General features: G+C 51.3%; 49 protein-coding genes (1 of these 49 running past the window's edge). 22 read left to right on the top strand and 27 right to left on the bottom strand.

The window, feature by feature from the left end; all coding sequences use genetic code 11:
* Positions 1 to 60, bottom strand: partial view of an acylphosphatase gene (gene yccX, locus D6C13_RS00245; RefSeq protein ID WP_120130853.1) — the 5' end (the start) only. Its footprint begins 219 nt before the window's first position; only the first 60 of its 279 coding nucleotides appear in the window; its start codon is at positions 58 to 60; its stop codon lies beyond the left edge, outside the window.
* 98 nt (positions 61 to 158) lie between these two features.
* Here yccX and rlmI point away from each other — a divergent pair, with 98 nt between their 5' ends.
* Complete coding sequence (rlmI, locus tag D6C13_RS00240) at positions 159 to 1,352, top strand: 23S rRNA (cytosine(1962)-C(5))-methyltransferase RlmI (RefSeq protein ID WP_120130852.1); 1,194 nt, start codon at positions 159 to 161, stop codon at positions 1,350 to 1,352.
* 126 nt (positions 1,353 to 1,478) lie between these two features.
* Entirely contained in the window at positions 1,479 to 1,796 is a 318-nt protein-coding gene (hspQ, locus tag D6C13_RS00235) for a heat shock protein HspQ (protein ID WP_120130851.1), read from the top strand.
* Between the two features lie 98 nt (positions 1,797 to 1,894).
* Here the strand turns inward: hspQ and D6C13_RS00230 are convergent, their stop codons facing one another.
* Positions 1,895 to 2,308, bottom strand: a complete 414-nt coding sequence (locus tag D6C13_RS00230; protein ID WP_120130850.1) for a CoA-binding protein — start codon at positions 2,306 to 2,308, stop codon at positions 1,895 to 1,897.
* Between the two features lie 188 nt (positions 2,309 to 2,496).
* On the opposite strand from D6C13_RS00230, the gene D6C13_RS00225 reads away from it, so the two are divergent.
* Positions 2,497 to 3,147, top strand: coding sequence for a DUF2057 family protein (locus D6C13_RS00225; protein ID WP_120130849.1), 651 nt, complete (start codon positions 2,497 to 2,499; stop codon positions 3,145 to 3,147).
* Between the two features lie 116 nt (positions 3,148 to 3,263).
* A complete protein-coding gene (gene mgsA / locus D6C13_RS00220) occupies positions 3,264 to 3,725 on the top strand; it encodes a methylglyoxal synthase (RefSeq protein ID WP_120130848.1) in 462 nt (153 codons plus the stop codon).
* Between the two features lie 70 nt (positions 3,726 to 3,795).
* Here mgsA and helD read toward each other — a convergent pair whose 3' ends face one another.
* Positions 3,796 to 5,850, bottom strand: a complete 2,055-nt coding sequence (gene helD, locus D6C13_RS00215) for a DNA helicase IV (protein ID WP_120130847.1) — start codon at positions 5,848 to 5,850, stop codon at positions 3,796 to 3,798.
* A 194-nt stretch (positions 5,851 to 6,044) separates the two neighbouring features.
* Here helD and D6C13_RS00210 point away from each other — a divergent pair, with 194 nt between their 5' ends.
* Both D6C13_RS00210 and yccS read left to right on the top strand, forming a co-directional pair.
* A complete protein-coding gene (locus D6C13_RS00210) occupies positions 6,045 to 6,506 on the top strand; it encodes a YccF domain-containing protein (RefSeq protein WP_112287387.1) in 462 nt (153 codons plus the stop codon).
* 37 nt (positions 6,507 to 6,543) lie between these two features.
* A complete protein-coding gene (yccS, locus tag D6C13_RS00205) occupies positions 6,544 to 8,685 on the top strand; it encodes a YccS family putative transporter (RefSeq protein ID WP_120130846.1) in 2,142 nt (713 codons plus the stop codon).
* A gap of 27 nt (positions 8,686 to 8,712) precedes the next feature.
* Here the strand turns inward: yccS and D6C13_RS00200 are convergent, their stop codons facing one another.
* Positions 8,713 to 9,345, bottom strand: a complete 633-nt coding sequence (locus D6C13_RS00200; protein WP_120130845.1) for a TfoX/Sxy family DNA transformation protein — start codon at positions 9,343 to 9,345, stop codon at positions 8,713 to 8,715.
* Between the two features lie 216 nt (positions 9,346 to 9,561).
* On the opposite strand from D6C13_RS00200, the gene sulA reads away from it, so the two are divergent.
* Positions 9,562 to 10,068 carry an SOS-induced cell division inhibitor SulA gene (gene sulA, locus D6C13_RS00195; RefSeq protein WP_120130844.1) on the top strand — a complete coding sequence of 169 codons (507 nt, stop codon included), beginning with the start codon at positions 9,562 to 9,564 and terminating at the stop codon, positions 10,066 to 10,068.
* Between the two features lie 357 nt (positions 10,069 to 10,425).
* Positions 10,426 to 11,502: a porin OmpA gene (gene ompA, locus D6C13_RS00190; RefSeq protein WP_120130843.1), complete on the top strand. Its 1,077-nt coding sequence runs from the start codon at positions 10,426 to 10,428 to the stop codon at positions 11,500 to 11,502.
* 110 nt (positions 11,503 to 11,612) lie between these two features.
* On the opposite strand, the gene matP is transcribed toward ompA, so the two are convergent.
* Entirely contained in the window at positions 11,613 to 12,071 is a 459-nt protein-coding gene (matP, locus tag D6C13_RS00185; RefSeq protein WP_120130842.1) for a macrodomain Ter protein MatP, read from the bottom strand.
* A gap of 210 nt (positions 12,072 to 12,281) precedes the next feature.
* Here matP and D6C13_RS00180 point away from each other — a divergent pair, with 210 nt between their 5' ends.
* Both D6C13_RS00180 and fabA read left to right on the top strand, forming a co-directional pair.
* Positions 12,282 to 14,048, top strand: coding sequence for an AAA family ATPase (locus D6C13_RS00180; protein WP_120130841.1), 1,767 nt, complete (start codon positions 12,282 to 12,284; stop codon positions 14,046 to 14,048).
* A 68-nt stretch (positions 14,049 to 14,116) separates the two neighbouring features.
* On the top strand, positions 14,117 to 14,635 hold the full coding sequence (gene fabA / locus D6C13_RS00175; RefSeq protein ID WP_120130840.1) for a bifunctional 3-hydroxydecanoyl-ACP dehydratase/trans-2-decenoyl-ACP isomerase: 519 nt from the start codon (positions 14,117 to 14,119) through the stop codon (positions 14,633 to 14,635).
* Positions 14,636 to 14,784: 149 nt separating this feature from the next.
* On the opposite strand, the gene rmf is transcribed toward fabA, so the two are convergent.
* The 6 genes from rmf to rlmKL form a co-directional block, all read right to left on the bottom strand.
* The gene (gene rmf, locus D6C13_RS00170; RefSeq protein WP_013574871.1) at positions 14,785 to 14,952 is read right to left on the bottom strand and encodes a ribosome modulation factor; all 168 of its coding nucleotides are present in this window, start codon (positions 14,950 to 14,952) and stop codon (positions 14,785 to 14,787) included.
* Between the two features lie 275 nt (positions 14,953 to 15,227).
* Positions 15,228 to 15,797: a membrane integrity-associated transporter subunit PqiC gene (gene pqiC, locus D6C13_RS00165; RefSeq protein ID WP_120130839.1), complete on the bottom strand. Its 570-nt coding sequence runs from the start codon at positions 15,795 to 15,797 to the stop codon at positions 15,228 to 15,230.
* A complete protein-coding gene (pqiB, locus tag D6C13_RS00160) occupies positions 15,794 to 17,449 on the bottom strand; it encodes an intermembrane transport protein PqiB (protein WP_120130838.1) in 1,656 nt (551 codons plus the stop codon). The genes pqiC and pqiB overlap by 4 nt, the downstream gene beginning before the upstream one ends.
* On the bottom strand, positions 17,436 to 18,737 hold the full coding sequence (gene pqiA, locus D6C13_RS00155) for a membrane integrity-associated transporter subunit PqiA (RefSeq protein WP_208642842.1): 1,302 nt from the start codon (positions 18,735 to 18,737) through the stop codon (positions 17,436 to 17,438). Before pqiA ends, pqiB begins: the two co-directional genes overlap by 14 nt.
* A gap of 47 nt (positions 18,738 to 18,784) precedes the next feature.
* On the bottom strand, positions 18,785 to 20,689 hold the full coding sequence (locus tag D6C13_RS00150; protein ID WP_120130836.1) for an ABC transporter ATP-binding protein: 1,905 nt from the start codon (positions 20,687 to 20,689) through the stop codon (positions 18,785 to 18,787).
* 5 nt (positions 20,690 to 20,694) lie between these two features.
* Positions 20,695 to 22,815: a bifunctional 23S rRNA (guanine(2069)-N(7))-methyltransferase RlmK/23S rRNA (guanine(2445)-N(2))-methyltransferase RlmL gene (gene rlmKL, locus D6C13_RS00145; RefSeq protein ID WP_120130835.1), complete on the bottom strand. Its 2,121-nt coding sequence runs from the start codon at positions 22,813 to 22,815 to the stop codon at positions 20,695 to 20,697.
* Positions 22,816 to 22,967: 152 nt separating this feature from the next.
* On the opposite strand from rlmKL, the gene D6C13_RS00140 reads away from it, so the two are divergent.
* Complete coding sequence (locus D6C13_RS00140) at positions 22,968 to 24,038, top strand: YcbX family protein (protein ID WP_425272681.1); 1,071 nt, start codon at positions 22,968 to 22,970, stop codon at positions 24,036 to 24,038.
* Between the two features lie 22 nt (positions 24,039 to 24,060).
* Here the strand turns inward: D6C13_RS00140 and D6C13_RS00135 are convergent, their stop codons facing one another.
* A complete protein-coding gene (locus tag D6C13_RS00135; protein WP_120130833.1) occupies positions 24,061 to 24,606 on the bottom strand; it encodes a cell division protein ZapC in 546 nt (181 codons plus the stop codon).
* 184 nt (positions 24,607 to 24,790) lie between these two features.
* Complete coding sequence (pyrD, locus tag D6C13_RS00130) at positions 24,791 to 25,801, bottom strand: quinone-dependent dihydroorotate dehydrogenase (RefSeq protein ID WP_120130832.1); 1,011 nt, start codon at positions 25,799 to 25,801, stop codon at positions 24,791 to 24,793.
* A 314-nt stretch (positions 25,802 to 26,115) separates the two neighbouring features.
* Between pyrD and ssuE the strand changes: the two genes are divergently transcribed.
* From ssuE to ssuB, 5 genes are read left to right on the top strand one after another with little or no spacing between them, the layout of a single operon-like run.
* Positions 26,116 to 26,697 (top strand): NADPH-dependent FMN reductase, encoded by a 582-nt coding sequence (gene ssuE, locus D6C13_RS00125; RefSeq protein WP_120130831.1) that lies wholly within the window; start codon positions 26,116 to 26,118, stop codon positions 26,695 to 26,697.
* Between the two features lie 18 nt (positions 26,698 to 26,715).
* Positions 26,716 to 27,690: a sulfonate ABC transporter substrate-binding protein gene (locus D6C13_RS00120; RefSeq protein WP_120130830.1), complete on the top strand. Its 975-nt coding sequence runs from the start codon at positions 26,716 to 26,718 to the stop codon at positions 27,688 to 27,690.
* Between the two features lie 58 nt (positions 27,691 to 27,748).
* Positions 27,749 to 28,903, top strand: coding sequence for an FMNH2-dependent alkanesulfonate monooxygenase (gene ssuD, locus D6C13_RS00115; RefSeq protein ID WP_120130829.1), 1,155 nt, complete (start codon positions 27,749 to 27,751; stop codon positions 28,901 to 28,903).
* 10 nt (positions 28,904 to 28,913) lie between these two features.
* Positions 28,914 to 29,705, top strand: coding sequence for an aliphatic sulfonate ABC transporter permease SsuC (gene ssuC, locus D6C13_RS00110; RefSeq protein WP_120130828.1), 792 nt, complete (start codon positions 28,914 to 28,916; stop codon positions 29,703 to 29,705).
* Positions 29,702 to 30,484 carry an aliphatic sulfonates ABC transporter ATP-binding protein gene (gene ssuB / locus D6C13_RS00105; protein WP_120130827.1) on the top strand — a complete coding sequence of 261 codons (783 nt, stop codon included), beginning with the start codon at positions 29,702 to 29,704 and terminating at the stop codon, positions 30,482 to 30,484. Before ssuC ends, ssuB begins: the two co-directional genes overlap by 4 nt.
* 85 nt (positions 30,485 to 30,569) lie before the next feature.
* Here the strand turns inward: ssuB and pepN are convergent, their stop codons facing one another.
* Positions 30,570 to 33,185 carry an aminopeptidase N gene (pepN, locus tag D6C13_RS00100; protein WP_120130826.1) on the bottom strand — a complete coding sequence of 872 codons (2,616 nt, stop codon included), beginning with the start codon at positions 33,183 to 33,185 and terminating at the stop codon, positions 30,570 to 30,572.
* A 434-nt stretch (positions 33,186 to 33,619) separates the two neighbouring features.
* On the opposite strand from pepN, the gene D6C13_RS00095 reads away from it, so the two are divergent.
* The 5 genes from D6C13_RS00095 (at position 33,620) to D6C13_RS00075 (ending at position 41,066) form a co-directional block, all read left to right on the top strand.
* A complete protein-coding gene (locus D6C13_RS00095; RefSeq protein ID WP_120131027.1) occupies positions 33,620 to 35,008 on the top strand; it encodes an MFS transporter in 1,389 nt (462 codons plus the stop codon).
* 336 nt (positions 35,009 to 35,344) lie between these two features.
* A complete protein-coding gene (gene pncB / locus D6C13_RS00090; RefSeq protein WP_120130825.1) occupies positions 35,345 to 36,550 on the top strand; it encodes a nicotinate phosphoribosyltransferase in 1,206 nt (401 codons plus the stop codon).
* 270 nt (positions 36,551 to 36,820) lie between these two features.
* Positions 36,821 to 38,221, top strand: a complete 1,401-nt coding sequence (gene asnS, locus D6C13_RS00085; protein ID WP_120130824.1) for an asparagine--tRNA ligase — start codon at positions 36,821 to 36,823, stop codon at positions 38,219 to 38,221.
* A gap of 300 nt (positions 38,222 to 38,521) precedes the next feature.
* Entirely contained in the window at positions 38,522 to 39,634 is a 1,113-nt protein-coding gene (gene ompC / locus D6C13_RS00080) for a porin OmpC (protein WP_279630034.1), read from the top strand.
* 241 nt (positions 39,635 to 39,875) lie between these two features.
* Positions 39,876 to 41,066 carry an amino acid aminotransferase gene (locus D6C13_RS00075; protein ID WP_120130823.1) on the top strand — a complete coding sequence of 397 codons (1,191 nt, stop codon included), beginning with the start codon at positions 39,876 to 39,878 and terminating at the stop codon, positions 41,064 to 41,066.
* Positions 41,067 to 41,145: 79 nt separating this feature from the next.
* Here D6C13_RS00075 and D6C13_RS00070 read toward each other — a convergent pair whose 3' ends face one another.
* The 7 genes from D6C13_RS00070 to cmoM form a co-directional block, all read right to left on the bottom strand.
* The gene (locus D6C13_RS00070) at positions 41,146 to 41,793 is read right to left on the bottom strand and encodes an MBL fold metallo-hydrolase (protein ID WP_120130822.1); all 648 of its coding nucleotides are present in this window, start codon (positions 41,791 to 41,793) and stop codon (positions 41,146 to 41,148) included.
* Positions 41,794 to 41,842: 49 nt separating this feature from the next.
* Positions 41,843 to 42,394, bottom strand: a complete 552-nt coding sequence (gene mepK / locus D6C13_RS00065; protein ID WP_056769288.1) for a peptidoglycan L,D-endopeptidase MepK — start codon at positions 42,392 to 42,394, stop codon at positions 41,843 to 41,845.
* A gap of 179 nt (positions 42,395 to 42,573) precedes the next feature.
* Positions 42,574 to 44,424 carry a L,D-transpeptidase gene (gene ldtD / locus D6C13_RS00060; protein WP_120130821.1) on the bottom strand — a complete coding sequence of 617 codons (1,851 nt, stop codon included), beginning with the start codon at positions 44,422 to 44,424 and terminating at the stop codon, positions 42,574 to 42,576.
* Positions 44,425 to 44,825: 401 nt separating this feature from the next.
* Complete coding sequence (gene mukB, locus D6C13_RS00055) at positions 44,826 to 49,274, bottom strand: chromosome partition protein MukB (protein WP_120130820.1); 4,449 nt, start codon at positions 49,272 to 49,274, stop codon at positions 44,826 to 44,828.
* Entirely contained in the window at positions 49,271 to 50,002 is a 732-nt protein-coding gene (gene mukE, locus D6C13_RS00050) for a chromosome partition protein MukE (RefSeq protein WP_120130819.1), read from the bottom strand. The genes mukB and mukE overlap by 4 nt, the downstream gene beginning before the upstream one ends.
* Entirely contained in the window at positions 49,983 to 51,305 is a 1,323-nt protein-coding gene (gene mukF / locus D6C13_RS00045; RefSeq protein WP_112287358.1) for a chromosome partition protein MukF, read from the bottom strand. Before mukF ends, mukE begins: the two co-directional genes overlap by 20 nt.
* Positions 51,302 to 52,087 carry a tRNA uridine 5-oxyacetic acid(34) methyltransferase CmoM gene (gene cmoM, locus D6C13_RS00040; protein WP_120130818.1) on the bottom strand — a complete coding sequence of 262 codons (786 nt, stop codon included), beginning with the start codon at positions 52,085 to 52,087 and terminating at the stop codon, positions 51,302 to 51,304. Before cmoM ends, mukF begins: the two co-directional genes overlap by 4 nt.
* 147 nt (positions 52,088 to 52,234) lie before the next feature.
* Between cmoM and elyC the strand changes: the two genes are divergently transcribed.
* Complete coding sequence (gene elyC, locus D6C13_RS00035) at positions 52,235 to 53,017, top strand: envelope biogenesis factor ElyC (RefSeq protein ID WP_120130817.1); 783 nt, start codon at positions 52,235 to 52,237, stop codon at positions 53,015 to 53,017.
* Between the two features lie 8 nt (positions 53,018 to 53,025).
* Here elyC and D6C13_RS00030 read toward each other — a convergent pair whose 3' ends face one another.
* The 6 genes from D6C13_RS00030 to cspE form a co-directional block, all read right to left on the bottom strand.
* On the bottom strand, positions 53,026 to 53,919 hold the full coding sequence (locus tag D6C13_RS00030; protein ID WP_120130816.1) for a YcbJ family phosphotransferase: 894 nt from the start codon (positions 53,917 to 53,919) through the stop codon (positions 53,026 to 53,028).
* Positions 53,920 to 54,111: 192 nt separating this feature from the next.
* The gene (gene kdsB / locus D6C13_RS00025) at positions 54,112 to 54,864 is read right to left on the bottom strand and encodes a 3-deoxy-manno-octulosonate cytidylyltransferase (protein ID WP_120130815.1); all 753 of its coding nucleotides are present in this window, start codon (positions 54,862 to 54,864) and stop codon (positions 54,112 to 54,114) included.
* On the bottom strand, positions 54,861 to 55,043 hold the full coding sequence (locus D6C13_RS00020) for a Trm112 family protein (protein WP_056771818.1): 183 nt from the start codon (positions 55,041 to 55,043) through the stop codon (positions 54,861 to 54,863). The genes kdsB and D6C13_RS00020 overlap by 4 nt, the downstream gene beginning before the upstream one ends.
* A gap of 408 nt (positions 55,044 to 55,451) precedes the next feature.
* Positions 55,452 to 56,675 (bottom strand): winged helix-turn-helix domain-containing protein, encoded by a 1,224-nt coding sequence (locus D6C13_RS00015; RefSeq protein ID WP_120130814.1) that lies wholly within the window; start codon positions 56,673 to 56,675, stop codon positions 55,452 to 55,454.
* A gap of 95 nt (positions 56,676 to 56,770) precedes the next feature.
* Positions 56,771 to 56,983, bottom strand: a complete 213-nt coding sequence (locus D6C13_RS00010; RefSeq protein WP_120130813.1) for a cold-shock protein — start codon at positions 56,981 to 56,983, stop codon at positions 56,771 to 56,773.
* Positions 56,984 to 57,239: 256 nt separating this feature from the next.
* Complete coding sequence (gene cspE, locus D6C13_RS00005) at positions 57,240 to 57,449, bottom strand: transcription antiterminator/RNA stability regulator CspE (protein WP_013574839.1); 210 nt, start codon at positions 57,447 to 57,449, stop codon at positions 57,240 to 57,242.
* Between the last annotated feature and the right edge of the window lie 222 nt (positions 57,450 to 57,671).

Below are 57,671 nucleotides of genomic sequence, written 5' to 3'. Positions count from 1 at the left end.
ACGAAAACCCACGCCCTGCACCATGCCGTACACATAGGCGGCTATACTGACTGTTGACATAATTTTCTCTCCGTTAGCGGTATGGTTCGTTGCAATTTCACCTGCATGACCGGACAATGTCGCTCTTTTTTGTCTCCGAACCGACAGAACCTAATTTTATGACTGCACGTTTAATTCTGGCCAAAGGCCGTGAAAAATCACTTCTCCGCCGCCACCCGTGGGTATTTTCCGGCGCGGTACACCGTGTCGAAGGTAAAGCCAATTCCGGCGAGACTATAGATATTGTAGACAGTCAGGGAAAATGGCTGGCACGCGGTGCTTATTCACCGTCTTCTCAGATCCGTGCGCGCGTCTGGACGTTTAAGCAAGATGAAGACATAGATATCGAATTCTTTATCCGCCGTCTGCAACAGGCGCAAAGCTGGCGTGACTATATCGCCAGCCGCGACGGGCTGGATGGTTACCGCCTGATTGCCGGCGAATCCGACTGTCTGCCGGGTATCACCATCGACCGCTTCCAGAATTTCCTGGTGCTGCAATTGCTTTCTGCCGGTGCCGAATATCAGCGTGCGCCGCTGATAGCTGCGCTGCAACATTGCTATCCGGAATGCGCCATCTGGGACCGTTCCGACGTGGCTGTGCGTAAAAAAGAAGGTCTGGAACTGACTCAGGGGCATGTGGTCGGCGATGAGCCGCCAGCCCTGCTGCCTATTCAGGAACACGGCATGAGCCTGCTGGTGGATATCAAAGAAGGCCATAAAACCGGTTTCTATCTCGACCAGCGTGACAGCCGCCTTGCCGCGCGCAATTACGCCGCTGGCCGTAATGTACTGAACTGCTTCTCTTATACCGGCGCTTTCGCGGTGTCTGCGCTGTTGGGCGGTTGTACCAAAGTCACCAACGTGGATACCTCACAGGCCGCGCTCGATGTAGCCCGTCAGAACGTTGAGCTGAACAAGCTGGATCTGTCTAAAGCCGAATTCGTGCGTGAAGACGTGTTCCAGCTGCTGCGCAAATACCGCACTGAAGGCCAGCAGTTCGACATGATTGTGATGGATCCGCCGAAATTCGTTGAGAATAAAAATCAGCTGGCGAGCGCCTGTCGTGGCTACAAAGATATCAATATGCTGGCGCTGCAACTGCTGCGTCCGGGCGGTATCCTGCTGAGCTTCTCTTGCTCCGGTTTACTGCCGACTGACTTGTTCCAGAAAATTCTGGCCGATGCTGCGCTTGATGCCGGTCGCGAAATTCAGTTCGTTGAGCAGTTCCGTCAGGCCGCCGACCATCCGGTGACCGGCGCGTATCCGGAAGGCCTGTATCTGAAAGGTTTCGCCTGCCGGGTCATGAACTGAGAAAGTAAGCACGGCGTGCTGTACTGACGACACGCCGTCGAATTTTTAGCAGAAAGAGCGGTCATAACTTGAAATAGCACGTTTTATCTCCATATAGAGATCAATGAATTATTTTGGGAGGTGACAATGATTGCCAGTAAATTCGGTATCGGCCAGCAGGTTCGCCACAGACTGTTAGGTTACTTAGGTGTGGTGATTGATGTCGATGCAGAGTATTCGCTCGAAAAGCCCGGTGTCGATGATGTCGCCGCTGACGATACCCTGCGCACGGCTCCCTGGTATCACGTGGTGATGGAAGATGAAGAAGGCCAGCCGGTGCATACCTATCTGGCAGAGATTCAGATTGATCACGAAGCCGCGCGTTCTCATCCGGAACAAACGTCTCTGGATGACCTGGCCGAGTCCATCCGCAGCCAGCTTCAGGCGCCGCGTCTGCGTAACTGAGTCAAATCCTGCGGGACGCTCTTAAAAATTAAAAACCGGCTTCGATGGCCGGTTTTTTTATTGCCTGATTTTGACGTAGATAGCGGTACAAATTCCGGTTACTTTTCCATCCCCAGACGCGGGATTTCAATTTTCGGACAACGATCCATCACCACTTTTAATCCGGCCTCTTTTGCCAGCACGGCCGCCTGTTCGTTGATAATGTCTAACTGGAGCCACAGCACTTTGGCTTTGATGGCAATCGCTTCCTGCGCCACGCCATATACGGCATCGACGTTACGAAATACATCAACCATATCCACCGGATGCGGAATTTCAGCCAGTGAACCGTAAGCCTTTTGGCCGAGTAATTCCTTCCCTGCCAGCTTCGGACTGACCGGGATCACCTCATAGCCCTGAGAAAGTAAATACGCCATCACGCCGAAGCTCGGACGGCCCGGATTGTCACTGGCGCCCACCAAAGCGATGGTTTTCACTTCCTCAAGAATCTTGCGAATATCATTATCTTGCACGGGAATATCTCCTTTTACCTGTATTCGTTAAGTGTAACGCAGACTGGCTATTCCGACAGCCTGTGGATCAAAAAGGCGACATACCTCACTCTGCTCGTGTCAATTAAAACATTTTGTAAAACTTTGACACATTATCACCATTGCTGAATAATAGACGATGAGCAATTTGGTATCCGGGGAGAAGAAGAATGAAAGTCTGTCATGCGCTGGTCGCATTAGCGAGTCTCAGCCTGATGGCGTCAGCTTCGGCGACCTCACTCAAATTGTCCCCTGATGTTGACGTTCTGGTGATCGACGGCAAACAAATGTCCGGCGCAATTCTTAAAGGCGCGGACAGTCTCGAACTCGACGGCGGCCAGCATCAGATCCTGTTTCAGGTCAGCAAGAATCTTCATAACGGCGTGACGCCGATGTATCACTCCCCTGCCCTTATCGTGACGTTCAATGCCAAAAGCAATCGCTCTGTTTCGTTCATTTTGCCCAAACTGAGCAACGAAACCGAGGCGGCGCAATTTAACCAGCAGATGAACTATCAGCTGGTCGATGACCAGGGTCGGCAGATACCGACGCAGCGTGATGTTCTGAATATGTTTAATCCCGTGCACACCGCTGACGCTGAAAAAATGATGATGACGTACAATTTGTCCGGCGCACGTGCGGCAGTTCCTTCATTTGCGAAAGGAGCGACGGATAAAAAATCGGTACTTGCCCGGGGTACTCCATCGCAAATTTCAATCACTTATCTCCATCCGCTCTGGACTCGCCTGGCAGCAAACACCAGCTTTGAACAATTTCTGCTCTGGTTTAAGCTGCCCGGTGAACAGGAACAGACCTCGTAATTTAACCTGCATCACGCATTCTTTCTCTTCATGCCGAATTATTGTCCCCGCTCTATGCAGTAAAACAGAGTTTCAGTATTCTGTGATCCACTCTTACTTCGCGTTTAGGGAATTTGATGGAATACACGACCCGTACGATCGCAAAACAAAAACATATTGCTTTGGTCGCGCATGACCACTGTAAAAACACCCTGATGAAATGGGTCGACAAAAATATTGCCGAACTATCCAAACACATTCTCTACGCCACCGGCACCACCGGTAATCTGGTGCAGCGCAATACCGGCATCAATGTAAAAAGTATGCTGAGCGGCCCGATGGGTGGTGATCAGCAGGTTGGCGCGATGATTGCCGAAGGCAAAATCGATTTACTGATTTTCCTGTGGGATCCGCTGAATGCGGTTCCGCATGACCCTGATGTTAAAGCCCTGCTGCGTCTGGCAACCGTGTGGAATATTCCGGTTGCGACTAACGTGGCGACAGCGGATTTCCTGATCAACTCCCCGATGTTCCAGTCTGATGTCGAAATCGTTATTCCCGACTATCAACGCTATTTGTGGTCGCGCCTGAAAGATTGATTTAAAGACTCACACTGTTAAATGTGAATTAGCAGAAAAGTAAAACCCGGCCATTGCCGGGTTCATCATTTCAGGGTTTACGCTGCGCCGGAACGCCAATATCTTCCAGTTGCTCCACAAATACCGACGGACGCTCTTTATCCTGCATCAGCCAGACCTGATGCTTCGCCCGCGTCATGGCGACATACAATAAACGCCGCTCCTCGGCATCCATAAAGTCCTCCGGTTCCGGAAGCAAAACTTCTTCCAGAAGGGACTCCCGCGCTGCTGCAGGGAAACCATCATTCCCTTCATGCAACCCGACGATAATCACGTATTCCGCCTGCTGCCCTTTGCTGGCGTGAATGGTCATGAATTCGAGATTGAGTTTTGGCCAGCGCGTGGCGGCTTTTTCCAGAATTTGCGGTCGCAGGTGATGATAGCGCGCCAGCACCAAAATTTGCTCGTCGGCAGTGACATATCCGCTTAGCTTATCCAGCAGTTTTTCCAGCTGATCCTCAGGCAGGATAACGACGTTCTTCTTATTGCCTTTGGTCAGACTGTTCAGTGGTTTTTTCAGCTGATAAGGGTTTTGCTGGACAAACTTATTGGCAATCTCACCGATTCGGTCGTTGAACCGGTAAGTCGTATCCAGCTCGCATTGCGCACCTTCGCCAAAGTTGGTGGCAAAAGCGGTGGTCAGCGAAAGTTCCGCCCCGCTGAAACGGTAAATCGCCTGCCAGTCATCCCCTACAGCAAATAAGCTGGTGTGCTTATTAAGCTTACGTAACGCCGAGAGCAGTAGCGCGCGCTGAGGCGAAATATCCTGAAATTCATCGACCAGAATGTGTTTCCACGGACTGACGAAACGGCCTTTTTCCAGAATATTGACCGCCTGATGAATGAGCCCTGAGAAATCCACTGCGCCTTCATCTTTGAGCGCGGTTTTCCAGGCTTTCATTAGCGGTGCCATCAGACGAATGCGTTTCGTGAACAGGTCCCTGACTTCTTCCGGCGCACTTTCAATCATTTCTGCCTGACTGCCACCGTGCATACGCATCAGGCTGAGCCAGCGTTCGAGGCGGCTGCCCAGTCGTTCAGCCAGCGATTTGTTTTTCCAGTAATCACCGTCAGGCACTGTCCATTCCAGCTCGTCGGTCATCCACTGCCGCCAGCCGCTGGCCTGGACTTTTTTCTCCGCACACTGCTGCTGCCAGGTTTTAATCAGCAGACTGCGGCGCGCTTTAGCATCCGTTTCGAGTTTGCTTATCTTCGGCGCTTTTTTGCTGCCTTCCTGAATGATTTGTAATGCCAGTGCATGGAAGGTTTTGGCTTTGATTCCGTCGGTGTGCAGCCGTTCTTTGATGCGGGTATTCATTTCATCCGCAGCCTGACGCCCGAAGGCCAGCAAAAGAATTTGTTCAGGAAGCGCTTCCTGACGCCGCAATAACCAGCCTGCACGGGCCACCAGCACGGACGTTTTACCGCTGCCGGCACCGGCCAGAACCAGAACGGAATCCTCACCGTTGACCACCGCGCGACACTGACTCTCGTTAAGCGGCGACACCTCGACGGTATCGAAAAAGTCACGATTGTCCGCAATTACCCGGTCGGTCCAGGCCAGATTACGCTGCGTCACGCTGCGTTTGCCCTGCTCGAGCCAGCGCAGGCAGGTTTGGTAATCGTCACGGCAATTGTCAAAATCATTGAGGCGTTCTACAGGCACCGGCACCGCAGAAAAGGCTTCCTGAATATCTTTTTGTACATCCGCTAAATCAGCCCGTTTGAACCATTTATCCTGCTGTTCAATCTGAGTGATTTTTTCGATTTGTCCGTGCAATACCCCGGCGCTGACCCCGCTCATCTCCTGACTCCAGGTCTGCCAGATATTGAGGAGGTAGTGATAAAAACGCTGAGTTTCCTGCCATTCGGTGCCGTGCAGGCGCACAACTTTCTGTTCCGGCAACTCAAATTCCAGCTCGCCCCAGACGATGCCGCGCTTACAGCGGATCTGGATAAGCTGATTGAAAGGGATCAGGTAATGATGTTTATCGCCACTGACTTCCACGCCCGCATTAAGCAGACGCACCCGGTTATACGGATGCTGAGCCAGATGTTTCCCGAATGAGGTCGATTTCAATTCCATATCATCACACCGTGTTTTCTCTAAAATTCCTGACGGAAAGGTAATGTTTATTATTTTACATGCAAGCGTATTTAAGAGTTTACCTTTGATAAGCGCAGGCGATCCACGTTACAAAACAGAGTAGAATACGAGGTATGTTTCTTTTAGGGAAACATGAAATCTTTTAACTTCTAAACTCTTCGGGAAGAGCAGACATGCGCACAGTTCTTAATATTCTCAACTTTGTTTTAGGTGGTTTTTTTACCACTCTCGCCTGGCTGTTTGCCACGTTGGTGAGCATAGTACTGATCTTTACCCTGCCCCTGACCCGCTCTTGCTGGGAAATCACCCGCCTGTCCCTGATGCCGTTTGGCAACGAAGCCGTACACGTTGATGAATTGTATCCTGAAAAACGCAATGCGCTGATGTCCGGTGGTGGTACTCTGTTGAATATATTCTGGTTTATTTTCTTCGGCTGGTGGTTATGCTTGTCCCACATCATGGCGGGTATCGCTCAATGTATCAGTATTATCGGTATTCCGGTGGGCATCGCGAATTTTAAAATCGCGGTGATTGCCCTCTGGCCGGTAGGGCGTCGCGTGGTTTCTGTTGAGCTCGCCAGACAGGTTCGTGAAGCTAATGCCAGCCGTCTGATGAAAGACGGACGCATTCGCTGATTTTCATCATTTTTGATTTTTTACGTGGGGTTTTTTAGTGCTTTCGATTGCACCGGGTTTAAGGCGCTATGCCTATAACAGCAATGTTCTTTATCACATCAGAATTTTCATTGCTCTGGCAGGCGCGGCCGCCGTTCCATGGTGGCTGGGTCAGATTACACTGACCATTCCCCTGACGCTCGGTGTCGTCGCCGCCGCACTGGCTGATCTTGACGATCGTCTGGCCGGCAGGCTGCGCAATCTGCTGATCACGCTGGTGTGTTTTTTCATCGCTTCCGCGTCAATCGAATTACTTTTCCCCTATCCGTGGCTGTTTGCGCCGGGGCTAATGCTTTCCACGTGCGGGTTTATCCTGCTCGGCGCACTCGGCCAGCGTTATGCCACCATTGCTTTCGGCGCGTTGCTGATTGCCATCTACACCATGCTTGGTACCAGCATGTACCACATCTGGTATCAGCAACCGCTGATCCTGCTCGCCGGTGCCATCTGGTATAACCTGCTGACGCTGGCCGGGCATATTATCTTTCCCATCCGGCCATTGCAGGATCAGATTTCACGTTGCTTTACGCAACTTGCGGCCTATCTGGAGGCCAAAGCGACGCTGTTCGACCCCGATCAGGAGGACAATAATCAGCAACTGGTTGAACTGGCGATGGCCAACGGACAGCTGGTTTCCACGCTAAATCAGACTAAAAATACGCTGCAAACCCGCCTGAAAGGCGACCGGGGACAGAAAGGAACGCGCCGGACGTTGCATTATTATTTTGTGGTGCAGGATATTCATGAGCGCGCCAGTTCCTCGCACGTGAAGTACCTCAAGCTGAGTCAGCAATTCCATCACAGCGATATCTTGTTTCGTTTCCAGCGTTTAATGAGTATGCAGGCGCGTGCCTGTTCGCAGTTGTCACAATGCATTCTTTATCGTCAGAAATATCAACATAACAGCCAGTTTGAGCGCGCATTCGCTAGGCTCGAAGAGGCGCTGAAACGTCTGGAATCTCAGGGTGAGCATCGGGAAATGTTGCAGGCATTGCGTCATCTTTTACGCAATCTGCACGCCATTGATGCGCAACTGGCCAATATTGAATCCGAGCAATCGCTGCCTGAAAATAATGAGACGGGCAAAAATACCTTCGCCGAAGACCGCCTGACCGGGCTCGATGATATCTGGTTGCGTATATCGCGCCATTTCACGCCACAGTCGGTCTTGTTTCGCCACGCGGTGCGAATGTCTGTCGTGCTGTTTGTCGGCTACGTATTTCTTCAGGTCAGTGGTTTGAACCACGGCTACTGGATATTACTCACCAGTTTGTTTGTCTGTCAGCCTAACTACAGCGCCACACGACGCAGACTGGCGCTGAGGATTGTCGGCACGCTTGCCGGTATCGCACTGGGCATTCCAATACTGTATTTCGTACCTTCCATTGACGGGCAAATGATCCTGATCGTGATCAGCGGGTTATTGTTCTTCGCCTTTCGTACGGTGCAATACGCGCAGGCAACGATGTTCATCACCCTGCTGGTTCTGTTGTGCTTTAACTTACTGGGCGAAGGTTTTGAAATCGCCATTCCCCGTATTATCGATACGCTGATTGGCTGTGGTATTGCCTGGGCGGCGGTGACCTTTATCTGGCCGGACTGGAAATTCAGGCAAATCGACCGCGTCGTCAGCAAAACCTTCGATGCGAACTGTCGTTACCTTGACGCGATTTTGGTGCAATACCACCAGGGAAAAGACAACAGTCTCGATTATCGTCTGGCGCGCCGTGATGCACATAACTGCGATGCAGAGTTGGCGTCCGTTGTCTCAAATATGAGTTCTGAGAAGAATAACGATACAGCGACACTGGATGCCGCATTCCGGCTGTTGTGTCTGAACCATACGATGTTGAGTTACATCTCTGCCCTGGGCGCACATCGCGAGAAAATTAACGATGCAGAAATCCTGAGTTTGCTCAATGACGCGGTCTGTTGTGTGGACGGGGCACTGCACCATCTGCCCTCTGAAGCGGATCGTATTCAGCAGGCACTTGAAAATCTGACTGCCCGAATTCAGATGAGAACCACGGATTCGGACAGTAAAGAACAGCTGGTATTGCAGCAAATTGGATTACTGGTGGCTCATTTACCTGAACTCACCAGCCTTAATAGTAAAATTCTGCCCGTTCAGAGTTCCTGACTCTCCGCAGCCGTTAAGCGTTACGGCTTAGTGCATGGTCTTGGGATACTTATCTTGCTGATGGTTAAACCATTGAGTTAATAACTCTCTGGACGCCATCGGCAAGGCAGCTTCATGAAAACCCAGAATAGCCCCCTCCAGCGCCATCAGTAAGTTAATGCCCAAATTCTTTTTTTTTACTGCGCACAATTTCAGATAAGCCCTGCGCGCGCCCTGCATCCGAAGGTCACCTGAATTTTCAATCCCCACCTGCCACAGCATTCGCTCAAGTGCTAGCGTGAGATTGGGTAAGTCTTTTAAACGCAGGGCTTCACTATTTTTCTTGGATTCAATTTCCCGTTGCATACCTTTTAACGCAACTTTCGCCAGCCTCAGGAGTATCTGAGGATCACTCCATTGGTCATGACTGACTTTGAAATAACGTAAATGCACATCCATCCCACGCTTGCGGTAAATCAGTCGCTCCATTTTTTTACGGCAAAAGTGAGCTTCATTGTCATCGTTCGCCCGCAGATATAACTCCCCGTCAGAGACCAGACCGAACATGGCGCTATCGGCCGATAAACTGAACCCGCCAAACTGAGTACGCGAGCGTATATTGCCCAAAGGGGCAAAGAGTTCCAGACATTCAAGCACTCTTTTTTTTGATTGATTTATCATTGCGTTATCCTTTTCACATTCATTCCTTACGACCAGTTTGAGTTACCAGAACAGCTAAATGCAAAATACGCAATGTCATGGGTGGCAACAAACATAAAATGCAGTTGCAGGGTATTGCCTTCAAAATTTGCGAGATGTCTTGGAAAAATTGGGTTGATCTTTGCTCATCGCCAGAGTACTGTACATTCATACAGTAACTCACTGGGGTACAACTCTATGCGAACTCAACACCATACAAATCATCATTTTAGTCAGCTTGCTTTGCCGGTCTCCCGCGCACAGGTAAATACGTCTGCATCCTTGAATAATGGTCTGATCACTGAGTTCGTCTATAGTGCGAGCCAACCCGCTTTTGCCCAGTTACTGCTGCCCCTGCTGCAACATCTCGGCATGCAATCACGCTGGTTGTTGTGGCTGACACCTCAGCAAAAATTGAGCCGCCACTGGTTATCACAATCCGGATTACCGGTAGATAAAATGGTGCAGGTTAATCAGATAACTGCGATGTCGACCGTCGATGCAATGGAGAAAGCATTGCAAACGGGTAACTACAGTGTCGTGCTCGGATGGTTGCCAGATTTGAATGATGCTGAGAGGGAAAGATTGCAAATTGCTGCACGTCAGGGGGGAGCTTACGGCTTCATCATGAAGCCAACAAATGAGCAGAATTCAGCTTGTGGACATCACTCAACAGTAAAAATTCACTCTTCCGTATACCATTAGTTCAAAATAGGAATGTTCCTACGAAAATAATGCGGAACTTAGTGATTTGTGCTGAGAAAGCTCCAGAACCCAGTAAAAATGGGCTTCCCGAATGTAGATTGCCTTCATAAATTGTCAGCAATTAGTCAAAGCCGTTAAAAAATGTGTACGTTTTTCCCTTTTTTTCCACGGTGTTAACATATCAAGCTTGTAAGTTTCGCGCCACGTTGTAGACTTTACAACGCCAAGGTTGCTCAATAATGCCAACGTAAAGTGGCAAGTTCTGAAATGAAGCAATAATCTTGGCGTAAGGATTTTAACCAAGGGCTTAAAAAGCATAAAGCTCAATTGCCTATTTGGATGATAACGAGGCGCAAAATGAAAAAGACAGCTATCGCATTAGCAGTGGCACTGGCAGGTTTCGCTACCGTAGCGCAAGCCGCCCCTAAAGATAACACCTGGTATACCGGTGGTAAATTGGGCTGGTCCCAATACCATGACACTGGTTTCGCAAATGCTTACAACGGTATCGGCAACGGCCCTACCCACGAAAGTCAACTGGGTGCAGGTGCGTTCTTGGGTTACCAAGCGAACCAATACCTGGGCTTTGAAATGGGATATGACTGGCTTGGCCGTATGCCTTACAAAGGCAGCGTAAACAATGGCGCGTTCAAGGCACAAGGCGTTCAGCTGGCTGCTAAACTGAGCTACCCACTGACTGACGATCTGGACATCTACACCCGTCTGGGTGGTATGGTCTGGCGTGCAGATGCCAATGGTAACTTCAACAACGGTGCTAACGGCCGCGTAAGCGATCACGACACCGGTGTTTCTCCACTGGCAGCAGTTGGTGTTGAATACGCAGTGACCAAAAACTGGGCTACCCGTCTGGATTACCAGTTTGTTAGCAACATTGGTGACGCAGCTACCGTTGGTGCACGTCCTGACAACACAATGCTGTCTGTAGGTGTTTCTTACCGTTTCGGTCAAGATGAAGCAGCTGCTCCAGTTGTTGCTCCGGCACCAGCGCCAGCTCCAGTTGTAGAGACTAAGAAATTCACTCTGAAATCTGACGTTCTCTTCAACTTCAACAAAGCGACTCTGAAACCAGAAGGCCAACAGGCTCTGGATCAGCTGTACAGCCAGTTGAGCTCAATCGATCCTAAAGACGGTTCTGTTATCGTTCTGGGTTACACCGACCGTATCGGTTCAGAACAATACAACCAGAAACTGTCTGAGCAACGTGCTCAGAGCGTAGTAGATTACCTGGTATCTAAAGGTATCCCTGCTAACAAGATCTCTGCACAAGGCCAGGGTAAATCTAACCCAGTTACCGGTTCTACCTGTGACTCCGTTAAAGGCCGTGCAGCTCTGATCGACTGCCTGGCACCAGACCGTCGTGTAGAAATCGAAGTTAAAGGCTACAAAGATACTGTTACTCAGCCACAGGCTTAATAACACTCTTTAGCTTTTGCTACAGACATCAAAAACCCCGCCTCGGCGGGGTTTTTTTATGTCTGATGAAGAGAAAGTCAAAGCATAAACAGAGGAAGGAGAAGAGAGACTCAGCTCTCTTTTTTACCGAGGATTTGTTCCAGATCTTCTTTGAGTGAAGACATCTGATTAGCGTATTTCTCTTTACGTTCCGCATCTTCCAGCAACTGAATGATCGTGTCAGACAATGTTGCTCCGCGCCTTTGCGCTAAGCCTGCCAAACGCTGCCAGACAAGAAATTCCAGATCGATAGACTTCTTACGCGTATGCTGATGTTCAGCGTTGAAGTGACGCTTACGGCGGGCACGGATTGTTTGTTTCAACCGATTTTCCAGCGACGGATTCATATTATTTACAATCCAATCCGCCACTTTAACCGGTTCGTTTTCCAGCCTGAGAAGTTCATTCACAGATTCTTCAGCAGCGCTGTTTTCCAGATGACGAGTGATCCGCTCACCTTCCCGGTGTTTTTTCACCAGATACTTCCATTTCCAACCGCTTTCGAGATTTTCCAGTTGCTGATATTTCATCGTGAACTCTTCGGTGACCACGTAACTTTACTAAGCATAACAGCTTTAATTCAATTTTCACCCCAAATAAACCCGCTTATTTTGCCTGTTTTTTAAGCACCCGTTCAGCAATGTGCGCTAAGACCAATTGTGCTACGACTCTGATTGTATGCAGCCGGATTTATTCTTGTATAATCGCTCTTTCCCTTTTTATAGAAAACAGCTAACACATTGACCAATAACCGACTTGACTGGCAGCTTTTACTGCCCGATACCGCGCCTTACGAGGCAATTTTTGCAACGGCTGCCCAGTTAGCCCCTGTCGATTTCGCAGGCACTCAGCCCCGGCTGGAAAATGGTTTAACGCTGTTTTGTCATCCCCGTTCCCGTGCGCGTTTCATGACGCTTAAGGCGCAGGAAAATCGCGAGTACTTGTCACGTATTTCTGACGTGGTCAGCAGCCTGCTGCCGGAACAAACCGAAGTGATCGGCAACCGCTACCATATCGATGGTAATAAGGTGACGCTGCTGGCAGCCAAAACTGCCGAAGACACGTTCGCGGCAAGCTTTACCTGTCAGTACCGCGAATGGATTGAGCCGGAACAGTTGTTTGGCTGTGTTCGCTTGTTTAAAGATCAGATCCAGCTTGAGCCGGGTCTGGTGCATCAGGTCAATGGCGGTGTGTTAGTGCTGTCTATCCGCACACTTATCGCTCAGCCTCTGATGTGGTTGCGCCTCAAGCAGATGATCACTGAAGGCCAGTATCACTGGGTTTCCCCGGATGAAACCAAACCTTTGCCGGTTACTGTGCCTCCAATGCCGCTTGACCTGCGTCTGATTCTGGTCGGCGATCGCCTGTCGCTGGGTGACCTCAGTGATATGGAGCCGGAACTGATGGATTGCGCTATTTATGGCGAATTCGAAGCCGATCTGCCACTGACCGAAGAAAGTGACATGGAGACCTGGTGTGGTTACGTCAACACACTGGCCGACGAACTTGAGATCCCGCGTCTTGCTGCCGATGCCTGGCCAGAGTTTCTAAAAATTGCCATCCGCCACAGCACCGATCAGGGAAGCCTGACACTCGACCCTGTCTGGCTTAATGGCCAGCTAAGTGAAGCCGCGCTCTACAATGAAGATGAGTTGCTTAGCGCCAAATCTCTGGAAGCGGCCGCTAATGCACGCGCATGGCGTGAAAGCTATCTGCAGGAACGTATGCAGGATGAAATTGAGCTTGGGCAAATCCGCATCGAAACCGAAGGTGAAGTGGTCGGGCAGATTAACGGCCTCTCTGTTCTGGAATACCCGGGTCATCCGCGCGCTTTAGGTGAACCTTCGCGTATTAGTTGTGTCGTACACACCGGCGATGGTGAATTTACTGACGTTGAACGCAAAGCAGAATTAGGCGGCAATCTGCATGCCAAAGGCATGATGATTATGCAGGCCTTTTTGATTTCCGAGTTAGAACTCGACCAGCCTCTGCCCTTCTCCGCTTCGATTGTGTTTGAGCAGTCTTACGGAGAAGTGGACGGCGACAGCGCATCCCTCGCTGAACTCTGCGCACTGATCAGTGCGTTATCGATGCAGCCGATTAACCAGCAAATTGCGGTCACCGGCTCTGTCGATCAGTTTGGGAATGTGCAACCTATTGGTGGCGTGAACGAGAAAATCGAAGGTTTCTTCGAAGTTTGTCAGCGTCGCGGTCTGACCGGTAAGCAAGGGGTCATTCTGCCAACCAGCAACGTGCGTAATCTTTGCCTGCATCCGCAGGTTCTGGACGCCGTTCGCGAAGGCCAGTTTCACTTATGGGCAGTTGATAACGCAGCCGAAGCGCTGCCTATCCTGACCGGACTGATTTACACAAACGAAGAAGAAGCTGAAGAAGAGCGTCCGAGCCTGCTGGGATTGATTCAGCAGCGCATTGCACTGGTCACATCGCAAGGTGGCCCGCGCTACCCGTGGCCTCTTCGCTGGCTGAACTGGTTCAGCCGCAGCTGATCGGAGTTGTTCAGCTTACAGCTGTAAGCTAAGCTTCGCCCTTCATTAAAATAAGGCTTACATAGAACATGGTAGATAAACGCGATTCCTATACGAAAGAAGACCTCGTAGCTTCTGGCCGCAGTGAACTGTTCGGCGCTGGCGGTCCTCCATTACCATCAGGCAATATGCTGATGATGGATCGCATCGTTAAGATGCAAGAAGATGGCGGCACCCATGGCAAAGGTTATGTTGAAGCTGAGTTAGATATCAATCCTGACCTGTGGTTCTTCGGCTGTCACTTTATCGGCGACCCGGTGATGCCAGGCTGTCTGGGTCTGGATGCAATGTGGCAGTTAGTCGGTTTCTACCTGGGCTGGCTCGGTGGCGAAGGCAAAGGCCGCGCACTGGGTGTGGGTGAAGTTAAATTCACCGGTCAGGTTCTTCCAACCGCAAAAGTGGTGACTTACCGCCTGAATTTCAAACGTGTTATCAACCGTAAACTGATCATGGGCGTGGCCGATGGTGAAGTGCTGGTTGATGGTGTGGTGATTTACACCGCAACTGATCTGAAAGTCGGTTTGTTCAAAGACGCGGCTGCTTTCTAAGAAAGCATATTGCTGAGTCTGATAAAACGGTGAGTCTTCTGGCTCGCCGTTTTTTTATTCGCATTTTTAAGCGCGCGTGATGATGTTAGCTACAAACAAAAACCTCCGCGCGCAGCGGAGGTTGTTCCTTATTCTGACAGGGGAGCCGCTTAAGCGGTAACGGCCCTGTCCTCCATGGCTTGTCGCCAACCCCCGAGCCAGTGTGATCGGGCATCTAATGATTGGTACGGACAAATCTCTTTTGAGCGTCCGCCAATACCTGCTTGATATCCACGTGATTGTGCCCGTTCCAGGCGATCGCGTTTTTGTCTCTTCATGCCTTATATCCCTCATTATTCAGGTCAGGTGGAAAGAAAACAGTGGCCCGCTTCTGCGTCCACACCTAACAAATAGCTGCAATTGGCAGAGAGGTCAATGCGCAAAATTCACGCCAATGTCATATTTGTGAGCTATATTATTCTATTGCGCGCAAGATAATCGTGCCGATAAAAACCTCATCTGGCTGATCGCCATAAAAAAATCCCGGCGTCTGAAAACTCAGAAACCGGGATTTTTTACGTTTTACTTAAATAATATTAAGCTTAAAAAAACGTCATCTAATTTGTGAAGCTATCTGGCCCGCTTCTTGCTGCCAACCGGCAGCCAGCGTTTTCACCAGCGCATCATAACCATCTTCGTTCTGTTTCAGGTTCAGCGTAAAGTCACGCTGAAGCATCTGTCCGCTGCGGCTCAGCGTCCAGCTTCCGCTGATGACCACCGTGCCGTCGTAGCGACCGTGGAACCCGGTCACATTCACGTTCAGTACATCCTGGTCATCACTACTCACGGCCTGAGTGGAAACCAGAGTCCCCGGCAAGTCGCGTCGCAGGTAAGTCACCAGCGATTGCTGAAGTTGCTGATCCAGCGGACTGGCCCAGAGATTATTCTGGGTCAGCGTGTACTGCACGTCATTGGTCTGATAAACCAGCCCGTTGCCTGACAGATAATCTGCCACACTGACCCTTTCAACCCACAGATGGTGCTGCGCGGTCATGCCTGATGACATCGCGCTGCCTGTTGTCGGAGCACTATTGAGCACCGGCAACTGGTAGTAGGCTTTATGGTCACTGCTGCTACAGGCAGTCAGGAATAATGCTAAGACGACGGGTATCCATTTCATCATTGTTTGGCCTTCTTCGGCTGAGGATCATCTTGCCCTGGGGCGGCGAAAATCAGTGCATTACTTTTCTGGTTCAGCGTTTTCAATACCGGTTGCAGTTCACGCAGGGTCTTATCCAGACTTTGCATATCATTCACCATATGTCCGTATGCCGGAGAACCAGGCTGGAAGCCTTTCAGGCTGCGGTTAAGTTGGATCAGTGTTTGCTGCATATCCTGCGGCAGATTTTTCATTTCCTTGCTGCTGACAATCGTATTCAGCGAGTCGATGGTTTTCTGCGTCGCTTTCATAGTCCTCTGACTTTCCGCCAGCGTACTGGTGGCTTCACGCATCATCGGTTCGATCGGCAGATTATTGATCTTATCGAGCGTGGTCATCAGTTTCTGTTGGATCTGCGCAAACCCGCCGCTTACCGTCGGCAACAGTTTAATCCCGGCAATCTCCAGCGGCCCTTTCCACGGTTTCTCGTTTGGATAGAAATCCAGATCGACATAAGTGGAACCGGTCAACAGGTTGGCGGATTTCATTGAGGCACGCAGGCCTTGCTGGATCCCCTGACGGATATGGTCTGCGATATTAAAATCAGCACCCAGCAACTGATCAAAGCGATCAGGCTCAATACGGATCAGCACCGGAATACGATAATCATCCGAGATCTGCTGCTTGAGCACATTCAGCGGATAAGGCACTTTGGCCACTGTACCCAGACGGATACCGCGGAACTCCACTGGCGCGCCCGGTTGCAGACCACGAACAGAATCAGAGAAGAACAGCACGTAATCCATATGACGGGTATACAGCGATTCCTGAATACTTTTCTGATCGTCAAACAGCTGATAATTATCGCCGTTTTTAGCCGCCTGCCCCTGAGTCCAGCCATTTGGAATATCAAAGCTGACGCCACCGCTGAATAAGGTGGTCAGTGAGCCCATTTCCACACGCATACCGGCTGCAGACATATCGAAATTCACACCACTGTCTTTCCAGAAGCGGACATTGTCTGACACCAGCGTGTCGTAAGGTGCGCGGATGAACAGCTGATATTTAATGTTTCGGGCTTTCGGATCAAAGTGGCTGGTTTCCACCGTACCGACCTGGAAGCCACGGAAAAGCACCGGGTCACCCGGGCTGAGCTGGCCTGAACGCTCACTTTCGAGGATCACACGTATCCCTTTGGCATCCGGCGAAGCCAGCGGCGGCGAATCGTCCAGCGTATATTGCGCCTTCTCATCGCCTTTGCTGCCCGGCTGCAACTGGATATAGGCGCCGGATAATAATGTGCTCAGGCCAGACACGCCTTCGCGACCGATCTGGGGTTTAACGACCCAGAATACGGAGTCGCCACGCAGCATTTTTTCCATGCCAGTGTTCAGACGGGCTTTGATGATAACCTGCTGCAAGTTTTCACTGAGCGTGACAGATTCAACCTTACCGACATCGACGTTACGACTTTTGATGGTGGTCTTCCCACCCTCAATCCCTTCCGCCGTGGTGGTGATCAATGTCACTTCCGGGCCCTGATGGCTGTAGTGATAGAACAGTATCCAGGCACCGATCAGTGCCGTGACAATCGGCACAATCCACACCGGCGACCAGCGTTTAATCTTTTCTACTTTGGCAGTTCCGTCGTGCTCTGCCATATTATTTCCCGCCATCTTGTGGCTCCTTTGCAGACTTCATTACAGCGCGATCCCAAATGAGCCTTGGGTCAAACGTCATTGCAGCGAACATCGTGAGAATGACAACACTGGCAAAAAGCAGCGCGCCAATGTCCGGATAAATACTCATCAGTTGCCCCATTCTTACCAGAGCCGAAAGTACCGCAATCACGAAAACGTCAATCATTGACCAGCGGCCAACGAATTCCACCACCTCGTAAATTACGTGCAATCTTTCCCTGTCGATTGGCTTATTACTGTTCGCATCCCAGCATAGCCAGCCAATAGCAATCATTTTCAGCGTCGGCACCATGATACTGGCAATTAGAATCACCATGGCAACGGGATAAGAACCTTCACTCCACAGCAGGACAACACCAGCCATGATGGTGGATGGCATCGGCGAACCCAACACCTGAGTTATCATGATCGGCATCAGATTTGCGGGGATATACAAGAATATAGACGTTATGAGCAGTGCCATCGTCCATTGCAAACTGTTTTTGCGGCGCGCATGGCCTGAAGTCTCACAGCGATCGCACTGTTTCTGATCGACCGGCAAAATAGCCATACAGCAATGGCAGGAACGTAGTCCTTGCGATAACCCGCTCTCACCAACCCGAAGCGGCATGTTCAGCTTCGGCGCGGGGGCAACCTGCTGCCAGATCCAGTAACGGTCAGTACACTGAAAAGCCCTGAGCTGTAAAATACAAAACAGCACAAAGGGATAGAAACTGGTGCCCACGCCGACATCACCATAAGCCATCAGTTTCACGAAGCTGACCAGTACACCCGCCAGGAAAATCTCGACCATGCACCAGGCTTTCAGGCGAAAATAGTTGCGGGCAATGCTGATCTGCCAGTGACTGGGGATCGATGTGCCCTGGCAAAGAATGATGATGAAAATCATGCCTAACGCAGGCATCAGCTGAACCAGAATCATAAACAACGACGCCATGCTGGCGTAATCGTCAGAGACTAAAACCTGGGGAATTTGAATCAGCGTGACTTCACTGCCAAGACCGGCAACTTTCATGTTCACGAAAGGGAAAAGATTAGACAACAGCAGCATGAATAGTGCGCTGACTGCATAGGCAATCGGGCGGCGACGCGGCTCTTTCCAGCGCGACGTCAGCGTCGTGTGGCAGCGCGGGCATTTTGCTTTTTGCCCGACAGCAATCTCAGGGATTGCCACCAGCAAATCGCATTGGGGGCATAAAATGTGCGGATCGTGGACATGAGAACACACAAGCCAACTCCTCAATTGCGGAACGTGCAATAGCATATGCCGCAGGAACAATCCTTCATCCCGCGGCACATGATGGGGCAGTGTTAGCCGTTTTTCTGCGCTTCCAGCGCTTCCCAACGTTCAAACGCCTGCTCTAACTCCAGCTCTGCCGCAGCAAAAGCGGTGAGAACCTGCTGAGTTTCTTCATGAGGAAGTGTGAAGAAATTCGCATCACTCATTTGCTTTTGCAAAGCTTCAATTTTTTCTTCCAGTGAGCTGATTTGCGCAGGCAATTGTTCCAGCTCACGTTGTTGATTATAGCTGAGCTTATTCGCTGTGCGTTTGGCCGGTTCTGCTTTTGGTTGGGCAGCCGGTTTATCTTCGACGACCGCAGCCTGGCGGATTGGTCGCTGATGACGGCGCTGGTGCTGTGCGTCGTGGTAACCGCCCACATAACTGTTGATCACGCCGTTACCTTCGTAAATCCAGCATTCAGTCGCTGAGTTATCAACAAATTCACGGTCATGGCTCACCAGCATTACAGTACCCTGATAGCTGTCGATCATCTCTTCCAGCAGCTCGAGGGTTTCCACATCCAGGTCGTTGGTCGGTTCATCGAGGATCAGCAGGTTACTTGGACGCAGAAACAGTTTTGCCAGCAGCAGACGGTTACGTTCGCCGCCTGACAACGCTTTCACCGGTGTCATGGCGCGTTTTGGATGGAACAGGAAGTCCTGCAGGTAACCCAGCACGTGGCGGGCACGGCCATTGACCATGACTTCCTGCTTACCTTCTGCCAGGTTATCCATCACAGTACGTTCAGGATCCAGCTCAGCACGGTGCTGGTCGAAGTACGCGACTTCCAGCTTGGTACCGCAGTGAACCCGGCCGCTGTCGGCCTGAATCTGACTTAACATCAGTTTCAGTAATGTCGTTTTACCGCAACCGTTCGGGCCAATCAGTGCAATTTTGTCGCCACGCATAACCTGCGAGGAGAAATTGCTGACCAATTGTTTACCCGCAATGCTGTAGTAAACGTCTTCCATTTCAAAGACAATCTTACCGGAGCTTGAGGCTTCAACCACCTGCATTTTGGCGGTGCCCATCACTTCACGGCGATCGGAACGTTCTTTACGCAAGGCTTTCAGGGCGCGTACGCGGCCTTCGTTACGGGTACGACGGGCTTTAATGCCCTGACGGATCCACACTTCTTCCTGCGCCAGTTTTTTATCGAACTCGGCGTTTTGTAGTTCTTCAACGCGCAGCGCTTCTTCTTTCGCCAGCAGATACGCTTCGTAATTGCCCGGATAAGAAACCAGTTTGCCGCGATCGAGGTCAACAATACGGGTAGCCATATTGCGGATGAAAGAACGGTCATGCGAGATGAAGATAATGCTGCCCTGGAACTCTTTCAGGAAATCTTCCAGCCACGCAATACTTTCGATATCCAGGTGGTTCGTCGGTTCATCGAGCAGCAGAATGTGCGGCGCGCTGACCAGCGCACGGCCCAGCGCGGCTTTACGCAGCCAGCCACCGGACAAAGATTTCAGCTCGGTATCCGCATCCAGACCCAGCTTCAGCAACACTTCGTTGATGCGGCTGTCAAGCTGCCACAGCCCCTGGTGATCAAGAATTTCCATCACCTGGGCCAGTTTGTTCATATTCTTTTCGCTCGGATCCGTTTCGACCAGATGCGAAATGGCGTGGTACGCCTTCAGATGTTCTGCCTGCTCGAACACGCCTTCAGAAACAAAATCAAATACCGTGCCTTCAACGTTACGCGGCGGATCCTGTTGCAGACGTGCCACAATCAAATCCTGCTCGTACACGATGCGACCGTCATCCAGCGGCACTTCGCGGTTCAGGATTTTCATCAGCGTCGATTTACCGGCGCCGTTACGGCCAACCAGACAGACGCGCTCATTCGGCTCGATGTGTAATTCGGTGTTATCCAACAGCGGCGAGTCACTGAATGACAGCCAGGCACCTGACATACTAATTAACGACATAAACTTTATTTTTCCTCGCCGGCATGGGACAGCAGCCAGCAGTTATGAATCTGACGATTACGGGCGAAATCCTGTGACAGGGTTTGGCTGGTGATTTCTTTCGCGCTCAGTCCCAGTTTGCTCAATCCTTCGAGATCCATCTGGAAACCGCGCTTGTTGTTGGAGAACATAATGGTGCCGTTACGACGTAAAATGCGTTTCAGATCTTTCATCAGAGCCAGATGATCACGCTGTACGTCAAAACTTTCGGCCATACGTTTAGAGTTGGAGAACGTCGGCGGATCGATAAAGATCACATCGAACTGTTCGTCGCACATCCCCAGATACGACAGGCAATCCGCCTGGATCAGGCGATGCTGGCGGCCGGTCAGACCGTTAGCACGCAGGTTTTTTTCTGCCCACTCCAGATAAGTACGGGACATATCTACCGTGGTGGTGCTGCGCGCGTCGCCCAGACCTGCATGAACACTGGCGGTGCCGGTGTATGCGAACAGGTTAAGGAAGTCTTTACCCTTGCTCATTTCACCGAGCATTTTGCGGGCAATACGGTGGTCAAGGAACAAACCGGTATCGAGATAATCCGTCAGGTTAACCCACAGTTTAGCGTTGAATTCCTCAACCAGCAGGAACTCACCTTTCTGAGCCAGCTTCTCGTACTGACTGGTGCCTTTCTGGCGCTCGCGGGTTTTCAGGATCAGCTGGCTGGAAGAAATATCCAGCACTGACATGGTGGCATTGATCACGTCAAACAAGCGCTGACGGGCTTTTTGTGCATCCACGGTTTTTGGCGGCGCATATTCCTGCACCACCACTTTGCTGCCGTAGCGGTCAACCGCTACGTTGTAATCTGGCAAATCGGCGTCATACAGGCGATAGCATTCAATGCCCTGCTGTTTGGCCCATTTTTCCAGTTTTTTGACGTTCTTACGCAGGCGGTTAGCGTAATCATCCGCCAGTTGAGCACCGGCAGCACCCGTCGGGTTTTCTGCCAGCTGATAGTTTTTCTGCACACATTCCAGCGGACCATTCTTGGCTTTGAACTGGCGCTCAGCACGCAGTTGCAGACAGCTCAGCAATTCCGGTGACGCACTGAACAGCGACAACTGCCAGCCACCAAATTTGGTCTTCATGATGCGGCCAAGCATGTTGTGCAGCGCAATCAGCGCAGGTTCGCTTTCCAGACGCTCGCCGTATGGCGGGTTGCTAATAACCGTACCTACCGGGCCTTCCGGCAGCGGATTCACCAGCTTACCGACTTCTGCGGCTTCAAAGCTAATCAGCTCCGCCACACCGGCGCGACGGGCGTTTGCACGCGCCATCTCAATCACGCGACGATCGATATCAGAACCGAAGAAGCGTGAAGGTGTTTCCTGCACCGCACGACGGGTACGCACCTGCGCTTCTGCGGTCAGTTCGCGCCAGAGTTCGGCGTCAAATTTGTTCCAGCCGGTAAAGCCCCAGTGCTGGCGATGTAACCCCGGTGCGCGATCGGCGGCGATCATTGCTGCTTCAATCAGCAAGGTACCGGAACCACACATCGGATCGACCATCGGCGTGCCTGCCTGCCAGCCGGAGCGCATAACAATCGCCGCCGCCAGGCTTTCTTTCAGCGGAGCCTGACCGGTCAGATCACGATAACCACGCTGATGCAGGCCTTCGCCGCTCAGATCCAGCGCAACGCTGGCAGTATCGCGTTGCAGGAAGACGTTGACACGAATATCGGGCTGCTGTTTCGCCACATTCGGACGTTCATCCATTTTGCGCGTAAAGCTGTCGACGATGGCGTCTTTCACTTTCAGCGCGCCGTACTGGCTGTTACGAATTTCGTCATTCAGGCCGCTGAAATGCACGGCGAAGGTTTTTTCCACGCCAAATACGGATGGCCAGTCAATCGCCATCACGCCAAGATAAAGATCCAGATCACTGTGAACTTTGAATTCGTTCAGCGGTAACAGGATGCGCGAAGCCAGACGGCTCCACAGTAAGCTACGGTACAGCAGGCGATCGTCACCTTCAAAATGCACCCCTCCCTGCACAACTTTACAGGCTTGCGCACCCAGCGTTTCCAGTTCGCTTTTTAACAGTTCTTCCAGACCACGCGCCGTGCTGGCAAACAAAGAGTTCATATCGACATATCACCAAAAATAAAATAGTTGCGCATTATAGCTAATCCCCGCCGCTTGTCATAAAGTCTCTGGTTATTCTTAAGACTTTATCCTCTGAGAGGCAGTGTTCAGTGCCCATTCTTTCACGTTTATTTGTTCATCCGGTTAAATCAATGCGTGGCCTGCAGGTTTCTCACTCGCTGGTCACACCTACAGGTCTGGCATTCGATCGTCAGTTCATGATTACCGACCCGCAAGGCATGTTTATTACTGCCCGTCAGTATCCGAACCTCGTCCTGTTAACTCCGATTTTATTACCTGATGGCCTGATGATCTCAGCCCCGGAAGGCGAGAACATCAGCGTCAAATTCCGCGATTTCGCCAGTGATAACGCACCGACGGAAGTCTGGGGCAATCAGTTTACCTCACTCATCGCGCCGGAACCGGTAAATCGCTGGTTAAGTGTATATCTAAAACGCGATGTGCAGCTGCGATGGGTGGGTGAAGAGCCGACCCGCCGGGTGAAGAAATATCCGGAGGTGCCGCTGTCGTTCGCAGACGGGTTCCCATATCTGCTGATCAACGAAGCATCGATGCAGGATTTGCAACGCCGTTGCCCGGGTGGTGTCAGGATTGAGCAGTTCCGGCCAAATATTGTGGTCAGCGGTGCGGACGCTTACGCAGAAGACAGCTGGCAAACCATCCGCATCGGGGAAGTCATTTTCGATCTGGTGAAACCCTGCAGTCGCTGCATTTTCACTACGGTCAGCGTCGAAAAAGGCCGCAAGCATCCGCGTGGCGAACCCCTGAAAACCTTGCAGGGTTATCGAACAGCCAGCGATGGCGACGTCGATTTCGGTCAGAATATGATTGCCCGCAACAACGGCGTTATCCGCGCCGGTGACGGCGTTCAGGTGCTGGCGACCAAACCCCCTCGCCCTTACAGCGCAGGTGAAGTCGTCGGAAATGTCGAAGCGCCAAAGAGCACCGCTCAGGAAGTCCGCATTAACTATCAGGGCACAGAGTTTACCGGCAACAATCAGCAGATTTTGCTCGAACAACTGGAGTTGCAGGGATTACGTATATCCTATTCCTGCCGTGCGGGAATTTGCGGTGCCTGTAAAATGACGCTAAAAGAAGGGAAAGTATCGCCGCTGAAAGAAAGCGCCATCGGGGAAGATGGAAAGATATTGTCGTGCAGCTGTATTCCGGCAACGGATATCGTCATCGGCGAGTCAATGTAATTAATGAGAATCAGGCAGTCAATCAGACTGCCTGATCGTACACATCGCTATCAACGCGGAAGGCCGCAGGCATTAACCGGTCGTGCATCACTTTGATTGCATCGCCAAGTACCATGCCGCGCCCTGCTACCGTCAATCGTTCCTGCGCCAGCAGGCACAGGCTGGCGTTATCGCCCGATTCTACCACCAGCAATGTCGCCTGTTCACCGCTGTCCATTACCTGCACCTGAGCAAGCTGGCCATTCTCCGGCTGGAAAGGACGCATCTGCTGACTGAAATGCCAGCTCTTAGGCATCAGAGGTTTTAAAAAGCGGAAAGCGACTAAGGCATTTAAAACTAATTCAGCGCGTTGTTCAGCAGCGAGACGAATATTTTTGCACTGTTCTTCATAATCGAAATACAAAGCCGCATCATCGACACAAAATGACATATTTCCAAATGCATCGGGAGTTAACATTTTAGCCGGGAAACGGGAACGAAAAATCATGCCATTGGCGAGATCCAACATAAGCCGGTCATGCTCTGCATCAAAATACCAACGCCAATTATCATCTGGTTTGATTTTCATTTCGTCATCCTGTTTGCCCTCATGCCCCTTGCCTGAATCCATTATCCACTCAACTCGCATAATAGAGTTTTCGATAATGAAACGATATCAGACAAATCCTGAGCCTGAATTACGGTCAGTGGACAAAATATAGACGAGCCGGGTTAATAAATAAACCCCTGACTCGCCTTAAGGATGAAAAATATTAGATATGGGTAACAATATCTTTGATCAAACCCGGACCTTTGAAGATAAAGCCGGAATAGATTTGAATTAATGATGCACCCGCCGCCATTTTTTCACGCGCAGCCGTTAATGAATCAATGCCACCGACGCCAATAATAGGCAGACGTCCCTGTAGTTCATTTGACAACATGCGGATGATTTCTGTACTGCGCAACTGCACCGGACGCCCGCTCAGACCACCGACCTGCTCACAATAATTCAGACCCTGAACCAGTTTACGATCGAGCGTGGTATTGGTGGCGATAACGCCGTCCATATTATGACGAACCAGACTGTCAGCTATTTGGATCAATTCTTCCTCAGACAGATCCGGCGCGATCTTCACAGCAACCGGCACATATTTCTGATGGCGCTGCTGAAGTTCGAGCTGTTTATTCTTAATCGCCGCCAGCAAATCATCCAACGCTTCACCGTATTGCAGTGAACGTAAACCGGGGGTATTAGGCGAAGAAATATTCACCGCGATATAACCGGCATACGGATATACCTTTTCCATACAGGTCAGATAATCGTCAGCGCCGTGCTCAACAGGCGTGTCTTTATTCTTGCCAATATTAATCCCCAGAATGCCGCCAAAATGTGATTTTTTGACATTATTCACCAGATTATCCACGCCATGGTTATTAAAGCCCATGCGGTTAATCAGGCCTTCTGCTTCAACGATGCGGAATAAACGCGGCTTATCATTACCTGCCTGCGCACGTGGTGTGACTGTGCCGACCTCAATAAATCCAAAGCCCATTGCACCGAGTGCATCAATACATTCGCCGTTTTTATCCAGGCCTGCGGCCAGTCCCAACGGGTTCTTAAAGGATAATCCCATGCAGTTTACCGGCTTGGTGGGCACTGACTGGCGGATCAAGAATTCAAAAGGGGTGCCGGAAATACGGCTCAGCTGACGAAAGGTTAACTCGTGGGCGCGCTCTGGGTCGAGCTGAAACAGTGCTTTCCTGACAAGAGGATAATACATGGAGACTCCTGGATTCCCGGTGGCTAGACGGGGCGGTATTATCGACTAAGCGCGGCTTAATTGGAAACGATAACCGGCATATTGGCCGAATAATTGACTCTGAGCGCAAACGATTACCTTTTCGTTACTTTTAATTCACTTTTCCTTCTTAACCCGCCTGCGCCTGAACCCAGCGTAAAAAGTGCTTTATCTGATTTGAAACTTTCCATAGCCAAAATTGAGATTTCCGCTGTGCCGCCTCTGCCTGCTAGGTTTACTTCACTTCGTTAATAAAAATGATAGTTCTATAACAGATTGTTATAAGGAATAAGCAAATGCGTGTAGTCACCCTGGCAGGCAGCCCGCGACAACCCTCCCGCTCCTCTTCCCTGCTGGCGCTCAGCCATCAGTGGCTCGCGAGCCGCGGCGTTGAAGTTTTTACCTACAATATTCAGGATTTCTCAGCAGACGATCTGTTGTTCGCCAATTTCGGCAGCCCGCAACTCAAGCAACTCAATGCCGAACTGGCGAGTGCGGATGGTCTGATTGTCGCCACGCCGGTTTACAAAGCTTCTTTCTCCGGCGCCCTGAAAACCTTGCTCGACTTGCTGCCTGAGCGCGCACTCGACCATAAAGTCGTGTTGCCACTGGCTACGGCCGGATCAATCGGACACATGCTGGCCGTCGATTACGCGCTGAAACCGGTACTGGCCTCGCTGAAAGCGCAGGAAGTTTTACAGGGCGTTTTCGCCGATGACAGTCTGATCACCGATTATCAAACGTTCCCGGCCAAGCTGGATCCGGCACTGGAAGAACGCCTGACTGAATCACTGGAAAACTTCTATCTGGCGCTGAGCCGCCGCCGTCCGCACATTCCGTCTGTCGCTTCCCTTTCCGCGCAAGCCCTGCGTGTCTGACTTTAAAAGGATTTAATCATGCCTGCGTCTTTCTCTTTATTACGCCAGTTACCCGTAATTGCCGGGCTGGTCACCAGCCTGATATTCAGCACCACATCGTCTGCTCAGGAAAAAGATCCTGCGCAATTACGCATCGCTTATCAGAAAGGCTCCGTCGGCCTGGTGCTGGCGAAATCACATCAGCTGCTGGAAAAACGTTTCCCGGACACCAAAATCAGCTGGGTGGAATTCCCCGCTGGCCCGCAAATCCTTGAAGCGCTGAACGTCGGCAGTATTGATTTGGGTGGCACAGGCGATTTACCGCCGTTGTTTGCACAAGCGGCCGGTGCGGATCTTCTTTATATCGGTTCAGAACCGCCGAAACCTAAAGCGGAAGTCATTCTGGTCGACAGCAACAGTCCGATCAAAACCGTGGCAGATCTCAGGGGCCACAAAGTCGCTTTCCAGAAAGGTTCGAGCTCGCACAATTTACTGCTCCGCGCCCTGCAACAGGCGGGCCTTAAATTCAGTGATATCCAGCCGGTTTATCTGACGCCTGCCGATGCGCGCGCCGCGTTTGAGCAACATGACGTCGATGCCTGGGCTATCTGGGATCCGTACTATTCCGCCGCTGAAGTTCAGGGAGATGTTCGCGTGCTGACTGACGGCTCGACGCTGCATCAGACCGGTTCCTTCTATCTGGCTCCGAAAAAATATACCGAGGCCAACCCTCAGTTCATCAGTCAGGTGCTGGATGTGTTAACGCAGGCGAATGCGCTGACCAAAACTGACCGCGAACAAAGTATCAAACTGCTTTCCCAGTCGATGGGATTACCGGAAAAAGTGGTCGCCTCGTATCTGGATCATTTGCCCGATATGCCTATCACCCCGGTCAATGCCGAAACAGAAAAGCGCCAGCAGCAAACCGCCGATCTGTTCTATCAGAATCATATTTTACCCAAGCCGGTTGAAATCAAAGACCGCATCTGGAAACCGGCTGTACAAGCCAACTGAACCCTAATTTAGCCGCCGCTGAGCGGTCACGAATCGCAAACCTTGAGAGGAACATACTATGAGTCTGAACGTATTCTGGTTTTTACCCACCCATGGCGATGGCCGTTATTTAGGCACTGAAAAAGGTGCCCGTGTGGTGGACCACGGTTATCTCCAGCAGATTGCCCAGGCCGCAGACCGCTTAGGTTTCGGCGGCGTATTACTGCCGACCGGCCGTTCATGCGAAGACTCATGGCTGGTGGCCGCCTCACTGATTTCTGTTACGCAGAAGCTTAAATTCCTGGTGGCGCTGCGTCCGGGGATCATCTCCCCGACACTGGCTGCCCGTCAGGCGGCGACACTCGACCGGCTTTCCGGTGGTCGTGCCTTGTTTAATCTGGTCACCGGTGGCGACCCGTCTGAACTGGCGGCGGAAGGGTTACATCTCAACCATAAAGAACGTTATGAAGCCTCGGCGGAATTTACCCGCATCTGGCGCCGCGTGCTGGAAGGCGAAACGGTCGATTACGAAGGCAAACATATTCAGGTCAAAGGCGCGAGCCTGATGCATCCGCCGGTTCAGTACCCTCGTCCGCCGCTGTATTTTGGCGGTTCTTCCGACGAAGCGCAGGATCTTGCCGCCGAGCAGGTTGAACTGTATCTGACCTGGGGCGAGCCACCGGCGTTAGTGAAAGAGAAAATTGAACAGGTGCGTGCCAAAGCTGCCGCGAAAGGGCGTACCGTGCGTTTCGGTATCCGTCTGCACGTGATTGTGCGTGAAACCAACGAAGAAGCGTGGCGCGCTGCCGACAAACTGATTGCCAATGTGGATGACGAAACCATCCAGCGCGCGCAGGCCGCTTTCGCCAAAACAGATTCTGTGGGCCAGCACCGTATGGCGGCATTGCACGGCGGCGACCGTAACAAGCTGGAAATCTATCCGAATCTCTGGGCCGGTATCGGTCTGGTGCGTACCGGAGCCGGAACCGCGCTGGTCGGCGATGGCCCGACCGTTGCTGCACGCATGCAGGAATATGCCGATCTGGGCATCGACACCTTTATCTTCTCCGGTTATCCGCATCTGGAAGAAGCGTACCGCGTCAGCGAGTTGTTGTTCCCGCATCTGGATCTGGCCAAACCTGAAGATGACAACGTCGTGAAGAAAGCCATTTTGCCGCGCGGCGAGCTGGTCGCTCATGACTTTGTCAACAAACGCACCGCCAGCCAGCATTAAGGAGAAGCAGATGACAACGACACAACGCTGGCTGAACCGCGTTGCCCCGTGGGTTGTGCCGGTGGTACTCATCGGCGGCTGGCAACTGGCAGTTGAAGCCGGCTGGTTATCCAACCGGATCCTGCCCGCACCGAGCGCTGTGGTGGAAGCCTTCTGGACACTGGCAAAAAGCGGTGACCTCTGGCAAAACCTGAAAATCAGTACCTTCCGCGCACTGATTGGTTTTGCCATCGGCGGCAGTCTCGGTTTACTACTCGGCTTTATTACCGGGCTTTCCCGCTGGGGCGAGCGCCTGCTGGACAGCTCGCTGCAAATGCTGCGTAACATTCCGCATCTGGCGCTGATCCCGCTGGTGATTCTGTGGTTCGGCATTGATGAATCCGCCAAGATTTTCCTGGTGGCGCTGGGGACCCTGTTCCCTATTTATCTCAATACTTATCACGGCATTCGCAACATTGACCGCGGTCTGCTGGAGATGTCGCGCAGCTACGGACTTTCCGGGTTCCCGCTGTTTATTCAGGTGGTATTACCCGGCGCGTTGCCGTCGATTATGGTCGGCGTACGCTTTGCGCTGGGATTCATGTGGCTGACGCTGATTGTGGCAGAAACCATTTCCGCCAACTCCGGTATTGGTTATCTGGCGATGAATGCCCGTGAATTTTTACAAACTGATGTCGTGGTCGTTGCCATCGTGCTGTATGCCATCCTTGGCAAACTTGCCGACGTTCTTGCCCGCCTGCTGGAAAGTGTCTGGCTGCGCTGGCATCCTGCTTATCAGAAAAAACAAGGAGATGCCGCATGAGCGCACCCGCACGTATCCCGCAAGGCACGCCGGTGACACTCTCCGGCATCACTAAAAAATACGGCAACCGCGCCGTGCTGAATGACATTAATCTGCGCATTCCGCCCGGCCAGTTTGTGGCGGTGGTCGGGCGCAGCGGTTGTGGCAAAAGCACCCTGCTGCGTTTGCTGGCCGGGCTGGAAAAAACCACGCAGGGCGAACTGCTCAGCGCCAGCGCGCCACTGAGTCAGGTGCGCGATGATACACGTCTGATGTTTCAGGATGACCGCCTGCTGCCGTGGAAAAAGGTGATCGATAATGTCGGATTGGGCTTAAAAGGAAAATGGCGTGAAGCCGCTCTGGCCGCGCTGGAAGAAGTCGGACTGGCGGATCGCGCAGACGACTGGCCTTCCGCATTATCCGGCGGACAAAAACAACGTGTGGCGCTGGCGCGTGCATTGATCCACCGTCCCCGCCTGTTATTGCTCGATGAACCGCTGGGTGCACTGGATGCCCTGACCCGTATTGAGATGCAAAGCCTGATCGAGCGCTTATGGCAACAGCATGATTTCACCGTCCTGCTGGTGACACATGACGTCAGCGAAGCGGTGACCGTCGCTGATCGGGTGATCCTTATCGATCAGGGGCAGATTGGTATGGATTTGACGGTAGATTTACCGCGTCCGCGCCGTAAGGGTTCAGCGCGACTGGCGGAGCTGGAAGCCGAAGTACTGGAACGTGTGCTGACGCCGCAGCCGTTGCAAAATATCGCTCAGGAAGCGAAACGCGCACGTAACTGATTTTCGCATTCAGTGAATTCAAAACGAAATAAGGGCGATGTTTCCATCGCCCTTTTACTTTGCTGCTGTTTACCCGTAGAGGCGATTAAGCCTCTAACGCTTTAGTAATTTTCTCGAACAAATCACCGGACAGATTTTCCAGCCCTTTCAGCTGTTCCAGCGCCTGACGCATCAGCGCCTGACGGTTCTGGTCGTAGCGTTTCAGGCGGATCAACGGCTCAATCATACGCGCGGCCACCTGCGGGTTACGGGTGTTGAGATCGGTGAGCATTTCAGTCAGGAACTGATAACCGCTGCCGTCTGCGGCGTGGAATGCCGAAGGATTAGCAGAGGCGAACGCGCCAACTAATGAACGAACGCGGTTCGGGTTACTCATACTGAATGAACGGTGGTTCAGCAGTGAGCGGACTTTGTGCAACACATCGGCTGCCGGGCTGGTCGCCTGCTGGATAAACCATTTATCCATGACCAGACCGTCGTGATGCCAGCGCTCATCATAAGCTGCCATCAGCGATTCGCGGCAAGGCAGTTGCGCGGAAACGGCTGCAGACATCGCCGCCAGAGAATCCGTCATATTATCAGCCTGTTCAAACTGCGCTTTCACCAGCTGGTCAGCCAGCGCGACATCGGCAAAGGCCAGATAATGCAGGCAGGTATTACGCAGTGAACGTTTACCGATATCCTCATGTACCACACGATATGCAGGCAGGCGGTTAGCGTTGTAAACCGCCAGGAATTCATCGGCCATTTCCGTTGCTAAGCAGCGGGTAATCGCATCATGAACGGCGCTGATTGCTTCTGGATCGATGATTTCAAACAGCTCAGCAATTTCGTTTTCAGACGGCAGGGTCAGGATTTGCGCCGCCAGCGCCGGATCGATACTTTCATCCAGCAATACTGCACGGAACGCATCCGCCACATGCAACGGCAGAGACAGAGGCTGTTTCTGCTGATGACGTGCCACGTTAAGCTTGATGTAAATCGCCAGCAGGCTTTGCGACGCATCCCAGCGGGCGAAATCGTTACGTGCGTATTTCATCAGGAAAGTCAGCTGATGATCGCCCCATTTGTAATCGAGTTTCACCGGCGCGGAGAATTCACGTAACAAAGAAGGTACCGGCTGATATTCCACATCGTCGAAGACAAACGTCTGCCCGGCTTCGGTCACATTCAGCACGTTACTGACCGTCTGACCGTTTTGTTTCAGCGAAATCACGTTGCCCTGCGGATCATACAGTTCGATATCCAGCGGGATATGCAGTGGCAGCTTTTCAGTCTGATCAGGCGTCGCCGGGGTTTTCTGGCTGACGGTCAGAGTGTATTGCTGTTTTTCCACGTCATAGTCATCGCGCACGGTCAGCACCGGCGTACCGGACTGGCTGTACCAGCGGCGGAACAATGACAGGTCCACGTTTGACGCATCTTCCATCGCCTGTACGAAATCGTCACAGGTCGCGGCGCTGCCGTCATGACGCTCAAAATACAGCTGCATCCCGGCCTGGAATTTCTCCTCACCCAGCAGGGTATGGAGCATGCGGATGACCTCTGAACCTTTCTCATACACCGTCAGGGTGTAGAAGTTATTCATTTCGATGACTTTTTCCGGACGGATCGGGTGCGCCATCGGGCTGGCATCTTCAGAGAACTGCGCGCCACGCATCACGCGGACATTATCGATACGGTTGACTGAACGCGAGCCCAGATCAGAACTGAATTCCTGATCACGGAAAACGGTCAGGCCTTCTTTCAGGCTCAGCTGGAACCAGTCGCGACAAGTCACGCGGTTACCGGTCCAGTTATGGAAGTATTCATGGCCGATCACCGCTTCGATACCGAGGTAATCTTTGTCAGTCGCGGTTTCAGCTTTTGCCAGCACATATTTGGAGTTAAAGACGTTCAGGCCTTTGTTTTCCATCGCGCCCATGTTGAAGAAATCAACGGCGACAATCATAAAGATGTCGAGATCGTATTCCAGATTGAAACGGGTTTCGTCCCATTTCATAGATTGCTTCAGGGATTCCATTGCCCAGCCCGCACGATCCAGATTTCCGCGATCGACAAACAGTTCCAGCGCCACATCGCGACCGGAACGGGTTTTGAAAGAATCGCGCAGAACGTCGAAATCGCCCGCGACCAGCGCAAACAGGTAGCAAGGTTTCGGGAACGGATCTTGCCATTTGATCCAATGTTTACCGCCATCCAGTTCGCCCTGGTCAATACGGTTACCGTTGGAAAGCAAATAAGGATAACGGGCTTTGTCAGCCACGATGCGGGTGGTAAAACGCGCCAGAACGTCCGGGCGATCCAGATAATAGGTAATGTGGCGGAAACCTTCAGCTTCACACTGGGTACACAGCGCTTCACCAGAAAGATACAGCCCTTCCAGCGCGGTGTTTTTCGCCGGGTGAATTTCGTTAACAATGGCCAGTTCAAACGCTTCCGGCAGGCCGGTAATTTCCAGCACGCCTTCTTTTAACTGATATTTCGGCCAGTCCTGATCGTTAATTTTCAGGCTGATCAGGGTCAGATCTTCACCATTGAGCACCAGCGGCGCGCCTTCTGCGCCCTGTCGTTTAATCTGACTGACAGCAGTCACAATGGTTTTCTGTGCATCAAGCTCGAAATTAAGGTCGATATCCGTGATGGTATAGTCCGGCGCACGATAGTCATGGCGGAACTTGGCTTGTGGCAGTTGAGTCATAAAAAACCTTTTGGCGTTTTCATTGTTTATGGTGATGACGATTCATGGCATTTAAGCGGGCGCTTTTCATCAGTGATTCGCTGCGCAGAGCCCTGCCGGCCTTCATACTTCTCTCTCTAAACTCTAACACAGGCATCAGAAAATCCCAGATTGTTGCCAGTCTGTGAGTGCGTATGCGCACCTTTCAACCAAAACACAGAAATTTGTCTTAAAGGGCGTTTCGGGGGTGAAAAGTGGAAGTCAGATCCGCGTCACATTCTGGACCGATAAAACTGTACTTTTCTCAATGCGTTTTTGCGCAGTTTTTTATGCTCTATTTTCTTATTCGTTACATAAATTCAATATTTAAATCCGATCGGGTGTCATTAGCATGATCATGAATACGATGAATCACTGAGGCTAATAATAAAATGAGTGACACCTGCGCCCCCGAGATGGGGATACCTAAACAAAAAACATTAAATAACAAGACATTATCAGCCCGCATTGACGCGCTTCCCGCCTCCGCCGGACTCTGGCGCTTCATCATATTGCTGTCACTGGGTGGATTCTTCGAACTCTATGATCTTTTCGAAACCGGATACATTAGTTCAGGTTTACTGGCAGAGAACATATTTCATATCGGCTCTGCGGGGGTTTTTGGTATATCCGATCAGGCCGCCTTCGCTTCCTCCACATTTTTAGGTCTTTTTTTCGGCGCGAGCCTGCTGGCACCGAATGCAGACCGCTTCGGCCGCCGGATGACATTTATGTTTGCGCTGGCGTGGTACGGCTGTTTTTCTTTGCTCATGTCGTTCCAGAACAGTGCTGAAGGCATCATTCTTTGCCGTTTTCTGGTCGGGATTGGTCTGGGTCTTGAGCTGGTGACTATCGATACCTATCTGACCGAATGGGTGCCGAGCCATATGCGCAGCCGCGCGTTCGCGTTCGCTTTCTTTATCCAGTTTCTTTCCGTACCGGCAGTGGCGCTGATGTCCTGGTGGCTGGTGCCGCAAACCTTTTTCGGGCTGACAGGCTGGCGTTACGTGGTGATTGCTGGCGCTCTGTGTTCACTGGTGGTGTGGATTGTGCGTAAAAATCTGCCGGAATCCGCCCGCTGGCTGGCGCAACAAGGGCGTCATGAGGATGCGCATAATGTGGTGAGTGCGATGGAGAAACGCTGCGGGGTCGCTGACAGCCCGGTGTATATCGCGCAAGAAAGCACAACGGAATTACCCCGAAAAGGCACGTTCAGGGAAATCTGGTCACCGGAATACCGCAAACGTACACTGATGCTGACTGTGATGAACTTTTTCCAGGCCATAGGTTTCTTCGGCTTTGGTAACTGGCTGCCCGCCCTGCTCTCCGGCAAAGGCACGACCGTCACCCACAGTTTGCTGTACGCCTTCTTTATTACGCTGGCCTATCCGCTCGGATCGCTGATTTGCAGCCGGTATGCCGACAAAATTGAAAACAAATGGCAGATCGTTCTCTCGTCACTAATGACGGTGGTATTCGGTACCTTATTCGCCCTGCAAACCAATCCGGTGATGTTGGTGATTTGCGGCTTCCTGATCACCTACTCCAACGCCTGGCTGACGTTCAGCTATCATGCCTACCAGACCGAAGTGTTCCCGACGCATATCCGCGCCCGCGCCGTCGGCTTTTGCTATTCATTCAGCCGCCTGTCGACCGTCTTTAGCAGCATTTTGATCGGCCTGCTACTGCAATATACCGGAACGCAGGGCGTGATTGCTTTCATTGTCGTCAGCATGATTATTGTGATGCTGGTCATCGGTATTTTCGGGCCAAAAACGCGGGGCATTAATCTGGAAAACATCTGATCGTTTACTATCGTGAACAAACGAAGCGGAATGAACATACAAAAATCGGGGTAAAATCACCCCGATTTTTCTTTTCTTATTGTCAGGTAGATTAAATTTATGTAATCAATTTGTGCTTTTTTTAAGCCGAAAAATCGCCTGTTTACCCATGTTTCCTATGTTTGAGCACAATTAAGCCTCGACCATTCGCAGACAATTATGATGTGATGAGGGTTCTTTGACAGGATAATACGGTATACTTCACAGACTTTGCTGTTTTATCCCGAACGTTTTTTTTACGGAACGGTTGTTTGTGTTCAAACACTCAGTTTCTGACGAGGATGCTGTAAACGCGCTATGACTTCATACGCCTCCCCGATTTTGACTTCGCTGTTAGATACCGATGCCTACAAGCTTCATATGCAGCAAGCGGTTTACCATCGCTATCGCAATATCAGCGTAGTAGCCGAGTTCCGTTGCCGCGGCGATGAACTGCTGGGTGAATATGCCAGCGAAATTCTCGAGCAAGTCCGGATGATGAGTCAGCTGGCACTTACGGATGATGAGTTTACTTATCTTTCCGGCCTGCCCTTCTTCACTCAGGACTATCTGAACTGGCTGAAAGCGTTCCGCTACAATCCTGACCATGTCACCGTTTCCGATCGCAACGGGCATTTGCACGTGCGCATTGAAGGGCCGTGGCGTGAAGTGATTATGTGGGAAGTGCCACTGCTGGCTGTGATCAGCGAAGTGGTGCATCGTCAGCGCTCGCCGCAAGTTACCGCGCAAATGGCCGTTGATCAGCTGCGTAAAAATCTCGCCAGCTTCAAAGAGCAGGCGGCAGATATTGACCTTTCCGCTTTCCGTCTGATGGATTTCGGCACACGCCGTCGTTTTTCGGGCGACGTTCAGGAAGCTATCGTCAGCACGCTTAAAAACGAATTCCCTTATCTGGTCGGTACCAGCAACTACGATTTAGCACATAAATTGCAGCTGACACCGGTCGGGACTCAGGCTCACGAATGGTTCCAGGCGCATCAGCAAATCAGTCCGGTTCTGGCCAACAGCCAGCGCGCAGCATTGCAGGCCTGGCTGGATGAATATCCGGACCAGCTCGGGATTGCGCTGACCGACTGTATTACGATGGATGCTTTCCTGCGTGATTTTGGCAGTGAATTCGCCAATGCCTATCAGGGGCTGCGCCATGACTCCGGGGATCCCTTTGAATGGGGCGAAAAAGCGATCGCGCATTACCACGCACTCGATATCGACCCGATGACTAAAACTCTGGTATTTTCCGATAATCTGGATCTGGATAAAGCACTGCATCTTTATCGTCATTTCCACCAGCGGGTGAATCTGGTGTTTGGTATTGGTACTCGCCTGACCTGTAATATTCCCGGTGTTAAACCGCTGAATATCGTGATCAAACTGGTTCAGTGCAACGGCAAGCCGGTCGCCAAGCTGTCTGACAGTCCGGGCAAAACCATTTGTCAGGACAAAGCCTTCGTGAAAGCACTGCGCAAGGCCTTCGATTTGCCGCTGGTAAAAAAAGCATCCTGACTGTCCATAAAGCGCCGGAATGCATTTCGGCGCTTTATCAGAATTTCTTTCCTTACTTTCTTTCCTTTATATACCTGCAATCTCATTCCGCTCGGCTTTTATTCGCTATCTCAATGTTTCCTGATAATCCACGCCTTTGCCTGACAATTCTTCCTCACCAACGGTGATTTCTGCTTGTGTCCTGAGAAAGGCTAAGTAACATAGCAAAATCCCTATCTACAGGGTGTCCAATATTTCTTAGTCAACATATATAAAGAAAGAGAGAAATCTATGAGCGTTGTGCCTGTAGTCGACGTACTGCAAGGCCGTGCTGCGGTTGACAGTGAAGTCACCGTACGCGGTTGGGTACGTACCCGGAGAGATTCTAAAGCTGGTATCTCATTCGTCGCCGTTTATGACGGCTCCTGCTTTAATCCTTTACAGGCCGTCATCAATAATTCTCTGCCCAATTATCAGGAAGACGTCCTGCGTCTGACGACGGGTTGTTCAGTAGAAGTGACCGGTACTGTTGTCGCATCTCCTGGCGAAGGTCAGAGTTTCGAATTGCAGGCCACCGCCGTTAAAGTTGTTGGCTGGGTGGATGACCCTGATACCTACCCGATGGCGGCAAAACGCCACAGTATCGAATACCTGCGTGAAGTGGCTCACCTTCGTCCGCGCACCAACCTGATCGGCGCCGTTGCCCGTGTGCGCAACACCCTGTCGCAGGCGATTCACCGTTTCTATCACGAAAATGGCTACTTCTGGGTGTCCACTCCGCTGATCACTGCGTCCGATACCGAAGGTGCCGGTGAAATGTTCCGCGTTTCAACGCTGGATCTGCAAAACCTGCCGCGTACCGACAAAGGCGAAATCGACTTCAGCGAAGACTTCTTCGGTAAAGAAGCGTTCCTTACGGTTTCCGGTCAGCTTAACGGCGAAACCTATGCGTGTGCGCTGTCTAAGGTTTATACCTTCGGCCCGACCTTCCGCGCAGAAAACTCTAACACCAGCCGTCACCTCGCTGAGTTCTGGATGGTTGAACCGGAAGTGGCTTTTGCTACGCTGGACGACATCGCTGCGCTTGCTGAAAACATGCTTAAATATGTTTTCAAAGCCGTTTTAGATGAACGCGCAGACGATATGGCCTTTTTTGCCGACCGCGTAGACAAAGATGCTGTTGCGCGCCTTGAGCGATTTGTAACATCCGATTTCGCACAGGTGGATTACACCGATGCAGTAGAAATCCTAATGAATTGTGGTCAGCAATTTGAAAACCCGGTTTCCTGGGGTGTCGATCTTTCTTCTGAACACGAACGTTACCTGGCTGAGCAGCATTTCAAAGCGCCTGTAGTGGTTAAAAACTATCCTAAAGATATCAAGTCCTTCTACATGCGCCTGAACGATGATGGCAAAACTGTAGCAGCGATGGACGTGCTGGCACCGGGAATTGGCGAGATCATCGGCGGTTCACAGCGTGAAGAACGTCTGGATGTATTGGATGCGAGAATGGTCGAAATGGGACTGAAAACTGAAGATTATTGGTGGTATCGCGATCTTCGTCGTTACGGTACGGTCCCGCACTCCGGCTTCGGGTTAGGCTTTGAACGTTTAGTCGCCTATGTGACCGGTGTTCAGAACGTTCGTGACGTGATTCCGTTCCCGCGCACACCACGTAATGCAACCTTCTAATTAAATAAACTATTTCTACATAACAAAATAGTTACAATACTAAGGCCAGCAATGCTGGCCTTAGTCATTTTGAAAGATAGATCCCTGTCACAAAGTTCCGTAAAATACACATTTTGTAATACATTTTTTCCAACTGAAACATATTTAGTAATTTAGTAGCATTTTCGCTATGGATTAAGCTCACCACGGATGGAATAGTGCGTTCAGACACAGGAGACACCAAACTTTCACGAATAGTTCCGTAAAGAATTATTTAAGGCAGTGGCAGGTGTCCAAATAAAACCAATGAGGGTAATAATAATGATGAAGCGCAATATTCTTGCAGTGGTAATCCCTGCTCTGTTAGTTGCTGGTGCAGCTAATGCGGCTGAGATCTATAACAAAGACGGCAACAAACTGGATCTGTACGGTAAAGTTGACGCGCGCCACACCTTCTCTGACAACGCTGGCGATGACGGCGACCAGACTTACGTTCGTTTCGGCTTCAAAGGCGAAACTCAAATTACTGACCAACTGACCGGTTACGGCCAGTGGGAATACAACGTTCAGGCTAACCACGCAGAAAGCGCTGGCGACGAAGGTAACAAAACTCGTCTGGGCTTCGCAGGTCTGAAATTTGGCGATGCAGGTTCATTCGACTACGGTCGTAACTACGGCGTAATCTACGACGTAATGTCCTACACTGACCAATTGCCAATCTTCGGCGATGACACTATGTACCAGAACAACGACAACTTCATGGTTGGTCGTGGTAATGGCATGGCAACTTACCGTAACAGCAACTTCTTTGGTCTGGTTGATGGCCTGAGCTTCGCTGTACAGTACCAAGGCAAAAACGACGAAGGTCGTGACGACCGTGGCGCAGTTGACTCCAATGGCGACGGCTGGGGTACTTCTGCTGCCTACGCTATCGGCAACTCCGGTGTTAGCCTGACTGGTGCTTACTTCTCTTCTAACCGTACTACTCTTCAGAAAGAAGATGGTGCTGGTGACAAAGCTGACGCATACGCATTCGGCGCGAAATACGACGCTAACAACCTGTACCTGGCGACCTTCTACGGTGAATCACGTAACACCACTGATTACGGCAACCCGGATTCAATCGCTAACAAAACTCAGAACTTCGAAGTTGTTGCTCAGTATCAGTTCGATTTCGGCCTGCGCCCATCTATCGCATACCTGCAGTCTAAAGGTAAGAGCCTGAACGGTTTCACCAACAACGGTTCTACCTACGCTGGCGGCGATGCTGACCTGGTTAAATACGTAGAAGTGGGTACTTACTACTACTTCAACAAAAACATGTCTACCTATGTTGACTACAAAATCAACCTGCTGGACGACAACAGCTACACCAAAGCAGCTGGCCGTAGCACAGACGACATCGTTGGTGTTGGTCTGCAATACCAGTTCTAATATCGCTTAACGATGCGCTCTCGGGCGCATCATAGTAGATATCAAGGCAGAGCTTCGGCTCTGCCTTTTGCATTTAAGCAATTCAAAAACCGAACTTTGCTACCCTCTTCTATAAAAAATTTTAATCTCACACGCCTTCTCACAACTCTGCTTTCTTTTTGCCGCAAACGGTTGGCAAACGGTAGCGCTGGCGGTACCCTGAAGCCCTCTTTCGTCATATCAGGCTATGGAATTTTCCGACATGTTTGAAAAAATCACTGCAGCACCTGCTGACCCTATTCTGGGTCTTACCGATCTTTTCCGCGCGGATGATCGCTCGAATAAAATCAATCTTGGGATTGGTGTTTATAAAGATGAAACGGGTAAAACGCCGGTTTTGGCCAGCGTGAAAAAAGCCGAACAATTCCTGTTGGAAAATGAAACCACGAAAACCTATCTGAGCATCGACGGGTTGCCTGATTTCGCGCATTGCACGCAGGAACTGCTGTTCGGTAAAGACAGCGCAGTGATTGCAGACAAACGCGCCCGCACGGCACAAACTCCGGGCGGTACCGGTGCCCTGCGCATTGCAGCAGATTTTATTGCAAATCAAACCACCGCTACGCGCGTGTGGGTCAGCAATCCGAGCTGGCCGAACCATAAAGGTGTATTTTCTGCCTCCGGTCTGGAAGTTGCAGAGTACAACTATTACGACGCAGCAAATCACAGCCTGGATTTCGACGACATGCTGAAAAGCCTGAGCGAAGCGAAAGCCGGTGACGTGGTGTTGTTCCACGGTTGCTGCCATAACCCGACGGGTATCGACCCGACGCAGGAACAATGGGAGACGTTGGCGGAATTATCACTGGCAAACGGCTGGTTACCGCTGTTTGATTTCGCTTATCAGGGCTTTGCTAAAGGTCTGGAAGAAGATGCCGCTGGCCTGCGCCTGTTCGTCGCCAGCCATAAAGAATTACTGGTCGCCAGTTCTTACTCTAAAAACTTCGGTTTATACAATGAACGTGTCGGTGCCTGTACATTAGTCGCCGCAGATGCTGAAACAGCCGATCGCGCATTCAGCCAGATAAAATCAGTTATCCGTACAAACTACTCTAACCCGCCAGCACACGGCGCAGCGGTTGTTGCCACCATTCTGGGTAATGAAGCGTTGCGCACGCTGTGGGAGCAGGAACTGAGCGATATGCGCCAGCGTATCCACCGTATGCGTCAGCTGTTTGTCAGCACCCTGCAGGAAAAAGGGGCGCAGCAGGATTTCAGCTTCATTATCAATCAGAACGGAATGTTTTCATTTAGCGGCCTGACCAAAGATCAGGTACTGCGTCTGCGTGATGAATTCGGCGTTTACGCGGTGAATTCTGGCCGTATTAACGTCGCGGGCATTACGCTGGAAAACATGGCTCCGCTGTGTGAAGCGATTGTCGCCGTGCTGTAAAGAACCAGCGCTGCCGTCGCATTAAAAAAGCCCGTCAGATGATTAATTGACGGGCTTTTTGTATTCCGGTAATCAACTTTTACCAGACAGGCATTTCGTCCTGCAGGAAGGGATTGTTTTTACGCTCGTAGCCAAAGTCTGACATCGGGCCGTGGCCTGGTATAAAGACCATGTCATCGCCCAGAGGCAAGAGTTTGGTTTTGATCGAATGGATCAGCGCCTGATGATCGCCGCGCGGGAAATCACTACGCCCGACGCCGCCTTTGAAAATCACATCACCGGAAACGGCAATACGCGCTTTATCATTGATGAAAACAATGTGCCCCGGTGTATGACCCGGACAATGTAATACGGATAAGATTTCTTCGCCCACGTTCACCGTGTCACCTTCTTCCAGCCAGGTATCTGGCGTCAGCGGGTCACAGTGGTCAAGGCCAAACATCTGACTCTGTGTCGGCAAAGCATCCAGCAGGAATTGATCTTCCTTCTGCGGGCCAATAACAGGCACCTGATAATGCGCAGCCAGTTCAGCTGCAGCACCCACGTGATCAAGATGACCATGCGTCAGCAAAATCTGAGTGACCAAAACACCTTTGGCAGACACTTCCTGAATAATCCGCGCGGCTTCGCCACCGGGATCGACAATGGCGGCCTGGTTGGTCTTCATACACCAAATCAGAGAGCAGTTCTGGCTGAAAGCCGTGACGGTAATAAGATGGATTTTCATAGGGCTCCACAAAATGGCCTGCACATTGGCAGGCCATTAATTACACACATCACCAGGTCCGTGCAGGCCCGGTATCGATGTGCACAAAGTTACTTCGTGGATAATATCCTACACCACCCATCCGCATTTTTAACGCGGCTTTGCGGATATTACTCAATTCGATTCCCTGAATGTGGAAATCCATTGCCTGTCCGAGCGTGTGATAACTGTGTTTCGCTACCCCACTTCCCGGTTCACGCATACTGTTATTGGTTGCCAGTGAGCGATAGCCGGAAATCAGCTGAACAGGTTTATTGGTGCCACCGAGCATAACCTGCAGACGATAAAGATGGTCGAACAAGGCAGGATCGATAGATTTTACCTTTTCCGCCCGATAGTCTCTGAACAGATGATTCAACCGAGCCAACTCATCCTTGTTGTAACGCTTTCCATCAAAAAACTCAGTTTTGAGGGTTTCGCCGGTATTTAAGTTATTAACGACTAAAATACGCGGACGAGGAGTGGAAAGAGTGGCAAATGCACGACTCGGAAGTAATGCAATCCCCATAGCGGCACTGCCCAGTGCCAGCCATTTACGGCGATGTTTGTCGATTTCATTCATGAACAGTTTACTATCCGATAAGAGAGTCAAAAATAAGTGCGATTGATGCACCGTTTCGAACCTTAACTGCCAACTATCGGCGAGTCAAGAGACCCCGATACGCAAAACGAGCGTGCCAGGGACTCACGCTCGTTGTATGGCCAAATACTCTGACCCTTATCAGATTAGTTTTACTGCATTTATTGAAGCAAAATTTCTGCCTGAGGCAAAATTTGCGCGCCAGATCTCACTGTTGCATCATAATTGTAAATATCGGTGCGGAACTGCGGCTTACCATCATCCGCAACCCAGGCCGTCAGATAAAACAGTTTTACTGGTATATGATGGCGGATTGCGACGTAGGTGGTGTTCCCGCCCTGTAATGCAGAAGAGATACGCGTGTCATTCCAGCCAGCGTCCTGCAACAACATATTCGCCAGTTCAGACGCTTTATTCACCCTCACGCAACCTGAACTCAGCGCGCGAATATCTCTGCTGAAAAGATTATGGTTCGGCGTGTCGTGCAGATAAATCGCGTCCGAACTTGGCATATTAAATTTATAGCGGCCAAGCGAGTTGCTTACTCCCGGAGCCTGACGGATACGGTACGGGAAGTGGTTAGGGGACACCATTGCCCAGTCGATCATGGAAGGATCGATGACTTCCGCGTCATTGCTCCAGCCTGACAACACCTGATAGCCATGTTGCTGGAAGTAGCCGGGATTGTTCATGGCTTTCGGCACGATATCTTCACGCACTAATGTTGTCGGCACATTCCATGGAGGATTCACCACCACGTTATTAAGCGCACTGCTCATTAGCGGAGTCTTACGACTCGGACGTCCGACAATGACCCGTGATGTCAGCACTTCATTGCCATTGAGATAGTAGGTGAGCTGATAGTTGGGAATGTTTACCATAATTCCGGTATTCACATTCCCGGGCAGGATCCGCAAACGCTGAATATTCAGCGCCAGCAGTGTCGCACGCAACTGCGGCGAGGCATTCAGCCACTGACGCGTGCGCCCGCCGATGATGCCATCGGCTTCCAGCCCCTGCCATTTCTGGAAGCGTTTCACCGCTTCCACTAAGTCAGGCGTGTACTGGTTGTTCGAAACGGCAACTGGCGCAGCCGGTGCGGGGGGTTCTGTCGACTGAACCGAAGGCAGAACATCCTGAACCGATGTCGCAGAAGGACTTACCGCTGGCGTCGCTGGCTGAGCTTTATCTGCGCTTTCGTCCACAGACAAATCATCATTCGCCGCACTCCCGGGTGTATTCGGGGCGATAGTTTCATCCGTCGGCTTCGGAGCGCTGGTTTCCTGAGGCGAGGCGACCATCATGCCGGTTCTGGTGAGGATCTCTCGCAGTGCCGGAACATCGTCACTGATTTGATCAGGACGCAGACTTGCTGAACCGCGCATTGCGGGCCACGGACGATTGTCCGCCAGCATCGTTTTCAGCGCATCATGCATTTTGACGTAATAAGGATGCTGTGGCGTCAGCGTCGACAGATAGCGCGCGGTGTCATCCTGTCGCACCGCCAGCTGCCACTGGTTAATCACCGTCAGTGATGGCGTCGTCATCTTGTAAGGTGTCGTACCGTAAAGCCACTTATCCCCGTTGGCCTCCACGCTGCTGGTAAACTGCAAATATCCCAGCATCGCATCAGACAGCACAACATCGCGTGCCATACCGGTCACTTCAGGATCAGTCAGCCATTTTACCCATTGTGTAAACTGCGGCTGAATACCTGAGATGGCCAGTTCAGCTAATTGCTGCTGGAAGATCTGTACTGTTTGCCGATCTTTCCACATCGGCTGCATATGGTTAGCCGCATAAAGCGATGAGAGAGATGACAGATACAGAGGCCGGATGCCTCTTGGCATGAGTTCTGCCTGCAACTGGCTCATGCTCTGCACGCTGGACAGCGTGGTCTTCCCTACCGGCAGGGTGGGAACTACCGCCCAGGCAGCAAACCACGGAGACAGACCGCTCGCCAGCAAGCAGCTGGCGACTAAAAACCTGAGAGACCTTTGATTCATTAACATCTTCCTTTGCCTCCCGATAAATTGCCCAATTCATTCTCCAAAATTAAGCCAGCAACGTCTGACTTAAGTATATAAACAGAATTCTTTTTTTGCGCGGTAGCTCAATGAAATACAGTCTGCGTGTAACGTGAAGACTCTAAGCCAGCCGTAAGCCGAAATAAAGGTTTGATTGTGCACTTTCCACTCACCGACGATCCGTCAGCTCAGATTTCATCCAGTCATTAGGACAATCTTTATTTTATAATTAATAAAAGAGGAAATTTTCAGAGAAATATCTGATGAATGAATTAATTAGCGTCGAGAAGGAAGAGTCTAAAAGAAAGAATCACAACGAAACAACGGGAAATGAGTTTAAAAAAAGCCCCGACATAAGCCGGGGCATGATCGTATTTTGAAAATAATCAGGAAACGTCAGCTTCAGTATTGGCCAGTGCAGGAAGTTCTGCGGCAAAACCGCGTAAACCCACCACATGCACATGCTCATTATTGCCAAATACTTTACGCACCAGTTTATACGTCGTCCCTTTTTCCGGGCTGATGTTTTCCGGCGCAGCGATGATCAGCTGCATTTCCAGACGGTCACACAGCTCGAACAACGTGGCGATGGATTTCGCATCCAGACGCGCGGCCTCATCAAGGAACAGCAGGCGGCATGGCGAAATATCTTTGCCACGCATACGGCTCGACTCATCTTCCCAGCTCTGAACCACCATCACCAGAATCGACATACCGGTACCGATCGCTTCACCGGTCGACAGCGCGCCACTTTCCGCGCGCAGCCAGCCGTCTGAACCACGGTTGACTTCCACTTCCATTTCCAGGTAGTTGCGGTAATCCAGCAGTTCTTCGCCGATGGTTTGTGGCGTGCGCTGACCCATATCAATTTGCGGGTTCAGACGCTGATACAGTTTCGCCAGCGCTTCCGAGAAGGTCAGGCGGTTACTGCTGAACAGGTCCTGATGCTGTTCCTGCTGTTCAGAAAGCACATCCAGCAGGCCCGCATGGGCTTCACGCACGTTCACGTTCAGACGCACACTTTTCACCTGACCAAACGCCACAGCCTGCAGCCCCTGGTTCAGCTGACGGATACGGTTCTGTTCGCGCTGAATGGTTTTACGGATGATGTTCGCCACACTTTTCGAGCTGATGGCCAGTTGCTGCTCGCGGGCGGTCAGCTCTTCAGTCAGACGTCCCAGCTCGATTTCCATCTGCTCGATGGCTTCGACCGGATCGTCGGTGCGGATAATATCCTGACGGATACGTTCGCGCAGATGCTGATACACGGCGATATAGAACTGGATTTTACGTTCCGGACGTTTCGGATCCTCAGAAAGACGCAGCACGTCGCGCAGATGCTCGTTATCAGACACCGCGAGGCGCAACGCACCCAACGCTTTATCCGACATCGAACGCAGTTCGTCGCCATCCATGTAAGCCAGCTCACGACGGTGCAGACGACGCTCAACGCCGTTGTCTTTCACCAGACGCATGACCGCACACCAGCCCGCTTTCGAGGACACCACCTGTTCACGGCTCTGATGGTAATCGCGCTCAAGCTTACGCAGTTTTTTCTGCAGATTATCCATTTCTGCTTCGCAGAAGGTGATCTGTTTTTCCAGCTGGTTGCAACGTGCACGGTTACTGCTGAGCGCGGCGTGCAACTCATCCCGACGGGTCTTGGCACGCGCTTCGGCATTCGGATCAGCCTGAACGCCGATATCCTGCAATTCCTGGCTCAGCTCTTTGAGCATATCGCGTTTGGCATCGAACGAACTTTTCAGCGACGCCAGAACCTGACTGTACTGAGTCAACTGAGTCTGATGCTGACGCATCTGCTCACGGGCACGCGTACGTTCTGCTTCCGCATGTTCCAGACGCTGACGCAGTTTGTCATTCAGGTCGCTGTTTTCATTGAGCATGCCGGCAGAATCGGTATAGCTGAAGTGCGCACGGCGCTGAACCACTTCGGTCAGGGCAAATGCCTGCTGTTTCGCCAGACGCTGTGAATGCTGCGCCTGCGCGTAATCTTCTTTCAGCTGTTCGTGCTGTTCCGGATCGCTTTGCAATACCGACACCAGCGGTTCCAGCTTAGCCAGTGAAACACCGTGCTGCTGAATGAAACGGGCAGAATCCTGCGCCTCTTCCATTTCTTCGCGGATTTCTTCCACACGGTCAATCAGCGTTTCGTCGCACAACAAACCCACGCGCGGCTGCAATTTATTGAGCATACCGATCGCATCTTTCGCCTGATCGTATTGCTGACGCTGTTGCTGATTCTGGCCTTCGTGCGCATTGATAGCACGTTCCAGTTCGCCACGACGACCGCTCAGGGTACGGATTTCCGCTTCCGGATCGGCATCAAATGCAACGGCCAGATGGCTGCCGATGAAACGGCTGAACGCCTGATGCGCACGCTGAATTTTCTGCACGTCAAACGACAGTGTCGCGTAGCGCTCAGAGAGATTTTCACGCTCTTTATGTAAAGTCTCAAGACGATTTTCACGCGCCGCACGGCCAAACAACGGTACCTGCGGGAAGTGAGAATAACGCCACTGGCGATCCCCGGTTTTCACCAGGACAGCACCCTGCATTTCTTCGACTTCAAACACGTTGTCATCGAATGACTGCGGATCCCCCTCGATCAGATACAGATCTTCCGGGCAATCATCCAGTCTGTCGAGCTGATCGCGGATCAGAGACAAATCCGGCACAACAATCGCGTGGCGTGACGGGCCATACAACGCGGAGAAGTAAGGCGCATCGTCGATGGTCACGTCATCATAAATTTCAGATAACAACACACCACCGAAGCGTTCTGCCAGAGCGATTAAGCGGGAATCTTCCGCACCGCTTGGCTGACTCAGACGAGTGATCTGACCTTCAATACGACGTTTGCGTGCAGCCACTTCGTCACGCTCAACGGTGGTTTCGCGCTCCGTTTCCAGCAACTGCTGCATGTATTCGGTAACCTGCTGGCTGCTTTCCAGCGGTTCTTTACTTTGCTCGCTTAACTGGCTGAGAGCCTCCTGTGCGGCCAGCCAGACCGGCGCACGGGCGGTCAGTTCGCGAATGCGGGACTGAACACGTTCCAGCTCCTGACGCATTTCCATGCGACGTTCACCGGCCTGCGACACCACGCCCTGCAATTCTTCAATCTGCACTTCCAGCTCGCGCTGCATTTCGTCCAGATCTTCCGGATGCACATCCTGACCGGTGCGTTTACAGAATTCCTGCAACTGACGTTCGGCGTCCTGCTGTTCACGCAGTCGCCCTTCCAGCTCGGACAAGCGCATACGCAGCGGTTCAACCCGTTCCGCCTGATGTTGCTGCGAAGACCAGTCGCGCAATAATTCACGCGCCGTCTGCCAGGCTTCGCTGCGGCTAACTTCACCGGCGATTTTCACCACCAGCTGATAAGCATTTTCGAACTGATTATGGGCGGCAGAAGCCACGCTCATTTTCTGTTCCAGCATCAGCAGTATTTCAGTGGCTTCCTGCTCTTTGTTCTGGAATGTTTCGAGCCATTCTTCGCTGTTCTGAATGCTCAGATCAGGGATCTGACACAAGTCACGGGCGCGCTCAATGGCCTGTAAGGCTTGCTGGTACTGGATTGCACGGGTTTGCTGAACATCCAGCGCCTGCTGATAATCGGCCAGCTGACTTTTCAGTTCATCCACTTCAAGCTCAGCCGCTTCCGCACGCGCTTCGTGCTCTGCGTGCTGTTCGCTGGCTTCCGCCACCACTTCGTTCTGTTCTTCCAGACGGTACGTCAGTTCTTCAAGGTCACCTTCGTAACGCTCGATTTTTTCCTGCTGACGCATCGCGGTCTGAACCAGACTCAGATGGTCACTGGCAGCCTGATAATCGGTTTCCAGATCACTTTGCGAACCACTTTGTTCAGCCAGTTCACGCGCCATTTCGACATGACGATATTGCTCGCTGGAAAGCTGTTTGCGGCTGGTCAGCAAATCGTTACGCAGCACCAGCGCGCCATCAAGATGAATGCGGCGTTCGTTGGCATGGCGCATATAGTCGGCGGCTACGTAAGACGTCGCTTCAGAAATCAGATGCTTAAACAGATCACGATCAGATTGTGTAACGCGGATCGCTTCCAGCGTCATACGGTTTTCACGCAGCGCCGCTTCCATATCCTGGAACGCTTTGCGCACACCGCTGTTTTCCGGCAACAGATAGTCGCGCAGGGAACGGGTGATGGCGCTGGAGATACCGCCGTACAGTGAGGCTTCAATCAGGCGATAGAATTTACTGCGATCAGACGCGGAACGCAGACGACGCGGGATAACACCCAGGTCGAACATCAGCGCATGGTAATCGGTAATCGAGTTGAACTGCTTGAACTGCACGCCTTCCATTGCTTCAACGCGCTCTTTCAGCTCATGCAAAGGCAACACGCGGGCCTGACGCTCGCCAACCGTTTCTGTCAGCATTTCTGTCGGGTTTACCGCAACCGGCAAGCCCTGAATGGTGAAGGGTTTGATGTCGACTTTACGGTCACGACCGGCAACCTGTTGCAGACGAACACCCACAACGATGCGCTGATGGCGCGAGTTGACGACATCCAGAACCGAGTAACAGACACCTGCGCGCAATTTACCGTGCAGACCTTTGTCGCGTGAGCCAGATGTTGCGCCCGCTTCGGTAGTATTACGAAAATGCAGCAACGTCAGATCGGGGATCAGCGCCGTGACAAAGGCGGCCATGGTGGTGGATTTACCCGCCCCGTTACCGCCGGAAAGCGTGGTGACCAGTGAATCGAGGTCAAATGTCCGGGCGAAAAAGCCGTTCCAGTTAACCAGCGTCAGTGAGCGAAATTTACCGCGTTCAATCATTCCTGTTCATCCTCTGCGCTCTCATGCCCATGCTGCCCTGCCAGCGGTTCGCCGTCTTCAGTTTCGTCATTCAATGACAACGCGCTGTCGACTGGCATCGCTTCGCCGTCGCGGATCATGCGCAACTGCGCTTCTCGCGCGTCATCGCCGCTGCGGACATCCGCACCAAAACGAAACACCGCTTCGGTGATACGGAATTTGCTGCTGTCGACGCCCATGAAATACACCATACCCAGGCGGCGCAGGCGATTCAGTGACGTGCGGACTTTATCCTGCAACTTCTGGCGATCTAAATCCGAGCCGGTTGAGCGCTGGTTGACGTATTTCAGCAATTTGCTTTCGTCAGCCAGACTCAGCAATTCGTCATACAGCTCCTGCTGGGTAAAAATCCCCTCATGAGCCAGACGTTCCGGGCTGAGATACAAATAGCAGAGGATTTTCCCAACCATCATGTCCAGCTCAGAAAGCACGGAGCGCGGGATAAGCGTGGTGGAACGCGGACGCAGATAGAAGAAGCCTTCCGGTGCCCGGATTAATTCCACGCTGTAGCGGCTGTAAAACAGTTCCATCTCTTCCTGATAGTCCATCAGGAAAGCGTGGTTATCCAGTTCGTCAATGCCGATGTGACGGCCAGAACGCAGCTGGCTGTCGAGAGCAGGAAACACTGAGTTCGCCAGTGCCTGCGCCAGCTTAGCTGGCATTATGTGTTCAATATTTGTCGATGACATGGGCCTGCACCTTGGCTCCGTAATCATTGATTGCCTGCCATTCGGCATGCAACCCTGAAAAATCTGCTTCAGCCACACCGAGGCGTACCGCCTGGTCGACCACAATTCGCGCGACATCAAAATGTCGGGCACGCGGATACTGTTTAAGGTATTCGCGCATTACCATGCCCAGATTGAGCGGCGTTTTTTGTTGCTGATAAACTTGTAATGCCTGTTCAATCAATGCCGCAAGTTGTTCGCGGATTTCGTTAAATTCTTCAAACTCGAGATCTGGCGGAAGTTCGCCGGTCACTTCTTCGCTGCGCAGTGCCAGCTCTTCGTCACGCATATCCAGCAGACGGTCAGCATTGGCAAAGGTCAGCGTCCACGGCTGGTCAAAGTAGTTTTGCACCGACTGACGCAGACGTTGCGCGAACACCCGGTTTTTATCCATGTCGATCGCAGTACGGATAAATTTATGCACGTGGCGGTCATAGCCAATCCACAGGTCAATGGCCTGCTGACCCCAGCTGGTAATACGGTCGAGTTTGTTCTGTAAATCGAACACCAGTTTGTCGACGAAACTCAAGTCGAGTTCAACCATCGTGGCGTCCTGAATGCGCATCAGATGCGCCTGTAGCAGGTTGCCCGCGGCTTCGAGCGTATCTTGTAATTCACGCAGCGTGCCGGAGGTTTCTGACAGAAGGATTTCACAGCTGGAAATGGCCGCGCGCCAGTCTTTATTCAGCAGTGCGGCGATATCGTCTTTCACACCCTGCTGCTGTTCATCCATGATGCGCTGGGTCATGTCGATGCTGTCAAAAATCTCAGCAACGGAATATTTCAGGGGCGCGTAAACGTTACGATGCCAGTGGAAATCATCGCCGCCCTCTTCGGCCGCATCCGCCGCACGTTTGAGTTCCTGTGCAACAATCGACAACTGCATAGACAACCGCAACGTGGAAAATTCACGCTGGCGGATGTAATAATCTGAAATTCCGATCGCCAGCGGGGTCAGGCGATAAATGGCATTACCGTCCGCCATTTCACTGACAAAACGGTTGAGCAAGCGCTGACGCACCATGTCATTGATGGCGTTATTGGCACGTACGGTGATGGTTTCGTTCGTCTGCTCAAATCCTTTGCTGACATGACGAAACGCATCAACCAGTTCACCCTCACTCATTTCCCCGTCAAGGCGCTCGCTGTTTAACGTGGCAATCGCCAGAAGAAAAGCCAGCCGCTCCGTTGGCAGCGAAATTGAGAAATCATTTTTCCGTGCCCAGGCGACCAGTTCGGGTACAGTCTGGGAAAATTCACTCATAATTCGTCCTTCAGAATGGGTTTGTGCGCCATCACATGGATGTAACGTCCCAAACTAACAAAAGGTTCCTGACGGCAATAACGCTGCTCCAGTGCCAAAAGCTCGTCAAAATCCTGCTTATGTTGTTGTCTGTTTCGCAAATAATCGTGGAACACTCTAACACCGGTCTTGCCGCTTATCTGCATTCCCAGTTCTTCCAGCCACTGATAAACCTGCGCAGGTTCCAGCGGATGATCGGGTAACAGGGAACTTTTTTTGATTTTTGGCACGCCCGCTTCGACATGACCGAAATTGCCGAGGATCATATGCCGCATGACCAGACCGTGGATATTGTAAAACATCAGCGATAATGCGCCACCCGGTGCCAGACAATCGACCAGCGCGGCAAGCGCCTGACGAGGTTCTGCCAGCCATTCAATGACCGCATGGAACAATATCAGATCAACCGGCTGTTCCAAATGCTCTGCAATGTTCTGAGCCGGACATTGTACAAATTGCATGTTCCCGCTCACACCTTTTTCCACCGCAGCCGCCTCGGCGCGTCGGATCATCTCACCGGAAAGATCGCACAACAAGACCTGATGTCCTAAAGCGGCAAGTTCACAGGCCATTTGCCCTTCGCCACCGCCCGCATCAAGAATATGCAACGGACGCTGAGGCAACGTGTGTAGCAATTCCTGCAGATCCTGACCCAGCACCGCCTGACGGATACGTCCCTTAGTCGTGCCGTAGATATTGCGCGAAAACTTTTCCGCCATATCATCGAAGTTACGATCCTGCATGAAGATATACCTGTTCCTGATGGTGCATTCTGTTAAAGGGTTTATCTGCGCGACCTGCTATTTTGGCACAGGCTGGCATAGAATAAATCATCCTGACGCGGATTCATGCCCGGATGTCGTTTTTTCACCCAAAAGGACCGGTTTCAGATGTTATTTATCCTAAAAAAGACCTTCGGTGGCCTGTTATTACCGCTGCCCTTTATTCTGGTCATCATGGCGGTTGCACTGGTATTACTGTGGATGACCCGCTGGCAAAAAACCGGAAAAGTGTTTTTTTTACTGAGTTGGCTGCTGTTACTGCTGCTAAGTGTGCAGCCGGTCGCGGACAGTCTTCTGCGCCCCATTGAATACGGGTATCCGACCTATCAGATATCTGCGCATGCGCCCGTTAAATTTGTGGTGGTTTTGGGAGGGGGTTATACCTACAACCCAGACTGGGCGCCAAGCTCCAATCTCATCAGCAACAGCCTGCCACGGGTGACAGAGGGTATCCGGATTTACCGCGCGAATCCGGGTTCGAAAATGATTTTTACCGGCGCACAGGCGATGACGAATCCGGTCAGCAGTGCAGCGGTAGCGGGTAAGGTGGCGCAAAGTTTAGGGGTGCCGGAAAGCGATATTATCTTGCTCGATAAACCCAAAGATACGCATCAGGAAGCGCAGGAAGTCAAAGCGCTGATCGCAGACCAGCCTTTCGTACTGGTAACATCAGCGAATCATTTGCCACGGGCGATGGTGTTTTTCCGCCAGCAGGGATTGCATCCGATCCCGGCACCGGCGAATCAGCTGGCGATCGATTCACCGCTTAATCCATGGGAACGAGCCTTGCCACAGGCCTTGTTCTTATCGCACAGCGAACGGGCATGGTACGAAACTCTGGGGCGCTTGTGGCAATGGATGACGCTGTCCGCGCCCGCAACGCAGGAGTGAAGTCCAGCTCAGTTCAGCCACGGCAGCAACTGTTGCCGTGCAAAATCAAACTGGCGGCGATCGAGTTTACCCGTGTGGATCATGTGAGCAACGCACTCCCACACCAGATACATCCATCGGCGGGCAAGGAAGCTTTCCGAAACCGGCGCTTTTTGCAGATAGCAGAACAGCAACTCCTCGCTCATCCCCCTTTCCCACAGGCGGAATAAATCAAACTCACGTGGTGCCCACAGTACTGGCCCCGGATTGAGCATCGCCAGCAGTTGATCGCTGCGCGGATCTTTTAACATACTTCGCAGCGACAGATTGCCGTGAACCAGCACCGGCGTATCGTCAAAATCTTCAAACAGCGCCGCAATGCATTTACGGGAACGAAAAAGCAGCGTGCGGTCTTCGGGCGTCAGTTCCGGCGCCTGTAAATTCGACAAGGTCGCCCACAGCACTTCCACTCTTTGCGGATACCAGTTCTGCCAGCTGTTTTCCTGTGTGCTGTCGACGGAACCGACGCAGCCATGACTGTCGATGCGGTGCCAGGCCAGCATCGCTTCGACAATTTGCTCCTGTAATATTTTCCACCGTTCCGGCGTACGCGTCGGGGCTTCCGCTGAAACACCACGCAGCCGCTCGATTAGCAGGATTTCCTGATAAGGTTTCTGATGCGTGGTGACCATGCCATAGACTGTCGGAACGCGTACCACGCCCTCTTTCGCCAGCATTGATAATTTATAGGCTTCCTGTCCGGCGATACCCTGACAAATAAAACTTTTCGCCAGCAAAGGCATGGCGTAACCCTGCTCATCATAGAGGGAAAACAGATGGGCATAAGGCTGCTCACTCACACATTCCAGTCGGGACAAACGCTCGCCCAACACGATGCTCAATTCGGCTTTTAGCTGTTCCATAACGTGTTCGCAGTGACGAAAAAGTTAACGTTTATGATGAAAGCTTCGGTGGCGGATTACCCCGTTTCAGATCAAACAAAAACCGGATAATGAAGGCAGAAAAAGGAAGATGTCGCGCAAAACGCCGGGAAAGTCTAAAAGAAGAAACGGAATGTCGGGACACTCCGTCTTATTACGAATGGATCAGGATCTTTATTTAGGGCTCAGGATTGCGCGCACGCGTTCTAAATCTTCTGCCGTATCCACACCCACGGACGGAATAGCTTTCGCGACATCAACGTGGATTTTTTCACCGTACCACAGTACCCGCAGCTGTTCGAGCAGTTCGATGTGCTCAAGCTGGCTCGGTTCCCATTTAACATACTGGCGGATAAACCCTGCGCGATAGGCATAAATGCCGATGTGGCGGAGGAAAGTATCCCCTACGGTCTCTTTCGAGACGGCAAAACGCTCACGTTCCCACGGAATAGTTGCCCGTGAGAAATACAGCGCATAACCCCGTGCATCACGAACGACTTTTACAGCATTCGGGTTGAACGCTTCTTCCGCCGTTTCAATAGGCACGGCCAACGTCGCCATACCGGCTTCGCTTTTTGCCAGATTGTCTGCCACCTGACGAATGATCACCGGCGGGATCAGCGGCTCATCACCCTGCACGTTCACGATAATTTCGTCATCAGCAAACTGGCATAACTCAATCACTTCAGCCAGACGCTCAGTACCGGACTCATGATCAGGACGAGTGAGGCAGACTTCGCCACCGGCTGCTTCGACAGCTTTTGCCACATCAGGATGATCGGTTGCCACAATCACTCTTTTCGCCCCGGACTCAAGGGCGCGTTCCATCACATGCACAACCATCGGTTTGCCGTTGATATCTGCCAGCGGCTTGCCGGGTAAACGGCTTGACCCAAACCGGGCCGGAATAATCGCAATAAAACTCATGGATGCGTCTCATCAACAGAAAGCGGACGGGCTTCATTTTCTAATAATACCGGGATACCGTCGCGAACCGGATAAGCCAGGCTGTCTGCCTTACACACCAGTTCCTGTGATTCTTTATTAAAGTAGAGCTTCCCGTTGCAGACAGGGCATGCAACGATTTCAAGTAAACGATGATCCATAAGTTCCTCCCGGAGGCGAATACACCGCGTTTTCAGCAAGGTGTAACGCAAAAAAACATTGGAAAACACAAGACAGCGGTCCCAGAGGATAGCATAACGCCTGTCACCCGTTAATCCTCAGTTCGCCCGCGCCTACCCCTAAAAGGTTAATTCAATGTGAATGAAAAATTTCATCAGGGAGTGATTGCGTTGAAGATTGAGTGGGAGTACAATTTTTTTGTGATGTAGGTCACACTATCAACCCCACAGAAGAGCACTAAAATGAAAATCATTAACAAAATTATCGCAATGTTCGCTAACTTCAGTCACTAATACTGAAGTCACACCTGCAATCATCGTGAAATAACGGCTGCCTGACGCAGCCGTTTCATTTTGCGGGATCCCACTTACAGAACGTTATTTACAGCATCAGACCTGCCAGTCAGTCCCCCACAACACCATAAGTGTTTCAGGCACATTTCCCGTCAATACGTTTTCAGCGCCCTGCCACTGAGCAAACCGCGTAATCGCACCGTGAATATCCTGCGCGCGACGCGTCGTCATTGCGACCTGTGGTTCAAGATGCAAACTTTTCACTTCCAGGATTTTTTCTTTGCGATGCATTTTGGCATCGACACGGCCAATCAGTTCACCACGCTGTAATACCGGAAGCGTGAAATACCCGTACTGGCGTTTTGCCTGCGGCGTATAACACTCAATCCGGTATTCAAAATTAAACAGCACCGACGCGCGTTTGCGGTCCCACACTACCGGATCAAAAGGTGAAAGCAGCGTGGTGACGGTTGACCTTATTTTTGATTCTGTCGCTTGTTGCAACAAAGAAAACTGTTGCTGATGAACGTAAAAAACACCTTCAAGCCCTGTGACTTCGACCGGTGTGATTTCCTCATCTGCCAGTAATTGTTCAATAACAGCTTGGGTATTCACGCGCCTGAGGCGGTAATAGTCAGCCAGCCATTCCGGTTTGAAAATGCCGAGATACTGCGCCGAGCGTCGCAGCATCTGGAATTGTGCCGCATCTTGATTAAGAGTCTGGCTGGCATCATCCCAGCCTGGCATAACCCGTTCGGCCAGGTCGTATACCCGGTGGAAATTGCGGCGCTCAGACACCATCAGTTTTCCCGAGGTGAACAACGTTTCCAGATGTTTTTTATGCGGTTTCCAGTCCCACCAGCCACTGGCAGATTTTTTATCTGCGGTGAAATCGGCCGAACGCACAGGACCGTTCTCTGCAATATGCCCCAGCAGCGCCTGAATATCTGATTCATGCTCATCAAACCAGGCCTGGGAAAACTTCCAGCCCATTCCCTGTGGATCCAGCATCCGGTGTCGCAGCAGTCCATAATCTTCGCGGGGAATAAAGCAGGCTTCATGCGCCCAGTACTCAAAGATTTTTCCGCTGGCGAGGGCTGCTTCCAGCCATTGCGGAGAATAGCTACCCAGGCGACTGAACAGAACCAGATAAGGGCTGCGGGCCACCACGCTGATGGTGTCGATTTGCAGCAATCCCATGTCACGGATAGCCTCTACAACATCGGCCGCAGACGGTTTTCTGGTCAGGGGTTTTAAGAGATTTTGCGCAGATAAATGCAGGGTGCGGGCTGAAGCGAGAGATATAACCGGGTGAGACATATCGGTATCCATGGCAGCGAATAAACTGTGGATACCGATAGCATATTTTTTCCGGAGCGTAAAATTCAGCTCAACGGTGAACGACTAAATCAGACTCAGAATGCAATCACATCTGCCGCTGAAGGGCCGTGTGCCACGCTGCGATAGGTTGTAAACTCTACCTTCTGACCTGCGCTGAGTGATTTATTTTTGGTATTGGCGATGGCCGTACGCTGAACGTAAATTTCAGAAGTACCATCAAGCGGGCAAATAAAACCATAGCCTTTAGCCTGGTTGTACCATTTAACTAAACCCATTTTTAACATCATAATTTCTATCCTTTCTTTTGGGCATCCATGAACACACTTTTTTATTATTGTTCGGATGCGTTTGCCCATTTCTAAGTTATTTTTTTATAAAAAACCTCTAATGAGCGAATTATTTAACGATTATTTTTACTTTTTGCTGTTTAAAACTTAAAAATTAACAGACTTCTTCTCACTAAAAACCCGCCATAGGGCGGGCTTTATTCTGCTGATATAAATCACGATTCACGTTATTTTATATCACCACGCCAGTCTCTTATCAGAGAGCGATAACGTTGGCAGCAGCCGGACCGCGCGGGCTGTCCTGAATGGTGTATTCTACACGCTGGCCTTCAGCCAGAGTTTTGAAGCCATCAGTTGCGATTGCAGAAAAATGTACGAATACATCTTTACCGCCATCAGCTTGCTCAATAAAACCAAAACCTTTGCTTTCATTGAACCACTTAACCTGACCATTTTTCTTAGACATCTTTAAAACCTTATTACGAAATATAAAATCCTGCCATTCGGCAATTTTGGCCAATAGTTCAGACAATTACTTATGGGGAGGACTTAGAAGGTTCGTCTTGGAAGCGGAATCATCGGGAAAGAGATAACGTCTGGGAGGAACTGCTTTACTCTACTCTCATACATAAATAGCGCTGCAACACAGGCTGCACGCATTTACTCATAAGTATTGCCTGATAGCAAG

It is taken from the genome of Rahnella woolbedingensis (genome assembly GCF_003602095.1).
GTDB classification, from domain to species: domain Bacteria; phylum Pseudomonadota; class Gammaproteobacteria; order Enterobacterales; family Enterobacteriaceae; genus Rahnella; species Rahnella woolbedingensis.
This window is presented reverse-complemented; position numbering and strand designations above follow the sequence as displayed.

Excerpts from the sequence above, each read along its gene's own strand:
- rlmI (WP_120130852.1), top strand. The coding sequence starts at position 159 with ATGACTGCACGTTTAATTCTGGCCAAAGGCCGTGAAAAATCACTTCTC.
- hspQ (WP_120130851.1), top strand. The coding sequence starts at position 1,479 with ATGATTGCCAGTAAATTCGGTATCGGCCAGCAGGTTCGCCACAGACTG.
- D6C13_RS00225 (WP_120130849.1), top strand. The coding sequence starts at position 2,497 with ATGAAAGTCTGTCATGCGCTGGTCGCATTAGCGAGTCTCAGCCTGATG.
- mgsA (WP_120130848.1), top strand. The coding sequence starts at position 3,264 with ATGGAATACACGACCCGTACGATCGCAAAACAAAAACATATTGCTTTG.
- helD (WP_120130847.1), bottom strand. The coding sequence starts at position 5,850 with ATGGAATTGAAATCGACCTCATTCGGGAAACATCTGGCTCAGCATCCG.
- D6C13_RS00210 (WP_112287387.1), top strand. The coding sequence starts at position 6,045 with ATGCGCACAGTTCTTAATATTCTCAACTTTGTTTTAGGTGGTTTTTTT.
- D6C13_RS00200 (WP_120130845.1), bottom strand. The coding sequence starts at position 9,345 with ATGATAAATCAATCAAAAAAAAGAGTGCTTGAATGTCTGGAACTCTTT.
- sulA (WP_120130844.1), top strand. The coding sequence starts at position 9,562 with ATGCGAACTCAACACCATACAAATCATCATTTTAGTCAGCTTGCTTTG.
- ompA (WP_120130843.1), top strand. The coding sequence starts at position 10,426 with ATGAAAAAGACAGCTATCGCATTAGCAGTGGCACTGGCAGGTTTCGCT.
- matP (WP_120130842.1), bottom strand. The coding sequence starts at position 12,071 with ATGAAATATCAGCAACTGGAAAATCTCGAAAGCGGTTGGAAATGGAAG.
- fabA (WP_120130840.1), top strand. The coding sequence starts at position 14,117 with ATGGTAGATAAACGCGATTCCTATACGAAAGAAGACCTCGTAGCTTCT.
- rmf (WP_013574871.1), bottom strand. The coding sequence starts at position 14,952 with ATGAAGAGACAAAAACGCGATCGCCTGGAACGGGCACAATCACGTGGA.
- pqiC (WP_120130839.1), bottom strand. The coding sequence starts at position 15,797 with ATGATGAAATGGATACCCGTCGTCTTAGCATTATTCCTGACTGCCTGT.
- pqiB (WP_120130838.1), bottom strand. The coding sequence starts at position 17,449 with ATGGCGGGAAATAATATGGCAGAGCACGACGGAACTGCCAAAGTAGAA.
- pqiA (WP_208642842.1), bottom strand. The coding sequence starts at position 18,737 with ATGCTATTGCACGTTCCGCAATTGAGGAGTTGGCTTGTGTGTTCTCAT.
- D6C13_RS00150 (WP_120130836.1), bottom strand. The coding sequence starts at position 20,689 with ATGTCGTTAATTAGTATGTCAGGTGCCTGGCTGTCATTCAGTGACTCG.
- rlmKL (WP_120130835.1), bottom strand. The coding sequence starts at position 22,815 with ATGAACTCTTTGTTTGCCAGCACGGCGCGTGGTCTGGAAGAACTGTTA.
- D6C13_RS00140 (WP_425272681.1), top strand. The coding sequence starts at position 22,968 with ATGCGTGGCCTGCAGGTTTCTCACTCGCTGGTCACACCTACAGGTCTG.
- D6C13_RS00135 (WP_120130833.1), bottom strand. The coding sequence starts at position 24,606 with ATGAAAATCAAACCAGATGATAATTGGCGTTGGTATTTTGATGCAGAG.
- pyrD (WP_120130832.1), bottom strand. The coding sequence starts at position 25,801 with ATGTATTATCCTCTTGTCAGGAAAGCACTGTTTCAGCTCGACCCAGAG.
- ssuE (WP_120130831.1), top strand. The coding sequence starts at position 26,116 with ATGCGTGTAGTCACCCTGGCAGGCAGCCCGCGACAACCCTCCCGCTCC.
- D6C13_RS00120 (WP_120130830.1), top strand. The coding sequence starts at position 26,716 with ATGCCTGCGTCTTTCTCTTTATTACGCCAGTTACCCGTAATTGCCGGG.
- ssuD (WP_120130829.1), top strand. The coding sequence starts at position 27,749 with ATGAGTCTGAACGTATTCTGGTTTTTACCCACCCATGGCGATGGCCGT.
- ssuC (WP_120130828.1), top strand. The coding sequence starts at position 28,914 with ATGACAACGACACAACGCTGGCTGAACCGCGTTGCCCCGTGGGTTGTG.
- ssuB (WP_120130827.1), top strand. The coding sequence starts at position 29,702 with ATGAGCGCACCCGCACGTATCCCGCAAGGCACGCCGGTGACACTCTCC.
- pepN (WP_120130826.1), bottom strand. The coding sequence starts at position 33,185 with ATGACTCAACTGCCACAAGCCAAGTTCCGCCATGACTATCGTGCGCCG.
- D6C13_RS00095 (WP_120131027.1), top strand. The coding sequence starts at position 33,620 with ATGGGGATACCTAAACAAAAAACATTAAATAACAAGACATTATCAGCC.
- pncB (WP_120130825.1), top strand. The coding sequence starts at position 35,345 with ATGACTTCATACGCCTCCCCGATTTTGACTTCGCTGTTAGATACCGAT.
- asnS (WP_120130824.1), top strand. The coding sequence starts at position 36,821 with ATGAGCGTTGTGCCTGTAGTCGACGTACTGCAAGGCCGTGCTGCGGTT.
- ompC (WP_279630034.1), top strand. The coding sequence starts at position 38,522 with ATGATGAAGCGCAATATTCTTGCAGTGGTAATCCCTGCTCTGTTAGTT.
- D6C13_RS00075 (WP_120130823.1), top strand. The coding sequence starts at position 39,876 with ATGTTTGAAAAAATCACTGCAGCACCTGCTGACCCTATTCTGGGTCTT.
- D6C13_RS00070 (WP_120130822.1), bottom strand. The coding sequence starts at position 41,793 with ATGAAAATCCATCTTATTACCGTCACGGCTTTCAGCCAGAACTGCTCT.
- mepK (WP_056769288.1), bottom strand. The coding sequence starts at position 42,394 with ATGAATGAAATCGACAAACATCGCCGTAAATGGCTGGCACTGGGCAGT.
- ldtD (WP_120130821.1), bottom strand. The coding sequence starts at position 44,424 with ATGTTAATGAATCAAAGGTCTCTCAGGTTTTTAGTCGCCAGCTGCTTG.
- mukB (WP_120130820.1), bottom strand. The coding sequence starts at position 49,274 with ATGATTGAACGCGGTAAATTTCGCTCACTGACGCTGGTTAACTGGAAC.
- mukE (WP_120130819.1), bottom strand. The coding sequence starts at position 50,002 with ATGTCATCGACAAATATTGAACACATAATGCCAGCTAAGCTGGCGCAG.
- mukF (WP_112287358.1), bottom strand. The coding sequence starts at position 51,305 with ATGAGTGAATTTTCCCAGACTGTACCCGAACTGGTCGCCTGGGCACGG.
- cmoM (WP_120130818.1), bottom strand. The coding sequence starts at position 52,087 with ATGCAGGATCGTAACTTCGATGATATGGCGGAAAAGTTTTCGCGCAAT.
- elyC (WP_120130817.1), top strand. The coding sequence starts at position 52,235 with ATGTTATTTATCCTAAAAAAGACCTTCGGTGGCCTGTTATTACCGCTG.
- D6C13_RS00030 (WP_120130816.1), bottom strand. The coding sequence starts at position 53,919 with ATGGAACAGCTAAAAGCCGAATTGAGCATCGTGTTGGGCGAGCGTTTG.
- kdsB (WP_120130815.1), bottom strand. The coding sequence starts at position 54,864 with ATGAGTTTTATTGCGATTATTCCGGCCCGGTTTGGGTCAAGCCGTTTA.
- D6C13_RS00020 (WP_056771818.1), bottom strand. The coding sequence starts at position 55,043 with ATGGATCATCGTTTACTTGAAATCGTTGCATGCCCTGTCTGCAACGGG.
- D6C13_RS00015 (WP_120130814.1), bottom strand. The coding sequence starts at position 56,675 with ATGTCTCACCCGGTTATATCTCTCGCTTCAGCCCGCACCCTGCATTTA.
- D6C13_RS00010 (WP_120130813.1), bottom strand. The coding sequence starts at position 56,983 with ATGATGTTAAAAATGGGTTTAGTTAAATGGTACAACCAGGCTAAAGGC.
- cspE (WP_013574839.1), bottom strand. The coding sequence starts at position 57,449 with ATGTCTAAGAAAAATGGTCAGGTTAAGTGGTTCAATGAAAGCAAAGGT.